This window comes from Manganibacter manganicus (assembly GCF_002075885.1).
Lineage (GTDB): Bacteria > Pseudomonadota > Alphaproteobacteria > Rhizobiales > Rhizobiaceae > Mesorhizobium > Mesorhizobium manganicum.
Genome location: NZ_MDET01000012.1, coordinates 1 through 55,669, shown reverse-complemented (window position 1 = coordinate 55,669; position 55,669 = coordinate 1). Strand labels below are relative to the sequence as shown.

The following is a 55,669-nucleotide window of genomic DNA, read 5'->3' as shown; positions in this document are numbered from 1 at the left end:
ATGATAAGCTTGCCATTTCTCTCCTACAGACATCATGTTCTCCCTTTGTTTTATGCATTCCCGAGTCATCGCGATCTCATGATCACGATATTGAGACACACTAACACATTGAGTGATTGAAGATACCCCGACCAGGCATTCATTTCAGCCGCCGACCGCACCAAAACAGTCGGGCCACACCTTGCGATGCGGCCCCCTCCTTCCCCTTCCACCAGGAAAATCATCCAGATCTGGCGCACACGGGGCTGTGCAAATGCTCGGATTTAAATCGATATGCGCCGGATCAAAGCTGATTTCGTGGTCCGCCTCTACTTGCTCGAACGAGCCGCCTACGCCTTGTCGCGGAACCGGTTGGTGATGGGATAGCGACGATCACGGCCGAAGTTCTTTTTTGTGATCTTCACGCCGGGCGCAGCCTGCCGGCGCTTGTATTCGGCAATGTAGAGCAGATTCTCTATTCGCATCACTGTTGCGCGATCATGGCCACGCGCAACGATGTCCTCCACGCTCATCTCATTCTCAACCAGGCTTTCCAGAATATCGTCCAGTACGGGGTAAGGCGGCAATGAATCCTGATCGGTCTGGTTCTCTCGCAGTTCGGCAGACGGCGCTTTTTCGATGATGTCGTGCGGGATCACCTCACCCGAAGGCCCGAGTGCGCCTGGCGGCACATGATCGTTGCGCCAGCGCGACAACGCATAGACCTGCATTTTGTAGAGGTCCTTGATCGGATTGAAGCCGCCGTTCATGTCGCCATAGAGCGTGGCATAGCCGACAGACATTTCAGATTTGTTGCCGGTGGTGACGACCATCGAACCAAACTTGTTGGAAATAGCCATGAGGATTGTGCCGCGGGCACGGCTCTGCAAATTCTCTTCGGTGACGCCCTCTTGCGTGCCCTCGAAAAGCTGCGTCAACGCATGCGAGAACCCTTCGACCGGCTCGTGAATCGGCATTATGTCGTAGCGGCAGCCGAGCGCGCGGGCGCAGTCCTCGGCGTCCTTCAGCGATCTCTTCGATGTGTACCGATACGGCAACATCACGCAGCGTACGCGCTCCTCTCCCAGAGCATCAACGGCAAGTGCCGCGCAGATCGCGGAATCGATGCCGCCGGAAAGGCCGAGCACAATATTCTCGAATCCGTTCTTGTTGACGTAGTCGCGCAGGCCGAGCATGCAGGCGCGGTAATCAGCTTCGCTGTTCTCCGGCAGCCGCGACATCGGCCCTTCGACGCAGTGCCAACCCTCCGGACCTCGCTTCCAGGTGGTCACCGCCAACGCTTCTTCAAACTGGCTCATCTGGAAGGCCAGCCCCTTGTCGGCACCAATCGCGAAGGATGCACCGTCGAAGACGAGTTCGTCCTGCCCACCGAGTTGATTGGCGTAGATGAGGGGCAGCCCGGTTTCGATCACCTGTCTTATAACGACCTGCTGGCGTGGGTCGATCTTGCCCCGGTAATAGGGTGAGCCATTTGGAACCAGCAGGATTTCGGCGCCGCTCTCTGCTAACGTCTCGGCGACACCGAGATCGCCCCATATATCCTCGCAAATCGGAATGCCCAGCCGCACGCCGCGAAAATTGACCGGCCCAGGCATGTCCGGCCCGGCTTGGAACACGCGCTTCTCGTCGAATTCGCCATAGTTCGGCAGATCGAGTTTGAAGCGCTCGGCAATTATCTTGCCGCCATCGGCGACAATGATCGAATTGTGTGTCCCGCTCTTACACTTGAGTGGCGTGCCGATGATGACACCCGGACCGCCATCGGCAGTATCTTTGGCAAACTCCTCCACTGCACGTTCGCAGGCTTTGAGAAAAGCCGGCTTGAGAACAAGGTCCTCCGGCGGATAGCCGGCGATGAAAAGTTCCGTGTAGAGCACGATGTCCGCGCCTTGCCGGGCAGCGTCCGCTCTCGCCTGCCTAGCCATGTCGAGATTGCCAGCAACATCGCCAACCGTCGGATTGAGTTGGGCGACCGCGATGCGCAACGTATCGGATCTAGCTTTTGTGCTCATACCTGCCGTTTAGCCTGAGGCGGCGATACCGGCAATGGCGTTGGCTTGTGCCACCATTCGTTCCTCGTCGATTGGCTGCAATGTAACACTTCCGGTCTCCTGCGGCTGGCTCTACATTCGGCGGAGGTTGTCAAATGGAGTCGACCATGAACAAGACCGTCGAGGACATGGCACGGCGCTGGTTGAAGCGCACGCCGGCAGCGCTAAGCGCGCTTGAGCATCGTGTGCTGCAAAGTACGCTCGAACACAAGATCGTCGCCAAGAACACAAACAAGACCTACGAGACCCAGCAAACCTTCGGCGATCGGACAGCTGACGGCATCGCCCGCTTTGGTGGCTCGTGGTCGTTCATCCTGGGCTTCCTCGGCTTTTTAGCTGTGTGGACCATCGCCAACGCCTTGTTGTTGGGGCGTGACTCTTTCGACCCGTACCCTTTCATATTTCTCAATCTTGTCCTCTCGATGCTGGCAGCTCTACAGGCTCCAATCATTATGATGTCCCAGAACCGGCAAGCCACGCACGATCGTATCGATGCGGCTCACGATTACGAGGTCAATCTGAAGGCCGAAATCGAAATTATGGCGTTGCACGACAAGCTGGACGAGTTGCGCCACAGTGAACTCATCGGGATGCGAGACGACATAGCTCGTATTGCCCAACATCTGGAAGACATTGCCAAGCGGCTACCCATACCGGAAACGAAAGCCGTTCCGTGACCGAGATCATCCATCATCTCATCGAACGATATGGACTGGTCGCGGTCTTCCTTGGTTGCCTTGCTGAAGGTGAAAGTGCCGCAATCCTCGGGGGCTTCTTCGCCCATCAGCAGGTTTTCGTTCTGTGGCAAACCTTTATCGCGGCTTTCCTTGGCGCGTTCCTGGGTGACACCGCGTTCTTTATCCTTGGCCGCAGTTTTGCCGAGCATCCGTATGTGAAACAGCTGAGCCAAAGGCCCGGCTTCAATCATGCCTATCGCTTGGTCCACGCTCATCCCAATCTGTTCGTCCTCGGCAATCGCTACCTGTACGGCATGCGTCTTGTTGGCGGCATCGCAGCAGGGCTTTCGGGCATTGCCGTACCCCGCTTCATTGCTCTCAATGCCGCCTCATCCATCGTCTGGTCAGCACTGTTCTCAAGCGTTGGCTATATTTTCGGCCTCGGCGCCGAACACATTATCGGCCGGGCTCTTGTTCATCATGAGCGACTGCTGATCGCGCTCGGTATCGGTGTTGTTGTCGTCGTCTTGGCGGCTCTCGTCGCGCACTGCATAGCAGGCCGGGAGAAAAGCAATCACTAGATCAGATCGCGCCAGCCATGCGCTCGACAAAAGCGAGAAGCCAAACACCCGCCGCCATAACGACCGCGATGAGCACCGCCAGAGAGCCACAGTCCTTTGCAAACTGGATATCGGCGCTGAACTCGCGACTGACCGCGTTACAGGCCGCTTCGATACCAGTATTCAGCACTTCCACCAATATGAGGACAAGCAGCGAGCCGAGCAGTAAGGCATAGCCCGACCAGGTGGCCGACAGCAGCCAACCAACGGGAAGAGCAATCAACAGAAGGATAAGTTCTTGCTGAAATGCCGCCTCGCTGCCGGCCAGCCTGCGAAAGGCTCGAACCGAGTTATAAAACGCGTCGATCAGCCGCTTCATCCGTTGCTCTCCACTGGAGAGAGGCGACAAAAACCACCCCCCTCGATTGTGACGCGCTTATCTCGCGTCCTTCAATCGTCCGCAACCTTGATAGACGGCGTGGAGCGTTCAAACCGGGGAAGCCGGTCCCCGATATCGTAATAATCGCCCTTGTCGGAAACAAAGATGTGGCAACCGCCTTGCAGACCGGTCGGCGTATCAAACAGGCCAGCCAGAACCGAGGTATAATCACCTTCCTGCGGCTTCCAAAACAATGCCGATCCACAGGTCTTGCAAAAGCCACGCTGTGCGAAATCCGACGATCGATACCAGGTGATGTTGTCCTCGCCTTCGACGCGCAAATCCTCGTTCGCCACATTGGTTGCTGCATAATAGTGGCCACTCTGCTTGCGGCATTGCGAACAATGACAATAGACAACATCCCGCAACCGACCGTGCGCCATGATACGCACAGAGCCACATAGGCACGAACCGGCGTGAGACGCATTCATCGTGCCGCCCCTTTGGATATGCTTGATTGGAGCATGACCGGTATCCCTTTGCGGTTGCGCGGTTATCTCCTGTCAGCCGTTCACCGCCTTTTTTTCATGCAGCGGATGATTCTTCTTCAAAAGATCCGAGACCAGGAATGCCAGTTCGATAGCCTGATCGGCATTGAGCCGCGGATCGCAATGGGTGTGGTAGCGATCGTGCAGATCCTCATCGCGAATGGCACGCGCGCCGCCGGTACATTCGGTAACGTTCTTGCCAGTCATCTCGATATGAATACCGCCCGGATGCGTGCCTTCGGCACGATGCACCTCGAAGAAAGTCTGCACTTCCTTGAGGATGCGGTCGAACGGCCGCGTCTTGTAACCGGCGGCGGTTATGGTGTTGCCATGCATCGGGTCGCAGGACCAGACCACGGAACGGCCCGCCTTTTTCACGGCGCGCGCCAGCTTTGGCAGGTGATCGCCCACCTTGTCGGCACCGAAGCGTGCGATCAGCGTCAAGCGACCCGGTTCATTTTCGGGATTGAGCAGATCGATCAACTCCAAAAGCCCGTCAGGCGTCAGCGATGGCCCGCATTTCAAGCCGAGTGGATTCTTGATGCCACGGCAATATTCCACATGCGCATGATCGGGCTGACGCGTACGGTCGCCGATCCAGATCATATGGCCGGAGGTAGCGTACCATTCACCGCTAGTTGAATCGACACGGGTCAACGCCTGCTCGTAACCGAGCAGAAGCGCCTCGTGACTGGTGTAGAAATCGGTCTCGCGCAGCGCAAAATTGCTTTCCGAGGTAATGCCGACGGCCTTCATGAAGTCCATCGTTTCGGTGATGCGCTGAGCCAGAGATTCGTATTTCTCCGCCTGTGGACTATCGGAGACGAAGCCCAGCATCCAGCTATGCACGTTTTCCAGGCTGGCATAACCGCCCTGCGCGAAGGCGCGCAGCAGATTGAGCGTCGCCGCCGACTGACGATAGGCCATAACCTGGCGCTGCGGATCGGGAACGCGTGACGCTTCGTCGAAATCGATGCCGTTGATGATATCGCCGCGATAGCTCGGCAGCGTCATATCGCCCTTAGTCTCATTGTCGGACGAGCGCGGCTTGGCGAACTGACCCGCCACGCGCCCGACCTTCACGACCGGCTGCGAACCGGCGAAGGTCAGCACCACGGACATCTGCAGGAAGACACGAAAGAAGTCGCGGATATTGTCCGCGCCATGTTCCGCGAAGCTTTCCGCGCAATCGCCACCCTGGAGAAGAAATGCGTCACCGGCAGCCACGCTTGCAAGCTGCTTTTTCAGCTTGCGTGCCTCACCTGCGAAAACCAGAGGCGGAAAGCTGGCGAGTTGTGCCTCGACATTTTCCAGAATCTGCTGGTCCGGATAAGCCGGAACCTGCATGATCGGTTTCGCTCTCCATGAGGTCGGGGACCATTTCGTCATCGTCGCACCCAATACACTTCCTGGCGAGCGCCATCGCACGCCAATTCTTTTCCGTTAGCTGAGTTTACAGCCAGTCCTCCCGATATGGGATGTGCGGCTCCATACATGAAGGCCGATTTTGAAGCCAGTCCGCAATTTGTCCGATTTGCAGTCGGCAAATCGCTACGAAGCTGCAGGCGGGCTTGAGGAACCATCTGTCGGAGGTTCGCTCTCCGGCGTCTTGGCATTTGTCTCAGCCGTTTCGCTCGCTCCCTGCTCCTGACCCCGTTTTCGCTCGATCATACGGGCCGTCCAGATCGATATCTCGTAGAGAATAATCGTCGGGAGCGCCAAGCCGATCTGACTCATCGGGTCAGGAGGCGTCAGCACCGCTGCAACGACGAAAGCAAGCACGATCGCCCATTTGCGCTTGTCAGCCAGCGCCTTGGACGACAGCAGGCCGACGCGGACCATCAGGCTCGTTACCACCGGAAGCTGGAAAACGAGGCCGAAGGAGAAGATCAGCGTCATGATGAGGCTGAGGTATTCCGAAACCTTCGGCAGCAGCGAAATCTGGACGTTTCCGTCTGCCCCGGTCTGCTGCATGGCGAGGAAAAACCACATCACCATGGGGGTGAAGAAGAAATAGACCAAGCATGCGCCCATAAGAAACAGGATTGGCGAAGCCAAAAGGAAAGGCAGGAAAGCTGCTCTTTCATTCTTGTACAGGCCCGGTGCAATGAACTTGTAGATTTGCGTGGCGATCAGCGGAAAAGCGATGACCATGCCACCGAACATGGCAAGCTTGATCTGCGTGAAGAAGAATTCCTGCGGCGCCGTATAGATCAGTTCAACTTTTTGCGGATCGAGCCCAGCCCATTGCGTAGCCCATTTGAAGGGCACGACCAGCAAATTGAACAACCGCTTGGCAAAGAAAAAGCAGACGAGAAAAGCGACGAAAAATCCACCGATTGACCAGATCAACCGGCGGCGCAGCTCGATGAGATGCTCAAGTAGCGGCGCGGACGACTTTTCGATTTCGTCCTTTTCGCTCTGGCTGACACTCACTTGGCCACCCTCGTCGCACGGGTTTTCGTGATCGGCTTCTTCTTGGGGACCGCTGCCGACCTGGTGGTTTGCGCAGTCTTGCTGGCCGGCTTCGCTGACACAGCCCTGGCTTTTGCCGACGATTTTTCCACCGGTGATTTCACTTCAGCGCGGCCCTTGGCAAGAGATTTCGGCGCTGACGTTCCGGAGGCGACCTTGGTAGTCTTGGTCTTCGCCGCTCTGGCGAGTCCCGCTCCAGTTGAGTTTGCACTTCCGGATTTGGGCGCTGCGGTGGCCTTCACCACCGGAGCCGCCGGCATGGCTTTCGGTTCGGCAACACTCGACGCGCCTGGCACTTCCGTCGCGCCATTCTTCAGCGGTTCGACCGGCTGAGGTTCCGTGGCTGGCGGGTTTGAAGGATCGGGCGCCGGCTTTGGTGCCATCGCCGTTTCGATTCCCGCGCGAACGTCCGCCGCCGCCTTTTCGAACGGATTAAGCTGCTTGCGTATCTCGGTCATAGGATTGAGGCCACGTAGCGAATCGACCGATTTCTTTACATCGTCCAACTCGGCCTCTTTGAGAGCGTCGTTGAACTGCTTCTGGAAATCACCGGCCATATTGCGCAGTTTCGCCGCCATGCGTCCCATGGTGCGCAGCATCTGCGGCAAATCCTTCGGTCCGACAACCACGATCATGACGACCGCGATCACCAGCATTTCGGTCCAGCCGACGTCAAACATGGCTCTTTAATCCAATAGGCACATCGATCCGGAAAGAGAAAACTCCTTCCGGACGATCATATGCACACCCTCACAATGTCCCACCCGCTCCGGACATCGTGGGATGCACATCACAGGACAGGCGCACTGAAAGCTCAGCCTTTACTGGCCTTTTGCTTGGGCGCGGCGACGGCTTCATCGGCGCGGTGCTCGACCGTGCGCTTGTCAACGATATCATCGTCGTCGTCGTCCGCCATACCCTTCTTGAAGCTCTTGATACCCTTGGCCATATCGCCCATCAATTCTGGAATCTTGCCGCGGCCAAAGACCAACAGAACGATTACCAGGACAATCAACCAATGCCAGATCGAAAACGAACCCATAGAACTCTCTCTCGAATGTTTTCCCTCACGCTGATCTAAGCGTTTTCGGGGTGGGATTCAAATAGAACCACTCAAGACAATGTCAGCTCTGACCATATGTCACGCCAGTGAACCGGCGGGATTGCAGGATCGCTTGAAAAAGCGATCACAGTCAGCGCAAATATCAATCGTCCGTGATGCGCGGCGTCAAGAGGCCAAGTTCCTCCAGATCGATATCTGTCAGTGGATCTTCCTCCTCGGTTAGTTCATCTGGATCCGCCGGAGGCAAAGGAACCGAGAAATTGGCAGGCATGCGCGCCGAGAGAAGCCCAGCTCCCTTCAATTCGTCCAAACCTGGAAGGTCGCGGATTTCCTCCAGCGAAAAATGGTCGAGGAAGCGACCGGTCGTGCCATAGGTTACGGGGCGTCCGGGCGTGTGTCGGCGCCCACGCATCCTGACCCACTCCGTCTCCATCAGAGTGTCGAGCGTGCCCCTGGAGGTCTCTACCCCGCGTATGTCTTCGATCTCCGCGCGTGTGACCGGTTGATGATAGGCGATGATCGCCAGTACCTCCAAAGCCGCGCGAGACAACTTCTTCTGCTGCACCGTCTCGCGGCTCATCAAGAATGCGAGATCGCCGGCTGTGCGGAACGCCCAATCGTCTCCTACCCGCACCAGGTTGACGCCACGACGTGCATAGATCTGCTGCAAATCAGCCATGGCCGCGGCGATATCGACCCCTGCCGGCAACCGGTCAGCCAATTGTTTTTCGCTGACCGGTTCGGCGCTGGCAAAGACGATGGCCTCCGCCATCCGCACGGCTTCGGCGAGATGCAGACGCTCTGCCGGATTTTGATTGAGCGCATCGGCCTCAATCGCCCTTTCGGTCCTGAATGGAATAATGGAGGCGTGGTCTTTCATTGTGCCGCCCCGACCGGCTTGTTGTCCCGTTGCCGCCCTCTGAGATAGAGCGGAGCGAAAGCCTCATGCTGGCGCATCTCAAGATACCCTTCCCGCACCATTTCCAATGTCGCGGCAAACGAACTGGCAAGGGCCGCGCGCCGTTCTTCAGGCTTGGTCAGGTATTCGATGAGAAATCGGTCCAGTTCGGTCCAGTCGTCAAGCGAACCAACCAGTCTGGTCAGAAGGTCCCGTGCCTGCTTCAGCGACCAGACATTACGTTTGGCGATCTCGACATTGGTCACGGCTTGGCGCTGGCGCTGCGACGCGTAGGCGGTCAGAAGGTCATAGAGCGTCGCCGAATATTCATTGCGCTTTTCGACGATCACCATTTCGGGCGCGCCACGCTGGAAAACGTCACGCCCCAACCGGTTGCGATTGACCAACCGCGCGGCTGCGTCGCGCATGGCCTCAAGCCGTCGCAAGCGGAATTGCAGGATGGCGGCCAGTTCCTCTCCGCTCTCGCCCTCTTCGCCGGGTTGCTTGGGGATCAGCAATTTCGACTTCAGGAACGCCAGCCATGCGGCCATCACCAGATAGTCGGCGGCCAGTTCCAGCCGCATTGCCCTCACCTGCTCGACAAAGGCGAGATATTGCTCGGCCAGCGCCTGAATGGAAATGCGCGCCAGATCGACCTTCTGATTGCGGGCCAGATGCAGCAAGAGATCGAGCGGCCCTTCGAAGCCGGCAACGTCCACCACCAATTCCAGATCGCCGGTTTGACGCATCTCGTCGCCACCAGCCCACAACCGGTCCATCGGGGTGGCCTTTTCAGCCTTGGCGTCTTCAATCTGCGCCACGATCCATCCGTTCCTCAATCATGATGCAATTGTTTAAATCGCATCGCGCTCTTATTCTTTGGTTTGAGCATGATCTTTCGGAAACCGGTGTCCATTTTCCGCATCATGCTCTAGTTCAGGAAACGGCAGCGGCCTTACTCGCGCCTATGCCACCGCTTCGAAATACGCTGCGAACTCGGTTCGCAATTCGGCCTCGTTCTTGTCGTCCGGCCCGCTGACCGCGGCAAGCGCCCGTTTCGCGCGTTGCAGGGAAGGTCCCTCCAGCGGTTTCGCTCGCGAGGCCACGCCCCTCATCTCATCCATGTCGCCGTTGCAGTGAAGAATCAAATCAACGCCGGCGGCAAGGATTGCCGCAGCTTTTGTCGGGAAATCCCCAGAAAGCGCCTTCATCGACGTGTCATCGCTGACCAACAGCCCTTCAAAGCCGATCTCGCGACGAATAACCTCCTCGACCACTTTTCCGGAGGTCGTCGCAGGATTTTCCGCATCGATAGCACTGAACACGACATGCGCCGTCATGGCAATCGGCAAGTCTTTCAGCGTCCTGAATGGCGCGAAGTCACGACGTCGCAACTCATCAAGCGGCGTCGTCACCGTCGGTAATTCCAGATGTGTGTCGAGAGTGGCACGGCCATGACCGGGAATGTGCTTCATCACCGGCAGCAAGCCGCCGGCCATCAGCCCTTCGGCCACAGCACGGCCGATAATGGCCACCGTCTCGGGGTCCTTTCCATAAGCGCGCGCGCCGATCACCTCGCTGGCGCCCTCGACGGGTACATCAAGTACGGGCAAGCAGTCTGCATTGATGCCGTAGCGCACGAGATCGAAGGCGTGCAGTCTTGCCAGCAACCAGGCGGCACGCAACCCGGCCTCGCGGTCGCTGCGATAGAGCGCGCCGATGGCCGCGCCGGCGGGGTAATTCGGCGCCAGCGGCGGCCGCAATCGCTGCACCCGACCGCCCTCCTGATCGACAAACACCGGTGCATGCCAGCCCACGCAATCGCGCATTTCCGCGACCAGATCGCGAATCTGTTCCGGCTCACCTATGTTGCGAGCAAACAGGATGAAGCCCCACGGAACCTCTCCACGATAGAAGCGCACTTCATCGCGGGTGAGAGATTTTCCGGCGCAACCGAGAATCAGAGTTTGTGATTCGCTCATGCAGGCAGTCTAGAACCTTTTTTCCAACAAGGAGAACGTAGTGCCCGCGAAAACACAAACAGCGCAGCCGAAGCCGCGCTGTAACTTTGGATCGAACTGCCGCTTCTATTTCGAAACGAAGCAGTTGCCGCCAGCGGCCTTGTAGCTAGTGCACAGATTGATCGCATCGTCGCGCGAATTCGCCGCAATACGCACGCGGTAGAACGTGCCCTTTCCGGCAATCTCTGCTTTGACGATTTTGGCGTCATGCCCGCCCAAAATGCTCTCGTAGCGGCGAGACAGGTTCTGATAGGTTTTCTGCGCACTTTCGACGCTCGGCTGCGAGGCAATCTGCATCGCCCAGCCGCCAGACGCCGTATTCTCGGGTGCGATGGAAGCCACGGTCTCCGGTTTGACCTCACCAACAATGTCAACCGGCTGATCAGCCGGGCGCTCCGGCGCGACAGGCGCGGTCTCGGGCATCTGGCTGCCTTGCGTGTCAGCCTTGGCCGTCTGCGGCACGGCACCGGTCTGGTCCTCACTGGACGCATTGACCACATGCTGAGGCGCCGGATCTGCCGGCTCTCCCGCCGCCACGCTTACGGCCGGTTCGGCTTCCTCCCGCGGCACCAATGTTCCATCCGGCTTGACGATTAGCGTCTTGACCTTGCGGGGCGCCACAGCAGCAACCGCCTTGCTTTCCGTTTCGTCCGCCACAGGCTCGCTCGGCAACAGGCGCGCTTCGGATTTCTGGCCAGCGCCCACATCTTCGGCAGCAGGCTGCTCGCTGTCGGTCAGCGGCGGTCGGGCGTTCACATCCACCGGTTCTTGCGCGTCGGCAACCAGTTTCTTCTGTTCCGGCGCTGCAGGTTTGGCGCCGTTGGCGACGACGTCGTAGACCTTGTTGTCCTGGTTCGGGATGACAGTGCCACCGGGATTTTCCGGCTTGACCTTGATTGGCTGATTATCCGCCTTGATAAGAACGGGCGCCCCCGAACCGTCGCTGCCCCCGAAGGAGAGCGCAAACGCACCCACTCCCCCGATGACGGCCACAGCACCGACAACGGCGGCAAGCATCAAACCGCGATTGCTCGGCTGACGGGTGGCGTCGGCCGTGGCTGCATCGGGAGCCGAGATCACCTCATCGAAACTGGGATCATAATCGAGATTATCCATCCCAGTGGCACCCGAACTGAAAGAAGGCTCATCTGTCGATCGAGAAGCAGCAAAACCCGCAACAGCCGACGCTCCATAGGCCGCTGTGGCCGCAGCCATCGTGCCATCGGGCAACACCGACGGACGCTGCTCACCATAGGCTGGCGCCTCGACATGATCGTGTTTGAAGCCGGCTTCGTACGCATCATCATCGTAGGATACGGCCCGAGACGTGACTGCAGTCGGCTCGGTGTCATTCATCTCGTTAAGAAGCCCGGCGAAATCGGCATCGATGTCGTCAAAGACCGGCGCCTCACCCGCTTTGTCCTCGAATGTGAAATCAGGAATGTCGAGATCGTCAGCCAACGCAATGACGCGCTCCGGCACCTCTACGGTCTCGACTTCCGGCATTTCCGACCTTGGAACTGGGCCATAAGCCGGCGCAACCTCAGGCGCAAAATGTTGCTGGCCGAGCGGCGTCTCACTACCCCAGTCCCCCGAAACCTCGAGCGGTGTCCCGCTTGACGCGGTGGCGGGTAGTGCAGCTACCGAATCGTCAACGCGCGGTTGCTTTGGGGATATATCCGAATAAGTCTCGCTTGCGGGCTCATCTTCGTTCAACGCCGCCAGGAATGCATCATCATCGAATTCGATGTCGGCTTCGCCACCAAAGTCCACATCGGATTGATGATGCTGCGGAAGCGGGGCAAGATCATGCTTCTGCTGATCGCCGATCAACCGATGGGAATCGTCGGCCTCCGTCTCTGTCGGCGGAACCTGCAAAACCTCTGCCGCCACGGGCGAAACCGCAGGTTTCGCGCTCATGCGGTTGAGCAGCGCATTCAATTCGTCCTCAAGCGTGGTGTCGTCGTGCGGCGGCTCCATTTCCACAGCCGTTGGCGATATGATAGTGTCGCCAACCCCAGGCGCCTTATGATCGTCATGATCTTCCGCCGGCCGAGTGCTGGCTTCCAGTTCGCTGTGAAGATCGAGTTCGAAATCGCCATCGAATGGATCAGGCTCGAGGGCAGGTGCATGGGAAGCATTGCTATCGATTGCCGCCTCCAAATCTGCCCATTCGGCATCGGCATTGAAATCCGGATCGCCCTCCTCAGCCGAGCGATCAAAACCGTCAAGAAAATCACCACGCGACTCATCCGCCTGTGTCAACGGCTCGGCCTGCGTCTCAATCGCAAATTCGGTTTCCGGACCGTCTTGTTCATAGGACTCACTCGCGACCGCAGGGACCGCCTCAAGAGCGTCCGAAAGGTCGTCAGCCTGCGCGGAATCCACCCCGAAGTCATCTCCGAATGAGCGGGCGACCACTTCGTCGAAATCCACATCCTCTGAGGCAACATCGGGCTCCCGCAACATAACATGGGGAACCTGCGGCTGATCGTGGCTATGAGGCTCCGTGGCCTGCTCCAGCGATGTTGCGATCTCCTCACCGAAATCGAAATCCGGAACTTCAGCCTGATGTTCTTCAGATACAGCGTGATCGATCGGCGCAACGGCATCTGCCGGCATGAAATGCGCATCCTGCATCTCATCGGCATCACCGAACTCACCCATCAGTTCCTTTTCGAGATCGATCTCGAAATCCTCGCCCGTCGCAGGCTCATTCGGCTTGAGCGATGTTTCCTGTGACTTGACCGGTTCGCGAGGATCGAAACCCATGATCCTGGTCAGTTCCGCGAACGGATCGTCGTCACCGATGTCGTTTGGCGTGGCTGCTCTCAGCGGGGTTCTATCTGCCATTGTCGTTCCCGAACTCGCACAAATCGGACGCCATTGACGTCGCGGAAGGTTGGCCCTTACCAGCGCAATGTGGGTAAAAGGTGACAGGTGTTTTAGCTGAACCTAACGCATCTCCTTGGGCGCATCAGCCCCTATCAACGTCAGACCGGACGTCAAAACATCCGAAACCGCCTGCACCAAACCCAGTCTGGCATAGGTCGATTGTCGGTCGTTAACCTTAACAAAACGTAAGTCGGGGTTTTCAGTGCCTCTGTTCCAGTGCGCGTGGAAGGTACTGGCAAGATCAAACATATAGAAGGCCAGCCTGTGCGGCTCCAGCGCAAGCGCGGCCTGTTCGATCAACCGAGGGTACTCCGCCAGCTTGCGGATCAAGGCGATCTCGCCTTCGTCGGTCAGCGACGGCAGGGCCTCTACCAAGGCCTCACGGTCGAATTTCTCCTGCGGGAATTGCTCGCTCGCCTGGCGAAACACCGAGTGGCAGCGCGCCGACGCATACTGGACATAGAACACCGGATTGTCCTTGGACTGTTCCGTAACCTTGGCGAAATCAAAATCCAGCGGCGCGTCGCTCTTGCGGTAGAGCATCATGAAGCGGATGGGATCGCGCCCAACCTCCTCCACAGCCTCGCGCAGGGTGACGAAATCGCCGGAGCGCTTCGACATGCGTACCGGCTCGCCGTCGCGGAAGAGCTTGACGAGTTGGCACAGCACCACGGTGAGTTTGACCTCGCCGCCGGCCAGCGCGCGCGCCAGAGCCTCCAGCCGCTTGACATAGCCGCCATGGTCGGCGCCCAGCACATAGATCAGGTCGACGAAGCCGCGATCGATCTTGTCCTTCATATAGGCGACATCGGCGGCGAAATAGGTGAAGGACCCATCGGACTTGACCAGCGGCCGGTCGATATCGTCACCGACCTCGGTCGAGCGGAAGAGCGTCTGTTCGCGGTCTTCCCAATCGTCCGGCTTCTCGCCCTTCGGCGGCGGCAGCGTGCCTTTGTAGATATGGCCTTTCAACGTCAGATCGTTGATGGCCGAGCGGATCGCTTTGGCGTTGTCGGCGTGCAGCGTACGCTCGGAAAAGAAGACATCATGGTGCACATTGAGCAGCGCGAGATCGTCCTTGATGATCGCCATCATGGCGTCGATGGTGCGATCCTTGACGATGGCCAGCGTCTCGCCTTCCGGCATCTGCAACAGCGAGCGGCCAAACTCCTTGGCCAGAGCCTGCCCGACAGGAACGAGATAGTCGCCGGGGTAAAGTCCGGCGGGAATTTCGCCGATGTCATCGCCCAATGCCTCGCGATAGCGCAGCAACACGGAGCGGCCGAGCACGTCGATCTGCACGCCGGCGTCGTTGATGACATATTCCTTGGTGACGCCATAACCGGCGAAGGCCATCAGGTTGGCCAATGCGTCGCCGACCACGGCACCGCGGCAATGGCCGACATGCATGGGGCCGGTGGGGTTTGCCGAGACATATTCGACATTGACCTTGGCACCCTGCCCGATGGCCGAGCGGCCATACTGCGAGCCCGCGTCGAGAATGGTCGCCAGATGCGCCTGCCAGAAACTGTCTGTCAGCCTGAGATTGACGAAACCCGGACCGGCCACTTCGGCATTCGCCACATCCTTGTCGGAATGCAGCGCCTCGGCGATTCTTTCGGCCAGGGCACGCGGGTTCTGGCCCGTGGGCTTAGCCAGAACCATCGCCGCATTGGTCGCCAGATCGCCATGGCTGGCATCGCGTGGAGGCTCGACGGCGATGCGCGAAAGATCAGGCGCTCCGCCTTCTTTATCTTTTAAATCAAGCGCTTCTACGGTCTTTATGATCCGCGCGTTGAAATCGGCGAAGATGTTCATGATGGGCTTTCGCTGAATATACCAAGAGTCGTCAATCCCGCCGTCCTGATTGAAGCTAGCTCGAAAGGCAGGGCCGGGCAGCGCTAACTCAAATCCGGTGTGCGGTCAAACAGGCGCCGGTGCTCCTTAATAGCATAAGTATCGGTCATCCCGGCCAGGAAATCGGCGACACTGCGCGCCTTGACGCGTTCTTCGGCACTCTCGAGCCCTTCCCGCCAGCCTTCGGGCATAGCGCACGGGTCGGTGTAATAGGCGTCGAACAGATCCTTGACGATCTGCTCCGCGCCTTCACGCACCCGCATGACTTCCGGGTTGCGATAGAGATGCCGATAAAGAAACGCCTTGAGTTGCTTCTCGGCGGAAGCCATCGAGCCGGAAAAGGTAACAATGGCTTCGCCTGCGGCGCGAATCTCTTCCGCACTCTGCGGCTTCCGGCGCGCCAGATTGGCCGTCGTCGCGGCGATCACGTCCTCCACCATCAGGGTGATCTGGCGTCGCATCAGTTCATGCGCGGTTCGCACGGGATCGAGTTCAGGATAATGGGCGCGCACGCCTTGCAGAATTGCGCCTGGTAACGAAACCGCTTCCAGCATCGGCAACGTCAGGAAGCCCGAGCGCAAGCCGTCGTCGATATCATGCGTATTATAGGCAATATCGTCGGCAATTGCGGCGCACTGGGCTTCAATGCCGGCAAAGCGGTCGATCTCGAGATCATGCAGGCCGCAATAATCGCGGATGGTGCGCGGGATCGGCCCCTTCAGTCCTTGCCCCTGAGAGTCCGTCAGCGGCCCATTATGCTTGACCAGACCTTCCAGCGTCTCCCATGTGAGGTTCAGCCCGTCGAATTCCGCATAGCGCCGTTCCAGACGGGTAACGATGCGCAGAGACTGCGCGTTGTGATCGAAGCCGCCCCATTCTGCTATCTTCTCGTTCAGCGCGTCCTCGCCGGTATGGCCGAATGGTGTATGGCCGAAATCATGCACCAGCGCGATCGCCTCGGCGAGGTCCTCGTCACCGCGCAAGGCGCGGGCAAGCGCGCGTGCGATCTGTGCCACCTCGATCGAATGAGTGAGTCGCGTGCGATAATGATCGCCCTCCTCGGCGATAAAAACCTGCGTCTTGTGCTTGAGGCGGCGAAAGGCAGTCGAATGGATGATGCGGTCGCGGTCGCGCTGGAAGGCGGTGCGCGTCGGGCTTTCCGCCTCCGGAAACAAGCGCCCGCGCGAGCGCGCCGGGTCGCAGGCATAGGGCGCGCGAGCGCGGTAGCCGAAGCCGATATCGCCAAGGTTCTCGCGAACTTGCCGCTCGTTCATTGCACCACCAGTTGACTTGGCTCTCGTCGCTTCATACCTATCTAGCGGAAGCAAACGCAAGGTGAACCCGATGGGCGCCGACGCCAAGACCACCATGAAAGTCGAAATAACCGATGCGGCCGCAAAGCGCATCGCAAATATCGTCGCCAACGATCCCGGCAAGACAGCGTTACGCGTTGCCGTCGAAGGTGGTGGCTGTTCGGGCTTTTCCTATACATTCGGCCTCGTCGATCACCGCAACGATGACGATGTGTCGATCGAAAAGGATGGCGCGACCGTCCTGATCGACGATCTTTCTCTGGTCTATATGGGGGGCTCCGTCATCGATTTCGTCGATGATCTGATGGGCCAATCCTTCCAGATCAAGAATCCCAATGCAGTCGCTTCCTGCGGCTGCGGAACAAGTTTCTCAGTCTGATCGAAAACCTTTCATCGCTGACGAGTGGGCTTTTTATTGCATCGCGAGTGCTTCCGCTTCCGCGCTCGTCGCCGTTTCATGCAGGTCATCCGCTCTGCCCGATGCGCATTGAACACCGGGTTTGCCGAGATTAGGAACGTGACGTCTTCGGGTACAAGTTTGAGCGCACGATCGATAATAAGCGGGACGGCGATAGCCCGGCATACATGACCAGAACATGCTGCAGCCCGAGAGTAAAAAGGCGCGGTGCCGCAAACATCTCATCGCCCGGATGCGTCGTCGATGGCATGAGTCCTCCCTTTTCTACCCCATCTCGTCGAAACGGGTTTCCTCCTTCAGAGCAATGATGCAGGATCAACGGCAGTTAGCGCCGACGCTATCAATAAAAATTTGAAGACGTGTGATTCTCATGAAGATCGTAACGTGGAACATCAATGGCGTCCGAGCCCGAATCGGCAATCTCGTCCATTGGCTGAACGAGAGCCAGCCCGACATCGTCTGCCTGCAGGAGATCAAGTCGGTGGACGAGCAATTCCCACGCGCCGAGATCGAGGCATTGGGCTACAATGTCGAAACGCACGGCCAGAAGGGCTTCAATGGCGTCGCTCTGCTCTCGAAATTGCCGTTCGACGAGGTCAATCGCAGGCTACCCGGCAATGACGAGGACGAGCAGGCGCGTTTCATCGAGGGGGTATTCTCAACCGACAAGGGTGCGCTGCGCGTCGTTTCGCTCTATCTGCCGAACGGCAATCCAATCGATGATCCGGTAAAATTTCCCTATAAGCTCGCTTGGATGGAACGTCTGGAACGCTGGGCGACCGATCGGATGGCACTTGAGGAGGCGCTGATTCTTGCCGGCGATTATAATGTCATTCCAGAACCTATGGACGCCAGGAATCCGGAAGCGTGGCTTGGCGATGCACTGTTTCAGCCGGAGACCCGGCAAGCCTTTCGACGCCTGAAGAATCTCGGCTTCACCGAGGCGGTACGTGCCGTCACCGACGCGTCCGAAACCTTCACCTTCTGGGACTATCAAGGTGGAGCCTGGCAGAAGAACAACGGCATCCGCATCGATCACCTGCTGCTATCGCCCGAAGCGGCAAACCGCTTCTCCGCGGCATCAATCGAAAAGCATGTACGAGCTTGGGAAAAACCATCCGACCATGTGCCGGTCGCGGTGGAACTGGATCTGGCCGCAACCTGATATCGAATTGGACAAAGCATCGGCCCATAGCCGGAACTACGAGCCGATGCTTCAGAACTGGAAAGTATAAGATGCCTCCAGTTCCCCCGCGCCCGACAATTCGCTGCAAAACTGCGCAGCACGCCCCTGATAGCGCCGCAACGAACCACGTATATTGCGGCAACGCAAAGATCGAGAAGATGCAATGAGAGACGCCGGATAACGGTCAGAGTAACAGGCATTCTGACGAATGCCGTTCCGAAATTCCGGTTTGATTCCGCAGCCGTATTTGTACGAAGCTGGTCGATTCCGCCTCTGCCAATGCTCTATTGAGCGGTGCCCTTGGTGAGCATGTCGTCGGCCAGTGCAATTGCGGTTCGGCGGTCAGCTTCGGGAGCCACGGCGAAGGCTTCCTCCTGCATGCTGCGTATCCAGGATTGATCTACAGGATTCGCTCGATCAAGGGCGGCTGTCATCATTGCCAGGCCGCGCACGATTTTGCCACTCTGGAAAAGCAGATTGCCAAGCGTAGCCTGCGCGCCGGTATGCCCCTTTTCGGCGGCAAGTTGCAACCACCGGGCGGCCTGTTTGATGCTGGCTTTGACCCCGCCCTCGCCTTTCAGAAACATCTTTCCCATTTCGAACTGGGCATCCGGGTTGCGGTAGGTGGCCGCGGCGCGCATGAAATACTCTTGGGCCGCAACCGGATTGGCTTTCACAGGCGTGCCAGGAATGCCCTTTTTCAAATAGTCGCCAAGAGCCACCAGCGCATCCGAGACATAGCTTTCATCAGGAGAACCCGGCTCGACATCTTGATTGACGATCTCGCTGAAGAATTTGAAGGCCTCGTAGTTGTCCTGCGTGACACCATCGCCTTCGGCATACATGCGTGCCAATTTCCAGGTGGCCCCGATCTGGCCGTTCTCGGCCGCATATTTGTAAGCCTCAACCGCCTGTTCCTTATGGCCGCTCTTGTATGCGGAATAACCAAACTGGAAAACGGCCCAGGGACTCGATTCCGGCTTTACGCCGGTCTTGTCGTCGAACACTTTGTCATCGAAGGCGGCTGCCTGACCGGCCGCGCCCAATATGGCGAGGGCCGTCAGGGCTGCCAAGGCCAACGGCCGGAAAAATGTTGAAGAAGTCGCGCCCCGCACAGGTTGAATCACTTCCCGTGCCATCATCGAACCTTCGTTCGGATAGCGTGTCGGGCTGGACAAGGGTCTCGACCTGGCTCGCATTTTCATCCCGGCTGCGAAATGCAGCATACCGGCTCCGGATCCCCCTGACCCGTTCTTGCCGGAGCCTTCGAAGTGCTCCGGGTTTATGGCGGGAAGTGGGCGAGTTCCTTGACTGGAGCCGGCTGCCCATCAGATGCACCAAAAATGTTGCCAAAACGTCACAATGGCGAAACATGGCGGGGGCAAGTCGGAAAAACGAAATACTTACCAGATATTGCTTTAATATCAGAAACTTACCACTTTATATTATACTCAATATTGATGGCCGCAGCGTAGCCGGCCTTCACCGCCTGATTGCGATCATCCCCGGTCGGCCCAAAATTTTTGGTCTCGGTGGCCGAGGTCAGATAACTTAAGCCGATGCCACCGCGCAACTCGCCGCCGAACTTGTCTTTCAACGACCCTCCGACTGCCAGCGTATAGCTGTCGCTCATCAGATCGTAGCCGGTGCTGACACCGCTGTCCCAGGTGAGGCTGACCAGCCCAGACACGCTGTCATTGAAAGCATGGCCAACACCGCCGGTAACGGTCCATCCGTCCTTCCAGTAATAGGGCGTATCGAGGATCGTGTAGCCACCCTGCACTGAGCGAACGTTGAGGCGCGTCATCACGCTCCAATCGGTCCACTTCACCCCACCGAACGCCAGCCAGCCGGGAGCGATACCCGTCTGGAATTTCAGGTCCACGCTTTGCGGAAGATGGCCGGTGCCGACAGCGGCGATAGGAACCTGTAGGTTATTAGGTATCCCGTAAAACGGATTCTGTGCATCGGACATGCCCGCACCCCGCAGCGCCCGCTCCAGAACTTCTGCAGGTGCGCTTGCCGTGCCTTCGGCACCATAATCCGTTCCCGAGCGGTACATGACCTGCGCGCGGAACGCGATCTCCGGTATTTCATAAGCCGCGCCCACGCGATAGCCGAATTTCTGGCCATCCAGATCCAGGGTGCCAGCGCCGAGACCGACACGACTGTAATCGTCCTGACGGGAATAACTTAGCTGCTCCATATAACCGCCGCCGAGTAGCCAGAACCGACCCTTGCCAACATCGAAGCCGACAGCGCAGGTCGCGGCCGATTCATAAGCGGAAAAACTCTCCTTCAGTTTCCCCGAAGCCGTCGGATGCTCATAGCTCGACGCGCCGCCGATATTCTGCACGAGCGTACCGGCACAGCGCAGATTATCGGCAAAATTGATCTTGATCGCCGCCGAGGGAACGACAAAATCGTCGGTGAAACTGGTGCCGAGAAGTTTTGGGTCGTCGTGCGTTCCGAGCTTCGTCAATTCGCGATGCGGCGCCACATAGGTCACGCCCGAGCGCATATTGAAGTTGCCTTCATCGAACAGAATGTCGGTGTCGGCACTGCCGCGCGAAAATCCGCCCGCTTGCGCCGCAGCAACAAGCGCCAGCCAGGCGCAACCCGCACCCAGCAAAAGCCGCAAACGCGAATTGCCCATGAACCCTCTCCGTGGGAATCTGCACGGATCAGCATGGGATACGCATAGTTAACGGATCGATAATTTAGCTGTTGCCAAATAGTCCAATTCGCCACGCAAAGCGTTGCAAGGACTTGCGTTGAGCGATTGCGCTATCCGACTGACAAAAGACGGGAAACGGCCATCGTTCAGGCCGCTTCCCCGAACCCGTTCGGACCGCCGCTAACCAGCCTCGCGGACACGCTTCAGCGCGGTCGAAAGACGGGCTTGCGTCTCGTCATATTCGGCAAGTTTCTCGCGCTCGGCGGCCACAATCTCATCCGGCGCGTTGGCGATGAATTTCTCATTGCCGAGTTTCTTGTGCAGGCGCGCGATTTCCTCCGTAACCTTGGCAAGTTCCTTCTGCAAACGCGCGGCCTCGGCCTTTAGGTCGATCAGCGCGCCCAAAGGCAGGCAGACGGTGGCCTCACCAAGAACCATCTGGGCCGAGCCCTTCGGTGCCGCGGTGGCAAGGGAAATGTCGCCGATACGTGCCAGGCGCTTGATCGCCGCCTCATGGCGCTCAAGACGCTGACGCGTCACGTCATTGGCGTCGATCACGACAAGCGGGGCGATCGCTGAGGGCGGCACGTTCATTTCCGAGCGCACCGAGCGGATGCCCGAAACCAGATCGATCAGCCAATTGATGTCGGCCGCAGCCTCGCCGTCCTCGAAACCGGGCACAGGCCATGTCGCATGGCAAAGTATCGAGGGCCGGCCGCCCTCGCCTGCCGTTTCGGCCCACAATTCCTCGGTCATGTACGGCATGAACGGGTGCAGCAACTTGTAGATCTCGTCCAGCACGAAGGCGATGGTAGCGCGGCTCTCGGCCTTGGCGGCCTCGTCTTCGCCCATGAAGACCGGCTTCGACAGTTCCACATACCAGTCGCAGAACTGGTTCCAGACGAAGCGATAGGCAGCACTCGCCGCATCGTTGAAGCGGTAGGAGGTGATGCCCTCGGTGACAGCGCGGGAGGCGCGCGTCAGTTCCGTCAAGATCCAACGGTTGAGCGCCAGCCTGGCATCGCCCAGCCACAGATCGTCATTGCGCACGGCACCGTTCATTTCGGCGAAGCGGGTCGCGTTCCACAGCTTGGTGCCGAAATTGCGATAGCCGGCGATGCGCGCCGGGTCGAGCTTCACGTCGCGCCCCTGGGCCGCCATGATCGCCAGGGTGAAGCGCAGGGCATCGGCGCCATATTCGTCGATCAGTTCGAGCGGATCGATGACGTTGCCCTTCGACTTCGACATCTTGGCGCCGTTCTTGTCGCGAACCAGCGCATGAACATAAACCGTATGGAACGGCTCCTCGTCCATGAAGTGCAGGCCCATCATCATCATGCGGGCAACCCAGAAGAAGATAATGTCGAAGCCCGTCACCAGAACGTCGGTCTGGTAGTATGTTTTCAGTTCCGGCGTCGCATCCGGCCAGCCGAGCGTAGAAAACGGCCAAAGGGCGGACGAGAACCAGGTATCGAGAACGTCCTCGTCGCGGGTCAGGATATCGCCCGGCTTGTAGGTTTCCAGCTTCTCCTCGACCCATGCCTTCCAGGGGCCTTCATGGGCGAGATAATGCTGGATCGCGGCCTCCAGCGCCTCCTCCTCGCTCTTTTCAACGAAGACCGTGCCGTCAGGACCGTACCATGCGGGAATCTGATGACCCCACCATAATTGACGCGAGATGCACCAGGGCTGGATGTTCTCCATCCAGTCGAAATAGGTCTTTTCCCAATTTTTGGGCACGAAATTGGTGCGGCCTTCGCGCACCGAGGCGATCGCCGGCTTCGCCATCTCGGCGGCATTGACATACCACTGGTCGGTCAGGAAAGGCTCGATCGGCACGCCGCCGCGGTCGCCATGCGGCACCATGTGACGGTGCGGTTCGATCTGCGCGAGGAAGCTGCCTGCCTCCATCAGTTCCACGATCCGCTTGCGGGCGGCAAAGCGGTCCTGTCCGTCCAACTCATCCCACACGGATTGCCGTTCGGGCGTAGCATCAAGATCGGCAAGGAACTCTTCGTTACCCTTGAGTTTTATCGCCGCTTCCGTGGTCAGGATATTGATTGCCGGCAGCTTGTGACGCCTGCCGACCTCGAAATCGTTGAAATCATGAGCCGGTGTGATCTTGACCGCGCCGGTTCCCTTCTCGGGATCGGAATACTCATCGGCGACCACCGGAATCCTGCGCCCGACCAGGGGCAGAATAACGTTCTTGCCAACCAGGGTCCGGTAGCGCTCATCGTCGGGGTGAACCGCGACGCCCGTATCGCCGAGCATGGTTTCAGGCCGCGTCGTGGCGACGGTGATAAAGGTAGCCGGATTCTCGGGGTCGAAATCCTCGCCCTCGATAGGGTAACGGAAATGCCAGAGATTGCCGTTGACCTCATGCTGCTCGACCTCGAGGTCGGAGATCGCGGTCAGCAGCTTCGGATCCCAGTTCACAAGGCGCTTGTCCTTGTAGATCAGCCCTTCCTTGAAGAGCGTGACGAAGACTTCGAGCACGGCCTTTGACAGCCCCTCGTCCATGGTGAAGCGTTCGCGGCTCCAGTCGCAGGACGCGCCGAGGCGCTTCAACTGGTTGAAGATGGTGCCGCCGGATTCGGCCTTCCATTCCCAAACCTTGTCGACAAACTCCTCGCGCGTCAGGTCGCGACGGCGAATCTGCTTTTCCATCAGCTTGCGCTCGACCACCATCTGCGTGGCGATGCCGGCATGGTCCATGCCCGGCTGCCACAGCACGTTCTTGCCACGCATGCGCTCGAAGCGCACCAGAATGTCCTGCAGCGTGTTGTTGAGCGCGTGGCCCATATGCAGCGAACCCGTGACATTGGGCGGCGGAATGACGATGGCGAAGGCTTCCGCGCCTTCCTCCGAACCGGCGCCGGCGCGGAACGCATCCGCCTCTTCCCAGAGCCTGGCGATCCTGGGTTCGACGGCCTTTGCGTCATAGGTTTTTTCAAGCATGGAAAGAGGTCCGAAATGGCGGGAATACAAGGGCCTGTGTAAATCCGAAGGGTGGGGCCGAGTCAACCTTGTGGCCGCGCCTTGGGGTGCTGCCCGCGCAGTTCGTGGAGCACGGGCACCAATGCGGCGGGCAGATCGTCGGCGATCAGGCCCGGCCTGAAGCGGCGTGCGGCCTCAGCATGCATCCACACGGCAGCACATGCCGCTTCGAACGCCGGCATGCCCTGTGCCAGCAACCCGGCGACAATACCGGCAAGCACGTCGCCGGAGCCGGCTGTCGCAAGCCATGGCACGCCGTTGGCATTGATGGCCGCACGGCCCTCTGGCGATGCAATCACCGTATCGGCGCCCTTATAGATGACGGTGCCATGCGAAAGCGATGCAGCCCGCCGCGCCTTGTCGAGCTTGGAAAGCGTTTCATCGCCAGCGATGTCAGGAAACAAGCGGCCGAACTCACCCTCATGCGGCGTCAGCACCAGCGCAGGTGCAGCCTCCAATCCGGCAGCCGCGAAGAGCGTGGACGGCTCGTCGCGGAAGGAGGTGATGCCGTCGGCATCGAGCACCAGCCCTTCGACGCCGTTCGAACGGCCGTCGCCCAAAATATCGAGAGCGAAAGCACGCGCTTTCTCACCGATACCGAAGCCCGGCCCCAACACGAACGCCGAAGGCGGGTGATTGGCCTGCACCTTCGCGAGATCGTGCGCATCCGAGACCTTGCGAAGCATGATCGAGGTGAGATGCGCGGCGTTGACCTGCATGGCATTGGCGGGCGACAGCACCGTGACTGCGCCTGCCCCGGCACGCGCTGCCGCCAGGGCCGACAACCGGGCGGCGCCGGTTGAGGACGGGCCACCCGAAAAGGCGCCGACATGGCCGCGCCGGTATTTGTGCGTGTCCACCTGGGCCACCGGCAGGGCCGTGCGCCACAAAGCCGGATCGTTTTCGAAAATTCGAATATTCATCTCGCCAATGACCGCATCGTCGATGCCGATATCGGCCAGCACCACCTCGCCGCACAGTTCGCGACCCGGCAAGAGCAAATGGCCCGGTTTCTTGCGCGCGAACGTCACGGTCACGGCGGCTCGAAAAGCGCTCCCCGACACCTGCCCGCTGTCGCCGGACACGCCGGACGGCAGATCGACCGCCACAACCGGCAAATCCAGACTTTCCACCAGTGCAATAGCGCGTGCGGCATCGCCGTCCACCGGGCGGGACAGGCCCGAGCCATAGAGCGCATCGACGACCAGTTCATCCGGCCCGGCGGTGAATTCGAGCAGGGACAGCCGCTCCAGCCGACATTGCGCCGCTGCAAGTGCCGCATCGCTGCCGGGCCGTGGCATCCCCGACGTCCATAGCGATACGGCGAAACCGCTCTCGGCAAGCAAGCCCGCGATCACATAGCCATCGCCGCCATTGTTGCCCGGCCCCGCCAGAACATGCACCTTCGCCGCACCTGGATAACGCACCAGCACCTCGGCAGCCACCAAGGTGCCGGCGCGGCGCATCAAGGCAAGGCCATCAAAAGGACCATCGGCAATCGCGCGACGATCAACCGCCGCCATTTCCATCGGCGATAGAAGTTCAAGACGCATGACAGTTTTCCGATCAGACACCGAAGATCAGCCAGTTTTTCCTGCGAGGCAATGACATATCCATGCAATCCCACAGGGCAGAAAACAGGCATGTCGCCTAATTTTTAGGCAGAGCTATACTGGATCACCGAATTCCTCGACCAGAAACAGCGTAAACAGGCCGCAATACCCCATCAAATCGACAAAAGTGCCTGCGACTCTGCGCAACGCGCAATCTGGCACGGAACATGCTTACCTATTGCGCGGGCGGGTGAAATCGCCTGCTATTGCCATTTGGAGGCGCATATTCATGAAGAAGATCGAGGCGATCATCAAACCGTTCAAGCTTGACGAGGTCAAGGAAGCGCTTCAGGAGGCCGGGCTGCAAGGCATCACCGTGACCGAAGCCAAGGGTTTCGGCCGTCAGAAGGGTCATACAGAGCTTTATCGCGGCGCCGAATATGTCGTGGACTTCCTGCCCAAGGTGAAGATCGAACTGGTGCTGGGAGACGACTCCGTCGAAATCGCCATCGAGGCGATCCGCAAGGCCGCACAGACCGGCCGTATCGGCGACGGCAAGATTTTCGTTTCGAGCATCGAGGAAGTCGTGCGCATCCGCACCGGCGAGACCGGCATGGACGCCGTCTGACCCCCACAAATTTCAAAGCCAATCGTTTCAGCGTTTATCACACAGGAAAGCACCATGACGACAGCCGCCGACATCATGAAGCAGATCAAGGACAACGATATCAAGTTTGTCGATCTGCGCTTCACCGACCCGAAGGGTAAACTCCATCATGTGACCACGGACGTGGCAGAGATCGAGGAAGACACGTTCGCCGACGGCATCATGTTCGACGGCTCCTCCATCCACGGCTGGAAGGCCATCAACGAAAGCGACATGGTGCTGATGCCGGATCCGGAATCGGCGCATATGGACCCGTTCTTCGCCCAGTCCACCATGGTCATCCTGTGCGACATCCTCGATCCGATTTCCGGCGAGGCCTACAATCGCGACCCGCGCGGCATCGCCCGGCGTGCAGAGGCCTACATGAAGGCCGAAGGCATCGGCGACACCATCTATGTCGGTCCCGAAGCCGAGTTCTTCGTCTTCGACGACGTCAAGTACAAGGCCGATCCCTATAATACCGGCTTCAAACTGGACTCGTCCGAATTGCCGTCCAATGACGACACAGACTACGAAACCGGCAATCTCGGCCACCGGCCGCGCATCAAGGGCGGCTATTTCCCCGTGCCGCCGGTTGATTCCTGTCAGGACATGCGCTCGGAAATGCTGACCGTGCTCACCGAGATGGGCGTGCGCGTCGAAAAGCACCATCATGAGGTCGCGGCCGCCCAGCACGAACTCGGCATCAAATTCGATACGCTGCTGCGCAACGCCGACAAGATGCTCATCTATAAATATGTCGTGCATCAGGTCGCCAATGCCTATGGCAAGACGGCCACATTCATGCCGAAGCCGATCTTCGGCGACAACGGCTCCGGCATGCATGTCAACATGTCGATCTGGAAGGGCGGGAAGCCGACCTTCGCCGGCAATGAATATGCCGGCCTGTCGGAAAACTGCCTGTTCTTCATCGGCGGCGTCATCAAGCATGCCAAGGCGGTCAACGCGTTCACCAACCCGCTGACCAATTCCTACAAGCGGCTGGTACCCGGCTACGAAGCGCCGGTGCTGCTGGCCTATTCGGCGCGTAACCGTTCGGCCTCCTGCCGCATCCCCTTCGGCACGTCTCCGAAAGCCAAGCGTCTTGAAGTGCGCTTTCCCGATCCTGGCGCGAATCCCTATCTCGCCTTCTCGGCGCTGTTGATGGCCGGCCTCGATGGCATCAAGAACAAGATTCATCCCGGCCAGCCGATGGACAAGGATCTTTATGACCTGCCGCCGAAGGAACTGAAAAAGATCCCGACTGTGTGCGGCAGCTTGCGTGAGGCCCTGCAAAGCCTCGACAAGGATCGCGGCTTCCTCAAGGCCGGCGGCGTGTTCGACGACGATCAGATCGACAGCTTCATCGAATTGAAAATGGCTGAGGTAATGCGTTTCGAAATGTCGCCACATCCGGTCGAATACGACATGTACTATTCGGTCTGACCGCTTTCTCTTACACGAAAAAGCCCCGGCAGCGACGCCGGGGCTTTTTCATGTGCGGAATGCAATGGCAGGCTTTAAATATCCGTCAAACACCGAGATAGCGCTGAAGAAGTTCAGGTTGAGTCTTAAGTTCGCTGGCCGTGCCTTCATGGGCGATATGGCCGTTGGCGACGATATAGAGCCGGTCGGCGAGAGCCAGCGTTGCCGCCAGATTCTGCTCGACCAGCACGATGGTCTGCCCCGCCTTCGCGAGATCCTGGCAGGCACGCATCAGGTCCTGCACGATAACTGGAGCCAATCCCTCGAAAGGTTCATCCAGCAGCACGATCTTGGGATCGCGCACCAAGGCGCGCGCAATCGCCAGCATCTGCTGTTCACCGCCTGAGAGGTCCGTACCGCGACTGGTGCGCCGTTCCTTCAGTCGCGGAAACATTTCATAGATGCGGTCCAGCGGCCATTTGTTCTCAGCCGTCAGCCCAGCAAGAACGATGTTATCTTCGACACTCAGACTGCCGAAGATGCGACGATCCTCGTGCACCAGTTGCATGCCGAGCCGAGCGATACTGTGCGCCTTCTTGCCGGCAATCTCCGTACCGTCCAATTTGACGCTTCCGGCTTTTGGCTTCACCACGCCCATCAGACTCTTCAATGTCGTCGATTTGCCGGCGCCATTACGGCCTAGCAGCGCGACAACCTCGTGTTTTTCAACACGCATGGAGACATCGAACAGAATATGGCTATCACCATAATAACTGTTCAGACCATCGACCTCGAGCAGGCTCATGCCACCTCTCCATGAACGCCGCCGAGATAGGCTTCCTGCACCTTCGCATTGTTCTTGATCTGGTCGGGCGTGCCTTCGACCAACACACGGCCCTCTTGCAGAACGGTGACTTTCTCTGCCAGTTCGAACAGGGCATCCATGTCGTGATCGATGATGATCATCGTACGTCCCTGAGCGATGGATTTCAAAAGCGCCACGGTTTCAACGCGCTCCTGGGGGCTCATGCCGGCCAAAGGCTCGTCGAGCAGCAGGAGACTTGGAGACGTCGCAAGCGCTAAGCCGATTTCCAACCTTCTCTTTTCGCCGTAGGCGAGTTCCGACACCGACGTATCCGTTCGATGTGTCAGATTAACTAGCGCCAGCGTGTGAGAAACCTGTTCGTCCAAGCCCGGAACACGAGCAAGGCTGCGAAACAGATCGAGCCGGAACTTACCTCGAACCTTGCCGAGTGCAGCAATTTCCAGATTCTGCCGGACGGTCAACCGTTCAAAGAGCTGATTGATCTGGTAGCTCTTAGTGAGGCCAAGCTGACAAACGTCAATGACATTCATGCCGGTGATGTCTCGCCCCTCGAACGCGATCTTACCCGAACTTGGCGGCACTTCGCAGGTCAGCATCTTGAAAAAAGTGCTCTTGCCCGCACCGTTCGGCCCGATGATGCCGCGCATCTCGCCATAATCAACTGTGAAGTCGATATCGCTGTTGGCGATCACGCCGCCATAGCGTCTTGTGAGGCCCCTCGCCTGCAGGATCGGTCCCCCGCCAGCGGGCTGGTGACGCACATGAACTGTCCCGGTTGCGGGCTTCGGCGTCGGCAGCTTGACCACGACAGACGATTGCGGTGCAGTTGCCGGCCCCTCTTCGCTCTGCTTCTTTTTCGTCACAAGGCGGTAGAGATCGATAATGGCACCCGCCAGACCACGCCGCAGGAAGCAGATCAGCAATACGAAGACGATACCGAGGATCAATTTCCAGGTAGCACCCAGATGCAGTGTCGTCTGGAAGAAATCGCTCAGATAAAGCCAGGTGGCAGCACCTAGCAGCGGACCAAACAGCGTGCCTGCGCCGCCGATCGCGGTCTGCATGACGATCTCGCCCGATGTCGCGAACATGAATGCATCAGGCGGCATGAAGCCTTGCATCATGCCGAGTAAACCGCCGGCAAAACCGGCATAAACCGCAGCAATGACAAAGGCTGTCAGCTTATAGCTGTGAATATTGTGGCCAAGCGCCTGCGCGCGCAGAGGATTGTCCCTGATCGCACGCAGCAACAAGCCCACCGGCGAGCGCACGATACGTAGCGCGGCCACAAGGCCAACGAAGTACCAGAAAGCAATGAACGCATACATGGACAAATTGGTATCGAACTCGAGGGTCGTGAAGCCGAGATGCAGGTTCGGCGTCGGGACGCCCGGCAGGCCATTTTCGCCGCCGGTGAAGGCCGACAGTGGATTGAACTCGACGAAGAAGAACACTTCGGCAATCGCCACCGTGATCATGGCGAAGTAGATGCCGGTACGTCGAAGTGCAATGAGACCAACCAGATAGCCGATCACCCCCGAAACGATCGCCCCCAAGAACAGCGCGGCCACCGTATTGGTGAATCCGGTCTGCGTCAGCAGATAGGCCGCGAACATGCCGCCGGTACCAAAGAAGGCCGACTGACCGAACGAAAGCAACCCAGTATAGCCGAACAATATATCGAAGCCGATCCCCACAAGAGCCCAGATGAGGATACGGTTGATCGTCGTCGGACTAAAGCCGAGATAAGGAAGCACGAAAGGCGCTGCGATCAGCCCCAGTGCCGTCAGGGTTTCAATGAGGAAAGGACGTTGCTTGAGCATGAATGGCCCGCTTTTACTCGCGACCCGCCGAGCCGAGCAGTCCGTATGGACGAAGCACCAGCACGAGCGTCATCGCCACGAACAGCATGACATAGGAATAACCGGGATTGAACATCGAGGTGATGCTGATGATCTCGCCGGCGATGAGACCTCCAAGGATGGCGCCGGGAAACGAACCGACGCCACCGATGACGACCACCACGAACGTTTGCACCAGGATCGCTTCACCCATATCCGGCGCTATCGAGACGACCGGCGCATTGACGATACCGGCAAAACCTGCCGCCATCGCACCGATGCCGAACACCAGCATAAATATCTTATAGACGTCGATCCCGAGCGAATCGACCATCACCGCGTCCTCGATGCCGGCGCGCACAATCATACCGATGCGGGTACGATAAAGAACGATGTAGAGGGCTAGCAGCGCAATTGCGACAATACCAAGCGCTGCAAGCCGATAGGTCGGGTAGAACATAAAGCCGAGATTGGTGATGCCCTGGAACATCGCGGGCGGCGGCGTCATTTTCGACAGGCTGCCGAAAAAGAAACGCACGCCTTCGACGAAGACGATGCCCAGCCCGAATGTGACCAGAAGTTGATCCTCATGCGGGCGGGAATAGAAGTGGCGGATGATAAGCCGCTCCATCACCACGCCCACCAGCATGACGAATACCGATCCGACAATCACCGCGATGATGAAAGAGTCTGAATAGGTATAAGCCAGCCAACCGGCATAGCCACCCAACATGAACATGGCGCCATGCGCCAGATTGAGCACGCCGAGAGTGCCATAGATGATCGTCAGTCCGGAGGAAATCAGCGCCAGAAGCGCGCCGAGCACCAGGCCGTTGAAACATTGCGATATGAAATTCGCCCAGTTGACCAATTTGTCCCACCTCGATTGTGGATCGGAATTCGCGCCGGCCTCAAAATAACACAGGCTTCCCGTTGCGCCCTGGGCGCCAGAAAGTTGCGTCAGCCAGCCGATATGGCAGTGAAAGCCCCTCCGACCGCCACGCTCGGAGGGGGTAAGAGACTCAGGTATAGTCGCCGAGTTTGCAGCCGAAGGCATCCGGCGCTTGCATCAGCCCTTCGCCTGGCACGACCTCGAGAACCTCCCAGAAATCCTCATCGTTCTTCATGTCCTTCTGGGCCTTGCCGCGGACAATGACGACAGGACGTACGCACTGATGGTCTTCCGGCCGGTAGTGAACGTCGCCAATTAGAGACGGGATGGTCTCGCCTTTCTCGAACTGCTTGATGACATCAGGCGGATAGAAACTGCCCGCTTCCGACACCATGCGCGCCCAATGGGCAAAGCTGACATAGCTGTTTTCCGCGCCCCATTCAGGCCGATAGCCGTACTTCTCCTGGAATGCCTCCACGAACATCTTGGAGAGAGGATATTTATCCTCGAGCGTCCACCAGAAATCGGTCGCCGCGAACACCCCCTCAGTGATGTCGGCCCCCACTTCTTTGGCAAGGAACGGGATCTGATAAGGGATGACCAGTTTCATCTGCGGCAGCAGGCCAAATTGTTTAGCCTGCTGGGTCGAAAGCACCGCATCACGCCCCCAATTGACGTTGACGATGAATTCGGCGCCCGAATTGGCAATGTTGGTGAGATACTGGCTGAAATCCTGCGTTCCGAGCGGCGACACCTGATTTGTCACCATCTCCCATCCGGCATGCTCCTTCAGGTAATCGTTCACCGACTTGGTGACCGTATGGCCATAAGTATAGTCCGGCGTCATGAATGCCGCCTTCCTGTTCTTGCCGAAATTCTTCACCAGAACCGGGCCAATCGCGGCAGCGGCGGTCTGGCCGAAGAAATTCTGACGGAAGCCGTAGCGCACGCAATCCTTGCCGGTGGTGTCGTTCGAACCGGAGATACCTGCGAGATAAAGTATCTTTTCGCGTTCGGCGAACTTGTTCATCGCGACCGCCACCGCGGACGAGGTCGAACCCGTCATCATGATGATCTTGTTGTCATTGATGAATGTCTGCGCGACCCGCAATGCGGTGTTTGGTTTGGCAGCCGAGTCAGCAGAAAGCAGCTTGACCTTCTTGCCAAGCAGACCCTTGTCGATTTTGGGCGCGAACTTCTTCATCAGTTCGTGGCCCTCGTTGATATGGTCGACGGCGAGTTCCCATCCCTTGAGTTCGTCCGCGCCCTGCGCCGCATAGGTGCCCGTCAGAGGCACAGCCGCGCCGAGATAAACCGTATCGCCTTCCGAACCGGCTGGCCAGGTGCCGATCGGCGGCTTGTCGTCGGCATAAGCCCACCCGATCGTACCGAGGCCGGGAATAAACGCCGCCGAAGCGACACCCGCGCCGAGTTGCAACACATGCCGGCGCGAAAGGCCGCTTTTATTGCCTGATTTGAATTTCGCCATGTATTCCTCCCATGCGTTTGCAATTTTCGGCCGCTCCCTCGACTGCGACCGTGTGCCCGCCACCTCACCACACTGACCAAGCACGCGCGCCGGACGCTGCCGGGCGCGCCAAGTCATCGCGGCGGATAATGGGCAGCATAGTGCGGAGGCGTCAATGCAACTTTGGTTGCTAAGAGGCCGGAAATCCGACCGAAAAAACCCTTAAATGAGCGCATGGACTGCTAAGCGGCCTGCGTCCGGCCTATAGTCAGGCGTCCAGCATTCCCAGCAGGGCGACCGCCGCCAGGAAATCGCGCTTGCGTTGCGCGCGGCGGGCAAACGCTTCGGCGTCCTGCCCCCAATGCTCGATCTGCCAGTCTTCATCGACATGGGCAGCCATCCACGCAGCCTCGCCATCAAGAGCGCCTGCCTCGACAGCCAGCGCCAGCAGGGCCGATCCGGTTAATGTCGTCATGACGTGCAGAGCGGCCATGCGCATCGGTTCGACGCGGCGTGCCAGATGCGCGCCCAACATTGCCAGCGACTCTCGCGGCTGCGGCACATGAACAACACCTTCGGCCAGATTAAAGCGAGCGCTCAATTCGGACTGGGCCCAGTCGATCACCGGATCCCAATGGGCATTCTGGCGTTCCACCAGTCCTTCGGGTGCTTCGGCGCGATAACATAAAAGATCGGAGGACGCGAAGCGCAGCACATCCTCCAGAACCGCCTGCGGATCGGTGGCCACGCCATCGATCGCCGTGTTGACCAGCCGCAGCACCGGCATAGTCATTGGGTCGATGACTTTCTCCTGCGCATCGAACTCACCAACAACCAGTAGCGCTGCCTGCTCCGAAGGCAGAGAGAGAAGTGCCCGGCCCGGCGTACGCACTGGCTTTCCGTCGAGTTGGACGGCATAGCGGCCATCGACTGGTGCCACTGAGGCCACCTTGTAGAAACGCTTCGGCAGCGGCGTTTTCATCTGGATCTGGGCGCGGCGCACCGGGTCTGGATCGGAAAGATGCGGACTGGCCTCAAGATCGCTGAGAATATCACGCATGACCGTCTCCTATACGGGAATCTGCCGGCGCGGCGACCGGTTGACGACGACAAGCCCGACGGCGATCAGGGCAAGCGCCAGGAAAACGCGCAGGGACAACGGCTCATGCAGGAACAGCGCTCCGCAAAGAACGCCGAAAACCGGGCTCAAGAAGGCAAAGCTCGCCAAGCCGGATGCAGGATAACGTCTCAATAGCCAAAACCACAGCACGTAGGTGAAGGCTACGATATAGATAGACTGGAAACCCAATGCAAAGAGCGTCAGCGACGTCACCTCGCGTATGGCGGGACCGGAAAACGGCATTACGATGAAGCCAACAACGGCAGCGCCGGCCAGTTGATAAAGCAGTACTTTCTCGGCACTGATTGTATTCAATCGTGAGCGCTTGATGACGATATTGGTTGCCGCCCACAATATGCCGGCACTGACGGCAAGCGCATCTCCGAGCCACTCCACCTGTCCATCCGCACCAAGCTTGTCGGAGAAGACCGCGAGGAGACCGCCAAAGGCAAGGATAAGGCCGATCAGTTTGCGTGGCGTGAAGTGCTCACCGAGTAGAAAATGCCCGCCGATCAGCATCCAGAACGGCATGGCATTGACCAGCAATGTACTGCGCGCCACGCTGGTGAGTTCAAGCCCGATATAAAGGCAAAGGAATTCCAAGCCGAACAGAACGCCTACGGCTGCTCCCGCGATCAAAGTTCCATCGCGCTTGAACAGAGCGATACCGCGCCAGCGGCACCACAAGAACACCAGCGCCCCGCCAATCACCGATCGCGCGATCGACAGGAAAACCGGATCGAATCCCGAATAGGAAAGCTTCGCTGCGACATAATTGAGCCCCCACGAGAATGTCAGGCCCACCATGAGGCCAGCCGCCGCGACATCGACCTGGTCGCGCCGCTCGAAAGCCGCGGTGCCGCTCATGCGTCGTTCTCGTCGAATCCGATAAGATTCCAACTTTGACGCATATGCGGCGGCATCGGCGCCGTCACGTCGATGGTGCCGCTGTCGGGATGCGGAATGACGATGCGCCGGGCGAGCAAATGCAGCCGGTTCTGCACACCGCCGGGAAACTCCCAATTGGTGTCGGCCTCGAAATATTTAGGATCACCGATGATAGGGCAGCCAATGTGCGCGGCATGGACGCGCAATTGATGGGTGCGCCCCGTATAAGGCTCCATTTCCAGCCAGCAGAGCGTCTGTGCCGCCTGCTCGATCACGCGATAGTATGACACCGCATGGTCGGCGCCCTTCTCGCCATGGCGGGCGACCCGCATACGATCGCCGTCGGGCGTCTGGTCCTTGATCAGCCAGGTCGAGATCTTGTCCTCTCGCTTGGGCGGAACGCCCTTCACCAGCGCCCAATAGGTTTTCTTCGTCGCGCGTGCGCGGAAGGATTCCGATAGTTTCATAGCAGCAAGGCGAGTGCGTGCCACCACAAGCACGCCCGACGTGTCGCGATCCAGCCGATGCACCAGCCGCGGCTTCTCGCCCTTCTTGCTGCGCCAGGCTTCGAGCATGTCATCGACATTGCGCGTAACCCCCGAGCCACCCTGCACCGCCAATCCGGCCGGCTTGTTGAAGACGAAAACCTTTGCATCTTCATGCAGCAGCATCTTGGAAAGGACATCCGCATCGCCCTGGTTGCGAATGGAATGGCCGGTCAGATTCCCTTCGCCCTTGCGGTCGATCTCTAGCGGCGGAATGCGCACCGTCTGCCCCGGCTCCAGGCGCGTATCCGCCTTGGCGCGGCCGCCATCGATACGAATCTGCCCGGAGCGCAGCAATTTCTGCAAATGGCCGAAGCCAAGGCCCGGATAATGCGCCTTGAACCAACGGTCGAGCCGCATGCCCGCCTCGCCCGTCTCCACCGTGATCAGTTCAACGCCTGCCATTCTCGCACTCGCTCGGTTCGAAGCGCGGCAATAGCACCAAGCAGAGGGCGTTGCGAGCCAAAGTCCAGCGGTGAAGGAAATTAACGCGCCGCCGGCCGAAAAGGCGAGCTTCAAATCGTCTCGGGCTTTTTGGCCTTGTTCTGGCCAATCATCTTCCAGTTCTTGTAGAAGACGGAGTTGATGCGCTCGACGCTGACCGACACGACCGAAAGCATGGCGGCAATCAGGCGCGGCATCGGCGATGGGCGGATAATGTCCATGAAGACGCAATAGCGGCGCCCGTCATATTCGTTGACCGAGCGATGCAGCAGCGTGTCGTCGAAGATGAACATCGGGTTCTTGTGCCAATAGTTCTTGGCATTGCCGCACTCGACGAAAATCTCGGCATCGACGGGGATCAGATTATAAAGAATGCGAAGGCTGAGCCTCAGCGGCCCGAAATGCCAGGACGTCGATTCGCGCTTGCTGAACACCGAGACGGCAATGGTCTTGATGTATTTGAAATCCTTGTTGAACTCCTGCACATTGTCGATCTTGTGCTTGCCATACCATTGATAGACATACATGCCGCGTCGGCCTGCGCCGAAAGAGGCGTCTATATCAGCAATGATCTCGCTCTTGCGCGCTTTGAAAACATCAAGAACCTCATTGACCTCTCGCTGGTAGTCTGGCGGGAACTGTTCCAGCTTCCATACACCACGGTTGCGGTAACTCAGCAGATCGACAAGCAGGTTGAAGGGCGCCAGCAGCCATGTGAAAATACCATTGCCGGTAAAATACAAACTGAACAGGCGCGCATCCTTCTTGTCGTTGCGCATCACGTCGATGAAGCCGCAAACTAACCAGATGATAGTGATTATAGGAATAAAGTAGAATGCAATCGCCAGGATCGGGATTGCGATGACAAGTTTGCGAAAGTTTTTGCGTTGAGTCTTGGTCATTTTACCATGGCGCTCAGCACCACCCCATTCCATGGACCGAAGCTACCGGCGGGTATCCGGCCATTGCGCCTTGATAAGCCCATTTCGCCCCACGCACAACGGCGGGTACCTCTCCGCGCATCGGCCAAACTTTATAGGGGCTTTCAACTCGGGCGCTCTTTCCTCAGCTTCGCCCAGTAATCGAGCCGCTTCCTGATTTCACGCTCGAAACCACGTTCCGGCGGATCATAAAATGTCTGTCGACCCATCGCCTCGGGGAAGTAATCCTGCCCCGAAAAGGCATCCGGTTCGTCATGGTCGTAACGGTAGCCGGTGCCGTAGCTTTCCTGCTTCATCAGTTTGGTCGGCGCATTGAGAATATGCTTTGGCGGCAGCAATGAGCCATTTTCCTTAGCCGCGCGCATCGCCGCCTTGAAGGCCGTATAGACCCCATTCGATTTGGGCGCGGTGGCGAGATAGACACAAGCCTGTGCGAAGGCCAGTTCGCCTTCGGGCGAGCCGAGATAATCATAAGCATCCTTGGCGGCATTGGCGACCACCAGCGCCTGCGGATCGGCAAGGCCGATATCCTCCACCGCCATGCGCACCAGGCGGCGTCCGAGATAAAGCGGGTCTTCGCCAGCGTCGAACATGCGGGCAAGATAATAAAGGGCCGCGTTCGGATCCGAGCCGCGCACGGATTTGTGCAACGCCGAGATCAGATTGTAATGGCCGTCCTGGCCCTTGTCGTAGATTGGCGCACGGCGCTGCACGACCGTCTGCAAACCGTCCACGTCGAATGTCTCGCCAGATTTGGCCGCGCGCCACACCTCCTCGGCGAGCGTAAGCGCGGCCCGTCCGTCACCGTCGCTCATGCGGATCAGCGAGGCTCTTGCGTCGGCATCGAGCGGCAGCGCCCTGCCCTCCGCCTCTTCAGCCCGCGTCAATAATCTGGCGATGCTTTCCGGTTCGAGCGAATGGAACACCAGAACACGCGCGCGCGACAACACGGCGGCATTCAGTTCAAAGGATGGGTTTTCCGTCGTCGCCCCGACCAGAACGACAGTGCCATCCTCCATAACAGGGAGAAAACTGTCCTGCTGTGCGCGGTTGAAGCGATGGATCTCATCGACGAACAATAATGTCTGGCGGCCGGTGGAGCGACGCAAGCGCGCGGCCTCGAACACCTTTTTCAGATCGGCGACGCCGGAAAAGATCGCTGATATCTGCTCGAAAGCAAGGCTGGTCTCGCCGGCAAGCAGCCGCGCGACCGTGGTCTTTCCTGTACCCGGCGGACCCCAGAAGATCATAGAGCCGAGCGAACCGGAAGCGATCATGCGCGTCAACGCCCCGTCAGGCCCGGTCAGATGCTCCTGCCCGACCACCTCGCCGAGATTGCGTGGACGCAGGCGATCCGCCAGCGGTCGCCCCAATGCCGCCACTCCGGTATTCTGTTGCTCGTCGCTTTTGAACAAATCGGCCATGATAATGGCGTCCCTCCTTTTTGGAGGTCGCTCTTAATAGCGCAAAACCTGGCGCAACGTCTGCCCGCCGCGATCCACGGTAAAGCGCCACCAGCGCGTGTTCTGCTGGGAAGCCTGCGCCAGTTTGGTCGTGTCGTCGATGGTCAATCCGTTCACCTCGCGAATAATATCGCCGGGCTGAAAGCCGAAATCGCCAGCAGGCGAACCCCGATCCACGGCAACGACAACGACACCCTTCGTATCCATAGGCATGTTGAGCCGTTGAGCTAGCCGGGGCGACAATTCCGCAACCTTGGCACCGGCAAAGGGGCTGCGGCCACGCAGCACAATCTCGGTAGGCTTGGAGCCTGCCGGAGCGCGGTCGAGCGTCACCTCTACCTTGGCCTGCTTGCCTTTGCTCAAAATGCCCAGCGTGACCTTGCTGCCGATAGCCAGAGTGGCCATTCGATAGTCCAGCGCCTCCATGTTTTCCACCGTCGTGCCATTGAGCGAAAGCACCACGTCTCCTGGCTTCAGGCCCACCTTGGCCGCCGGGCTGTTCCCGGCAACCGACGAGATCAGCGCGCCGGTCGGCGCTTCCATACCGAGCGATTCGGCAATTTGCGGTGTGATCGCTGCAAATTCCGCGCCGATATAAGGGCGCTCGAAGAAATCGCGGCCGGCTTTCGCAGCCTCGACAAAGGCTCGCACCATATTGGATGGAATAGCGAAACCGATGCCGATGGAGCCGCCGCTGCGGCTGAAGATAGCGGTGTTGATGCCGACCAGTTGGCCGGCCATATTGATGAGCGCGCCGCCGGAATTGCCCGGATTGATCGCCGCGTCGGTCTGGATGAAAAAGCCGGAATCCGAGACACCGATATGGGTGCGCGCGAGCGCCGAGACGATGCCGCTGGTGGTGGTCTGGCCGACACCGAACGGGTTGCCGATGGCAAGGACCAGATCGCCCACTTCAAGCGCATCCGAATCGCCAATGGGCAGCACGGGGAACGGCTTGTCGGCGGAAATCTTCAAAACGGCAAGATCGAGCGACTCATCCTTGAGCAGGATCTTGCTAGTGAACTCGCGACCATCGGAGGTTGCGACCTTCACCTCATCGGCATCCTTGATGACATGGTAATTGGTAATGATGATGCCGCTCGGATCGACCAAAACACCGGAGCCGAGCGACGTTCGCGCGTGTGGGACCGAGCGGCCGAAGAACTGCTCGAAAAACGGATCGCCCTCGAATGGCGAGCGTACCTTGGCCGTCTGTGAGGCATAAACATTGACCACTGCCGGCGCCGTTTGCTTGACTAGAGGAGCAAAGGACAATTGCATTTCCTGACGGCCGAATGGCACCCGACGGTCCGGCCCGGAGGTGGCATTCTTGCCCTCGACACCATGCAGCAGATCCGTCAGAACATCGGAGAGGCCAGGCTCGTTGCTCTTCTCCTGCGCGCTGGCGGTCGAGATCGGCGGCGCGAACGCAAAAACAGTCAGCATGAAGGTCAGGACAAGTGACAGCGGGCTAACACGCATGCGCGAATCCTCCAAAGCGAAATCGGCGCCATTGTCACAACGATTGTGCAAAATGAAAGGCCGATGCGTGATTTAGCGCGTTTACCCATATTCGCAAGAAATGCCTCAACCGCGCGACCGGGGTATTCGATTTTTGAATAATGCCTATAGTCTCAATCTGCGGAAGCGCGCTGACTATCGCCGAGTTTTAACGCATCGCGGAACCGCACATGACGGAGCCGTTATAGATCCGTGACAATTCACGGTCCCATTCCGTGAAGACATCGGCTCCGCCAAAGAAAAAGGGGCCACGAAGGCCCCTTCCAAAAATCGATGAACCGATAGGTACTGCTTATGCCGCCTCGGCCTCGGCATTGCCTTCGGCCTCGATGCGGGCACGATCGCCCGCGCCCTTTGCGGAGGTGTCGCGATCGACGAACTCGATCACCGCCAGCGGGGCATTGTCACCCTTGCGGAACCCCGCCTTCATGATGCGCAGATAGCCGCCGTTGCGAGAGGCATAGCGCGGAGCAATAGTCTCGAATAGACGCTTCACGACGCTTTCATTGCCGATCTGGGCAATCACCTGGCGACGCGCATGCAGGTCCCCGCGCTTGCCGAGCGTAACCAGCTTTTCAACGATCGGACGCAAATCCTTCGCCTTGGGCAGTGTGGTGACGATCTGCTCATGCTCGATGAGCGAGACGGCGAGATTGGCGAACATCGCCTTGCGGTGGCTTACACTGCGGGCGAAGCGGCGGCCTTTGAAACCGTGGCGCATGGCTCTTTTCCTTCTTCAGTTATTCAAGAGGCCACGGCCTCTGATGGTTTTCCGCATGACCGTCGGGCCGAACGGCTTGCGCCGCCCGCCCTCGGAATTCATGCTCAATACTGGTCTTCGTAACGCTTGGCGAGATCTTCGATGTTCTCCGGCGGCCAGTCCTGCACTTCCATACCGAGGTGCAGGCCCATTGCGGCCAGAACTTCCTTGATCTCGTTCAGCGATTTGCGGCCGAAGTTCGGGGTGCGCAGCATCTCGGCTTCGGTTTTCTGGATCAGATCGCCGATATAGACGATGTTGTCATTCTTGAGGCAGTTGGCCGAACGCACTGAAAGCTCCAGTTCGTCCACCTTCTTGAGCAGCGCCGGGTTGAAGGCAAGCTCCGTAACCTGCTCTTCCGGCTGCGCCTTCTGCGGCTCTTCGAAGTTGACGAAGAGTGCGAGTTGATCCTGCAGGATGCGAGCGGCGAAAGCCACCGCGTCCTCGCCGGTCACCGACCCGTCGGTCTCGAGGGTCATCGACAGCTTGTCATAGTCGAGAACCTGGCCCTCGCGGGTGTTCTCTACCTTGTAGGAGACCTTCTTGACCGGCGAATAGAGCGAATCGACGGGGATCAGGCCGATCGGCGCGTCCTCGGCACGGTTGCGGTCGGCGGGAACGTAGCCCTTGCCGGTATCGACCGTGAACTCCATGCGGATCTCCGCACCCTCGTCCAGCGTGCAGATGACATGGTCGGGATTAAGGATCTCGACATCGCCGACGGTCTGGATGTCGCCAGCCAGAACCGCGCCCGGACCCTGCTTGCGCACGACCATGCGCTTGGGGCCATCGCCTTCCATCTTGATGGCGATTTCCTTGATGTTGAGGACGATGTCGGTCACGTCCTCGCGCACACCGGCAATCGAGGAGAATTCATGCAGAACACCGTCGATCTGCACCGCCGTCACGGCAGCACCGCGCAGCGACGACAGGAGCACGCGCCGCAGCGCATTGCCCAGCGTCAGGCCGAAGCCACGCTCAAGCGGCTCGGCGACCAGCGTGGTCAGCGTCTTGCCCTTCGACGAGAACTCGATCTTGTTCGGCTTGATGAGTTCCTGCCAGTTTTTCTGGATCATTTTGTCTTCCTTCCGTTGCCCCGCCACCATCCAATCGTGGCGGGCGACATGGAAAATTATCGGGAGCGCCTTCCGGCACTCCCGATAGTGGTTCGCTACGTGTTAGACGCGACGCTTCTTGCGCGGGCGGCAGCCATTGTGCGGGATCGGCGTGACATCACGGATCGAGGTGATGGTGAAGCCGGCAGCCTGCAACGCGCGCAACGCCGACTCTCGGCCGGAACCGGGACCGCAAACCTCAACTTCGAGCGTGCGCATACCATGTTCCTGCGCCTTCTTGGCGACATCTTCAGCCGCCATCTGCGCGGCGAATGGAGTGGACTTGCGCGAGCCCTTGAAACCCTGGGCACCAGCCGACGACCAGGCAATCGCATTGCCCTGTGCATCGGAAATGGTGATCATCGTGTTGTTGAAGGACGAATTGACGTGGGCAACGCCCGACGAGATGTTCTTGCGTTCGCGACGGCGGACGCGGGTGGCTTCCTTGGCCATGGTCTTCCTTTCAGTCGATCTCTACGCCGCCGTAATGCCAGCGGCTACACCTTCGGGAGGCAGTCAGGATTCGGCAATAGGCAATCGATTGGCCCGACTGCCTATTGCAGACTGCCGCCAATTACTTCTTCTTGCCCTGAATCGCCTTAGCCGGGCCCTTGCGGGTACGCGCATTGGTATGCGTGCGCTGGCCGCGAACCGGCAGGCTGCGGCGATGACGCAGGCCGCGGTAGCAACCAAGGTCCATCAGCCGCTTGATGTTCATTGAAACCTCGCGACGCAGGTCGCCTTCGACCTGATAGTCGCGGTCAATGGTTTCGCGGATCGCCAGCACCTCGGCGTCGGTCAACTGATTGACGCGGCGCTCGGCAGGAATGCCGACCTTGGTGACGATTTCCTGGGCGAACTTCGATCCGATGCCGTGAATATACTGAAGCGCAATGACCACGCGCTTGTTGGTCGGAATGTTTACACCGGCTATACGAGCCATCTTCTCTTCTCCATCTGGGCCGGTGAGCGTAAGCTCTTACGGCGCTTTACGTTGCCCGCGTCCGGTGGAGGCCGGCCCTTGCGGGAATTCCTTGCTGCAAGCGATCACCCCACCCCTGTCGGGCGGGCAGGTGATACATCTGTCAGGAAGACGGGCCGCCTTACTCCGGAAGTACGGCCGTGTCAATATATAACGCAGAAAGAGCCGACGCCGTTCAGGCGCTGACCGCTTCCGCAACGAGTTTTTCGATCTCGCCCGTAACCGAATCCATATCGGCCATGCCGTCCACGGTGCGCAACTCGCCAGTCCCGGCATAGTAGCGGGAAAGCGGTGCAGTCTTCTCGCGATATTCAGCGAGCCGTTTCTTGAAGGATTCAGGATTATCGTCCGCCCTCACCTGCCCGCCAGCTGCGAGTGTATCGGCGACACGCTTTTCCATGCGCTTGACCAGCGCCGATTCATCGACCTTCAATTCGATCACGGCATCGAGTTCGAGGCCCTTGCTTGCGAGAATGTTGGTCAGCGCCTCAGCCTGCGGCACGGTACGAGGAAAGCCATCGAGAATAAAGCCCTTCGCCGCGTCAGGTTCGACGATACGATCGGAAACGATCTGGTTGACGATCTCGTCCGAAACCAGTCCGCCCGCGTCCATGATCGCCTTGGCCTGCTTGCCGACATTGGTGCCAGCCTTGACCGCCGCACGCAGCATATCACCGGTTGAAAGCTGCGGAATGCCGTGGCGCTCAACCAGGCGCTGCGCCTGCGTCCCTTTGCCCGCGCCGGGCGGTCCAAGCAATATCAGCCTCATCTGCTTCTTTTACCTCCGCGCAACTTCGACTTCTTGATCAGACCCTCATACTGGTGCGCGATCAGATGCCCCTGAATCTGCGCCACCGTATCAAGCGTAACACTGACAACAATCAGAAGCGAAGTACCACCAAGGTAGAAAGGCACGCCGGTAGCCGTAATCAGAAACTCGGGCAGCAGACAGACCGCAACTAGGTAGACGGCACCGACGACGGTGATGCGCGTCAACACATAATCAATATAGTCCGCCGTCCGCTCACCCGGACGGTAGCCCGGAATGAAGCCGGAATGCTTCTTGAGTTGGTCGGCCGTCTCCTTCGGGTTAAAGACAATCGCCGTGTAGAAGAAGGTGAAGAAGGCGATCATCGCTCCGTAGAAAATCAGATAGAGCGGCTGGCCGTGCCCAAGCGAAGCCAGCACCGAACTCATCCAACCCGGCAGGTTCGTGGTGTTGGAGAATCCCGCAATGGTTGCCGGCAAAAGCAGCAGCGACGATGCGAAAATTGGAGGAATGACGCCCGACGTGTTGAGCTTCAGCGGCAGGTGCGATGTGTCGCCCTGGAACATCCGATTGCCTACCTGACGTTTCGGATACTGGATCAGAAGCCTGCGCTGCGCGCGCTCAAAGAACACAATCAGCGCAATCACAACAATTGCCAGAACCATGATGCCCAAGATTACGCCCGTCGAGAGCGCACCGGTGCGACCAAGTTCCAGAGTGCCTGAAATTGCGCGCGGCATACCGGCGACAATACCCGCCATGATAATCAGCGAAATGCCATTGCCGATACCACGAGCCGTTATCTGCTCACCCAACCACATAAGGAACATCGTGCCGCCAACCAGGGTGATGACAGTCGACACCTGGAAGAAAATGCCCGGATTGTTGACGATGCCGTTGCCACTCTCAAGTCCGATAGAGATCCCGTAAGCCTGAACCAGCGCCAAAAGCACCGTACCGTAGCGCGTGTACTGATTGATGATCTTGCGGCCCTGCTCACCTTCCTTCTTCAACGCTTCCAGCGAAGGGACAACCGAAGTCATCAACTGCATGATGATGGAGGCGGAAATGTAAGGCATAATGCCCAGCGCAAAGATCGCCATACGCTCGACCGCGCCGCCGGCGAACACGTTGAACATGCCCAGGACGCCGCCGCTCTGCGACTTGAAAGCCTGCGCAAAGGCATCGGGATTCAAACCGGGGATCGGGATATAGGTGCCAAGGCGATAGACAAGGAGAGCGCCGAGAGTGAACCAGATACGCTTCTTGAGATCCGTGGCCTTGGCGAAGGTCGCGAAATTGAGATTGGATGCAAGTTGTTCTGCAGCCGAAGCCATACACTATCTCCGCAAGAGCGAGATGACGCGGGAGGCCCGCTTCGGGCAGCGCGATTCACCGAAGCCCGAAATAGGCTCGGAGCGCCCAAGATGCAAGCGGCCGCGTCGCCGCGGCCACTTCAATACCAGCCTTATTCGGCGGTTTCTTTCTGCGGCAACTTCACCGAGCCGCCGGCTTTCTCGATCTTCTCAAGGGCAGCCTTAGAGGCGCCCGCCACGTCGAAGGAAAGCTTTGCCTTGAGATCACCATCGGAAAGAATGCGCACACCGTCCTTGGCGCGCCGCACGACACCGGCCTTGACCAATGCCTCAACCGTCACGGTTTCCTTGGCATCGAGCTTGCCGGCATCAATCGCAACCTGGATGCGAGCGAGCGAAACGGCGTTGAAGCTCTTGGCAAAGATGTTTTTGAAGCCGCGCTTCGGCAGGCGACGATAGAGCGGCATCTGGCCACCCTCGAAGCCATTGATCGCCACGCCGGAACGCGACGACTGGCCCTTGACACCACGACCGCCGGTCTTGCCGGAGCCTGAGCCGATGCCACGGCCGACGCGCTTGCGCGTGTGCGTCGCACCGTCAATGTCACGCAGATCGTTGAGTTTCATCGTAATTCTCCTCAGCGCCGGCTCAACCCTCGTCCACGACGCGGACGAGATGGGAAACCGTGGCGATCATGCCTCGCACGGAAGGCGTATCCTCAAGCGTGCGCTGCTTGTGCATCTTGTTGAGGCCGAGACCGACCAGCGTCGCGCGCTGCTCCTTCGGCCGGCGGATCGGCGAACCGATCTGCTCAACGGTGATGGTCTTTGTTGCTTTGTTGGCCATGGTCGAAATCCCTGGACAGACCGACTATTCTTCGGACGCTGCGGCGGTGCCGCGGCGAGCCTGAAGCGTCGAATACTTGATGCCGCGGGCAGCAGCCACATCCTTGGGATGCATCTGATGCTTCAGCGCGTCGAAGGTGGCGCGAACCATGTTGTAGGGGTTGGAAGACCCCATCGACTTGGCGACCACGTCATGCATGCCGAGCGTCTCGAAGACGGCGCGCATCGGGCCACCCGCGATGATACCGGTACCAACCTTGGCGGAACGCAGAAGAACGCGACCAGCACCCCAGCGGCCTTCGACGTCGTGGTGCAGAGTCCGGCCGGAACGCAGCGGCACGAAGATCATGTCACGCTTGGCGGATTCGGTTGCCTTGCGGATCGCCTCCGGCACTTCGCGTGCCTTGCCGTGACCGAAGCCGACGCGGCCCTTCTGGTCGCCGACGACGACGAGTGCTGCAAAACCAAAGCGACGGCCACCCTTGACTACCTTGGCGACACGATTGATGTGAACGAGCTTGTCGACAATGCCGTCATCGCGCTCTTCGCGATCGCGGCCACGACCGCCATCCCTACGTTCCTGTGCCATATCCTGTTCCTTATTCTTTTCCGGAAGCACGGTTACTAAAATACCGCGTCCCCAAAGGGAGGCGGCGACGAAATCAGAAGTTCAGGCCACCCTCGCGGGCAGCTTCGGCCAGGGCCTTGACCCGCCCGTGATAGATGTAGGCACCACGATCGAAAACCACGTCCTTGATGCCGGCCTTGGTTGCCCGTTCCGCAACCAGCTTACCGACGGCGGCGGCGGCGGCTGAGTCCGCGCCAGTCTTCTTGCCAGCCTTGAAATCCTTCTCGAGCGTCGAAGCGGCGGCGAGCGTACGGCCGTTTGTGTCGTCGATCACCTGAACATAAATGTTCTTCGACGTGCGGTGCACCGACAGACGTGGGCGACCGTTCGCCACTGCCTTGATCTGGCGGCGGATGCGCTGAGCGCGGCGTTGCGTGGATTCCTTGGAAGCCATTTTGTCAATTCCCTGCCTTGTAAAACGGGGGTTGTCCTATGCGGTAGGTTAAAATGCCTCCCGCGACCGCACCCCGTGGCGTTTAGTTTCGAGGCCGCCCCTACTCCGGGGTCGCCGTCGTACTTACTTCTTCTTGCCTTCCTTGCGCACGATGCGCTCGCCGGCATAGCGCACGCCCTTGCCTTTGTAGGGCTCCGGCGGGCGGTATTCACGGATCTCGGCGGCAACCTGACCGACCTGCTGTTTGTCCAGCCCGGCAACCGTGATTTCGGTTGGCTTGCCAACGCTAATCGTGATTCCTTCGGGTGCCTGATAGACGACATCGTGACTGAAGCCTAGTGCAAGCTGCAAATTCTTGCCCTGCATGGCGGCGCGATAGCCAACGCCGGTGATTTCAAGCTTCTTTTCAAAGCCTTCCTTGACACCGGTCAAGATGTTGACGACCTGCGTACGCGACATACCCCATTTCGAGCGGGCGTCCTTCGACTGGTCGCGCGGCGTGACAGAAATCTCGCCATTCTCCATCCTGACCAGCACCTCGTCGTTGACGACGAATTTCAGCTCGCCCTTAGGTCCCTTGGCCGTCACGGTCTGGCCATCGACTGTCGCAGTTACGCCCTGCGGAACCGCGACGGGCTTCTTTCCAATACGAGACATGTCGTTGTCCTCGTTCCTGTTCCTGTATTGCGCTTACCCGATCAGAAAACCTGGCAGAGCACTTCTCCGCCAACGTTCTGTTCGCGGGCTTCATGGTCGGCCATCACGCCCTTCGGCGTCGAGATGATGGCAATGCCGAGACCGTTGGCAACTTGCGGAATCGACTTCGCCGACACATAGACGCGGCGGCCCGGCTTGGAAACGCGGGCAATCTCGCGCACCACCGGGGTGCCATCGAAGTACTTCAACTCGATCTCGATTTCAGACTTGCCGTTGTCGAAGTCGGTCTGGCTGTAGTCGCGGATATAGCCTTCCGACTTCAAGACGTCGAGAACGCGAGCGCGCAGACGCGAGGCCGGCGTGGAGACCGAGGTCTTCTTCCGGCCATAGGCGTTGCGGATGCGGGTCAGCATATCGCCGAGAGGATCACTCAATGACATGTTCGTGTCTCCTTACCAGCTCGACTTGACCAGACCGGGGATCTGGCCGTTGTTGCCGAGATCACGCAGCGCGATACGCGAGAGCTTGAGCTTGCGATAGAAGGCGCGCGGACGGCCGGTAACTTCGCAGCGGTTGCGGATGCGGCTCTTGGCCGAATTGCGCGGCAATGCAGAAAGCTTCAACTGCGCGCGAAAACGCTCATCCATCGGCTTGGACTGGTCCATGACGATGTCCTTCAGAGCCTTGCGCTTCGCAGCAAACTGATCGACGAGCTTACGGCGCCGGTTATTCTTCTCAACTGAGCTGGTCTTTGCCATTTCAGATTTTCCTTTTCTCGCTGCCGTTACTGGCGGAAGGGGAAGTTGAAGGCCTTGAGCAGCGCTCGCGCCTCGTCGTCCGTCTTCGCAGTCGTACAAACGATGATGTCCATGCCCCACATCTGATCAACCTTGTCGTAGTTGATCTCGGGGAACACGATGTGCTCCTTCAGGCCCATGGCGTAATTGCCACGGCCATCGAAGCTCTTCGGATTGAGGCCGCGGAAGTCGCGGACGCGCGGCAGAGCAATGTTCACGAGACGATCGAGGAACTCATACATGCGCTCCTGGCGCAGCGTGACCTTGGTGCCGATCGGCATATCTTCACGCACCTTGAAGCCGGCGATCGACTTGCGGGCACGGGTGATGACCGCCTTCTGTCCGGCGATGAGCGCGAGGTCCTCGGCGGCAACAGACGGCTTCTTCGAATCCGCCGTCGCTTCGCCAACACCCATGTTCAGCACAATCTTGTCGAGACGCGGAATCTGCATCACGTTTTCGTACTTGAACTGCTCCTGCAGCGCCTGCCGGATGGTCTCGTTATAGACCTTCTTCAGGCGCGGCGTGTTCTTGGCTTCCGCCTGTGCTGCCTTAGCCATTGATCGTATCTCCCGAGCGCTTGGCGAAGCGCACCTTTTTGCCGTCCTTCTCGAATTTGAAACCGACGCGGGTCGGCTTGCCATCCTTGGGGTCGGCAATCGCAATGTTCGACAGGTGGATCGGCGCTTCCTTGGTGATGATGCCGCCTTCCTGGGCCTGCGACTGTTTCTGGTGGCGGCGGATAAGGTTTACGCCACGGACCAGCGCGGTGTCTTCCTTCGGTTGCACCGAAAGCACTTCACCGGTGCGGCCCTTGTCCTTGCCGGCCAGGACGACAACCTTGTCGCCTTTACGGATCTTTTGCATTGTTCCGGCTCCTTACAGCACTTCGGGCGCAAGCGAGATGATCTTCATATGGTTCTTGGCGCGAAGCTCGCGCGGAACCGGCCCGAAGATACGTGTGCCCACCGGCTCTTTCTTGTTATCGACGAGAACGGCTGCGTTCTTGTCGAAACGGATCACGCTGCCGTCGGGGCGGCGGATGTCCTTGGCGGTACGCACCACCACGGCCTTCATCACGTCACCCTTCTTCACGCGGCCGCGCGGAATAGCTTCCTTGATCGACACCACGATGATGTCACCAACGGAAGCGTATTTCCGCTTCGAGCCGCCCAGCACCTTGATGCACATGACACGACGGGCGCCGGAATTATCCGCGACGTCGAGGTTTGTTTGCATCTGAATCATGACTGGCCGCCTTCTTCTTTTCTAACGGGATGGGCAAATGCCCGCCCCCGGTCTGTCCAAAATTCGCTCGTTACGCCTGGCCGGAGGAGACAACGACCCAGCGCTTATCCTTGGAAATCGGAGCCGATTCCTGAATAGACACCTGATCACCGACCTTATGGGTGTTGTTCTCGTCGTGCGCCTTGTACTTCTTCGACATACGCACGACCTTCTTCATCATCGGATGCGTGAAGCGGCGCTCGACTTTGACGACAACAGTCTTGTCGTTCTTGTCGCTGACGACGGTACCCTGCAGAATACGTTTTGGCATGGTTCTCGTCCTTATGCCTTCTTGGCCGCTTTTTCAGCGGCTATGGTCTTGATGCGCGCCACGTCCCTGCGGACCTGCTTGACGCGCGCCGTCTTCTCAAGCTGACCGGTGGCCTTCTGGAAGCGCAGGTTGAACTGCTCCTTCTTCAAGGCCGCCAAATCGTCGGCGAGCTGATCCTGCGTCTTGGTGCGGATGTCTTCGGCTTTCATCTTCGGCGTCCTTATTCAGCGATGCGCTGCACGAAACGTGTGCGCACCGACAGCTTTGCAGCGCCGAGACGCAGCGCTTCACGCGCGATCTCCTCGGAGACGCCATCGATCTCAAACATCACGCGGCCCGGCTTGACGCGCGCGGCCCAGTAATCGATCGCGCCCTTACCCTTGCCCATGCGGACTTCGGTCGGCTTCGATGTCACCGGAAGATCCGGGAAAATACGGATCCACACGCGGCCCTGACGTTTCATCTCACGCGTAATCGCGCGGCGCGCCGCTTCGATTTCACGCGCGGTGACACGGTTCGGCTCCAGCGCCTTCAGCCCGAAGCCGCCGAAATCCAGGTTGGTACCGCCTTTGGCAGCGCCATGGATACGGCCCTTGAACTGCTTGCGGAACTTTGTGCGCTTTGGCTGCAGCATCTTACTTGCTCCAAATTCTCATTTTCTCAGCGTGATCTTGTCCGAAAACCGGTATCCACTTTTCGGGATCGCGCATATTGCTCAGGCGTTTTCGCGACGGCGGCTGCCACTGCGTTCACCCGAATGATCGCCCTCGGTCGCACGGCGCTCGGAAGCCATGGGGTCATGCTCAAGAATTTCACCCTTGAACACCCAGACCTTGACGCCGCAAATACCATAGGCGGTGTGCGCTTCAGCAGTACCGTAATCCACGTCGGCACGCAGCGTATGCAGCGGCACGCGACCTTCACGATACCATTCCATACGCGCAATTTCGGCACCGCCGAGACGGCCGCCGCAGTTGATGCGGATACCTTCCGCACCCAGGCGCATGGCCGACTGCACGGCACGCTTCATGGCGCGGCGGAAAGCGATGCGGCGCTCTAGCTGCTGGGCAATCGACTGAGCGACCAGCGTGGCGTCGATCTCCGGCTTGCGAACCTCGACGATATTGAGGTGCGTTTCCGACTTGGTCATCTCGGTCAGCTTCTTGCGAAGCTTCTCGATGTCGGCGCCCTTCTTGCCGATAATCAGGCCGGGACGCGCGGCATGGATGGTGACGCGGCACTTCTTGTGCGGGCGCTCGATGACGATTTTCGAAATCGCCGCCTGCTTGAGTTCCTTTTCAAGATACTCACGGATCTTCAGGTCTTCGTGCAGCAGCTTGCCATACTCGCCGGTATTCGCGAACCAGCGCGAATCCCAAGTGCGGTTGATGCCGAGGCGCAGACCGATCGGATTGATTTTCTGGCCCATCAGGCGGCCTCCACTTTCTCTTCGACTTCCCGCACCACGATGGTCAGATGCGAAAACGGCTTCTCGATGCGGCTCGCGCGGCCACGGCCACGAGCATGGAAGCGCTTCATGACGATCGACTTGCCGACATAGGCTTCAGCGACAACCAAGGCATCGACATCGAGGTCGTGATTGTTTTCAGCGTTGGCAATCGCCGACTCCAACGTCTTCTTGACGGTGTCGGAAATGCGCTTGCGCGAAAATTCAAGATCGTTCAGCGCTGCCGCGACCTTCTTGCCGCGGATCAACGCAGCAACGAGATTAAGCTTCTGAGGGCTGACACGAATGGTGCGCAACACGGCACGCGCCTCGTTGTCAGCAAGCCTGCGCGGAGCTTTGGCCTTGCCCATGATTATTTCCTCTTCGCCTTCTTATCCGCACCATGGCCATAATAGGTCCGGGTCGGAGCGAACTCACCGAACTTGTGACCGACCATGTCCTCATTCACCGAAACGGGAACGTGCTTCTGGCCGTTATAGACGCCGAAGGTGAGGCCGACGAACTGCGGCAGGATGGTGGAGCGGCGGCTCCACATCTTGATCACCTCATTACGACCGCCTTCACGAACCTTGTCCACCTTCTTCAGAAGGTAGCCGTCAATGAAGGGGCCTTTCCAAACCGAACGAGTCACTTGGCCTTACCTCTTCTTAGCTCTTGCGCTGATGACGCGAGCGCAGGATAAATTTGTCGGTCGCCTTGTTGGACCGCGTCTTCTTGCCCTTGGTCGGCTTGCCCCACGGCGTCACAGGATGACGACCGCCCGAGGTACGGCCCTCGCCACCGCCATGCGGGTGATCGACCGGGTTCATGACCACACCCCGATTGTGCGGACGCTTGCCACGCCAGCGGGTCCGGCCGGCCTTGCCATCATTGATGTTGCCGTGATCGGGATTCGATACGGCGCCGACCGTGGCAAAGCAAGAACCATGCACGACGCGCTGCTCGCCGGAATTCAACCGCAGGATCGCCATGCCCTGATCGCGACCGACGAGCTGGGCATAAGCCCCGGCAGACCTGGCAACCTGACCGCCCTTACCGGGCTTCAATTCGATATTATGAACGATGGTGCCGACCGGCATGGCCGACAGCGGCATCGCATTGCCCGGTTTCACGTCCGCGGTTTCACCGGCGATGACCCTGTCGCCAGCGGCGAGACGCTGCGGCGCCAGGATATAATTCAGTTCGCCGTCCTCATACTTCACCAGCGCGATGAAGGCGGTGCGATTCGGATCGTACTCCAGCCGTTCAACGGTACCGACGACATCCAGCTTACGACGCTTGAAATCGATGATACGATAGGTTCGCTTGTGGCCGCCGCCGATAAAACGAGCCGTGATGCGGCCGTAATTGTTGCGGCCGCCCGATTTGGTCAGACCTTCGGTCAACCCCTTGACGGGCTTGCCCTTGTAGAGCGCTGAACGCTCGACGACGACCAGCTGCCTGGTGCCCGGCGTGATCGGATTATAGTGTTTAAGAGCCATTTTCCTGTCCTCGCCGCCTTGTTACAGGCCCGTCGCGACGTCGATAGACTGGCCGTCGACCAGCGTCACGATCGCCTTCTTGACATTGCCCTGGCGCCCAATGGTGCCGCGGAACCGCTTCACCTTGCCCTTGCGGACCAAGGTATTGACCGCGGTTACCTTGACACTGAACAGCGCTTCCACCGCAGCCTTGATCTCCGGCTTCGTCGCCGTCTTGGCAACGTTGAAGACCACTTGGTTCTGCTCCGACGCCATGGTCGATTTTTCAGTGATCGCCGGCGAGACGATCACATCGTAATGACGCAGGTCTGTCATTTGAAGCGCTCCTCGAGAGCCTCGACGGCGGCCTTTGAAAGGACCAGCGTGCCGCGGCGCAAAATGTCGTAGACGTTGATACCCTGAATGGGCAGCACGTCGATGTTCGGGATGTTCGTGGCCGCTCGCTTGAAGTTCACATCGAGCTCAGAGCCGCCGATCACCAAAGCGTTCGACAAGCCAAGTGCGGTGAAATTCGCAATCAGAGCCTTGGTCTTGGCATCGGCCAGTTTCAGATCGTCGACAACGATCAGATTTTCAGTCTTGGCCTTCGCGGACAAAGCCAGCTTCAGGCCAAGCGCCCGGACCTTCTTCGGAAGATCATGCTCATGCGAGCGAGCGACCGGGCCATGAGCCTTGCCACCGCCACGAAACTGAGGAGCGCGGGCCGAGTGATGGCGAGCGCGACCGGTGCCCTTCTGCTTGTACATCTTGGCGCCGGTGCGAGCGATGTCAGCGCGCCCCTTCGCCTGATGCGTGCCCTGCTGCTTCTTGGCAAGCTGCCAGCGCACGACGCGCTGCAGGATGTCTTCGCGCGGATCAAGGCCGAAAATCTCCTCGGAGAGTTTCACCTTGCCGGCATCAGCGCCCGCGAGGGTGGTGATCTTGAGATCCATTATTCTGCTCCCTCGTTGGCCGAGGCCTCATTCTTCACGCCATCGCCAGCCTTGCGGATCGCCGCCGGCTTGGGTGCGTTTTCCGGCAAGGCGACCTTGGCGGCGTCGCGCACCAGGATCCAGGCGCCCTTTGAGCCGGGGACGGCGCCACGGATCAGGATCAAGCCGCGATCGGCATCCGTCGAAACCACTTCGACGTTCTGCGTGGTCACGCGGGTAGAGCCCATATGACCGGCCATCTTCTTTCCCTTGAACACTTTACCAGGATCCTGGCGCTGACCAGTCGAGCCATGCGAACGGTGCGACACCGAGTTGCCGTGGCTGGCACGACCGCCACCCATGTTGTGGCGCTTCATAACGCCCTGGAAGCCTTTGCCTGACGACGTGCCGGTAACATCGACCTTCTGGCCAATGACAAAATGCTCCGCCGTAATCTCGGCACCGACATCAATCATGTTGTCCACGGAGACCCGGAACTCGGCGATCTTCGTCTTCGGCTCAACGGAAGCGGTGGCGAAATGTCCGCGCATGGCCTTGGACGTGTTCTTCACCTTGGCGAGACCGACGCCGAGTTGAACAGCGGTGTAGCCGTTCTTCTCCTGCGTACGCTGCGCCACGACCTGGCAGCTCTCCATCTGGAGGACCGTGACGGGAACATGCTCGCCTGCATCGTTATAGATGCGGGTCATCCCCACCTTCTTTGCAATCACACCTGAACGCATCGGTTCAATTCCCTTAGAGTTCCTGTCGGGGCTCTCGCCCCTCCACGCCTCTGTTTCAGAGGAGCCTTTGGACCATTGTCCGCTGGCTCATGGCTCAGCTCCTAGAGCTTGATCTCAACGTCGACGCCAGCGGCCAGATCGAGCTTCATCAGCGCATCAACCGTCTGCGGAGTCGGATCGACAATGTCGAGAAGGCGCTTGTGAGTGCGCATCTCGAACTGCTCGCGACTCTTCTTGTCAACGTGAGGCGAGCGGTTGACCGTGAACTTTTCGATCCGCGTCGGCAGTGGGATCGGGCCACGGACGTTGGCACCCGTGCGCTTGGCCGTCGACACGATCTCGCGCGTCGAAGCGTCGAGCACACGATGATCGAACGCTTTCAAGCGGATGCGGATATTCTGACCGTTCATCTCGTCATTCCTTGTTCTGGCGCGGCGCGGGCGTTACCCCGCCCGCGACAGATCTCGTGTTCTTATTCTTACTCAACGATTGCGGCGACGATGCCGGCGCCGACGGTGCGGCCGCCTTCGCGGATGGCGAAGCGCAGGCGCTCCTCCATGGCGATCGGCACGATCAGTTCGACGTCAACCGTGATGTTGTCGCCCGGCATCACCATCTCCGTGCCCGCAGGAAGCGTGACGATGCCCGTCACATCCGTCGTGCGGAAGTAGAACTGCGGACGATAATTGGTGAAGAACGGTGTGTGACGGCCACCCTCCTCCTTCGTCAGAATGTACGCCTCGGCCTTGAACTTCTTGTGCGGCTTGACCGAGCCCGGCTTGGCCAATACCTGGCCGCGCTCCACGCCCTCACGATCGACACCGCGCAACAGCGCGCCGATATTGTCGCCAGCCTGACCCTGGTCAAGCAGCTTGCGGAACATCTCAACGCCCGTGCAGGTCGTCTTCGACGTCGGACGGATGCCGACGATCTCAAGCTCTTCGCCAACCTTGACCACGCCGCGCTCAACGCGACCCGTCACAACCGTGCCGCGGCCCGAAATCGAGAACACATCCTCGATCGGCATCAAAAACGGCTTGTCGATCGGACGCTCCGGCGTCGGAATGTACTCATCCACAGCCGCCATCAGTTCGCGAACCGCATCCTCGCCAAGCTTCTTGTCCGAATCCTCCAGCGCCGCAAGCGCCGAACCCTTGATGATCGGCGTGTCGTCACCCGGAAACTCGTACTTCGACAGAAGTTCGCGAACTTCCAGTTCCACCAGTTCCAGAAGCTCAGGGTCGTCAACCTGATCGCACTTGTTCAAAAACACCACAATCGCCGGAACGCCAACCTGACGGGCAAGCAGAATGTGCTCGCGCGTCTGCGGCATCGGACCGTCAGCCGCAGAAACAACCAGGATCGCGCCGTCCATCTGCGCCGCACCCGTGATCATGTTCTTCACATAGTCGGCATGGCCAGGGCAATCGACATGCGCATAGTGACGGTTCGGCGTCTCATACTCCACATGCGATGTCGAAATCGTGATGCCACGCGCCTTCTCTTCAGGCGCCGCGTCAATCTGGTCATACGCCTTGAAGTCACCAAAATACTTCGTAATCGCCGCCGTCAATGACGTCTTGCCATGGTCAACGTGACCAATCGTGCCAATGTTCACATGAGGCTTATTGCGCTCGAATTTACCTTTTGCCAT

62 protein-coding genes and 1 pseudogene (1 of these 63 cut by a window edge) are annotated in these 55,669 nt (G+C 58.9%); 6 read left to right on the top strand and 57 right to left on the bottom strand.

Going from position 1 to position 55,669, the window contains the following annotated elements; all coding sequences use genetic code 11:
* Together BFN67_RS09185 and BFN67_RS09180 are read right to left on the bottom strand one after the other, a co-directional pair.
* A protein-coding gene (locus tag BFN67_RS09185) for a hypothetical protein (protein WP_080919506.1) crosses the window boundary here: on the bottom strand, positions 1–36 show its 5' portion. Its footprint begins 387 nt before the window's first position; 36 of the gene's 423 nt are visible here — the first part of the coding sequence; it begins with the start codon at positions 34–36; its stop codon lies off the left edge, out of view.
* Positions 37–329: 293 nt separating this feature from the next.
* Positions 330–2,012, bottom strand: coding sequence for an NAD+ synthase (locus BFN67_RS09180; RefSeq protein WP_080919328.1), 1,683 nt, complete (start codon positions 2,010–2,012; stop codon positions 330–332).
* Between the two features lie 146 nt (positions 2,013–2,158).
* Here BFN67_RS09180 and BFN67_RS09175 point away from each other — a divergent pair, with 146 nt between their 5' ends.
* Together BFN67_RS09175 and BFN67_RS09170 are read left to right on the top strand one after the other, a co-directional pair.
* Positions 2,159–2,728 carry a DUF1003 domain-containing protein gene (locus BFN67_RS09175; protein WP_080919505.1) on the top strand — a complete coding sequence of 190 codons (570 nt, stop codon included), beginning with the start codon at positions 2,159–2,161 and terminating at the stop codon, positions 2,726–2,728.
* Positions 2,725–3,309, top strand: a complete 585-nt coding sequence (locus BFN67_RS09170) for a DedA family protein (protein WP_080919327.1) — start codon at positions 2,725–2,727, stop codon at positions 3,307–3,309. The genes BFN67_RS09175 and BFN67_RS09170 overlap by 4 nt, the downstream gene beginning before the upstream one ends.
* 1 nt (position 3,310) lies before the next feature.
* Here the strand turns inward: BFN67_RS09170 and BFN67_RS09165 are convergent, their stop codons facing one another.
* The 12 genes from BFN67_RS09165 to BFN67_RS09110 form a co-directional block, all read right to left on the bottom strand.
* The gene (locus BFN67_RS09165) at positions 3,311–3,667 is read right to left on the bottom strand and encodes a diacylglycerol kinase (RefSeq protein ID WP_080919326.1); all 357 of its coding nucleotides are present in this window, start codon (positions 3,665–3,667) and stop codon (positions 3,311–3,313) included.
* 71 nt (positions 3,668–3,738) lie between these two features.
* Positions 3,739–4,158 (bottom strand): GFA family protein, encoded by a 420-nt coding sequence (locus BFN67_RS09160; protein ID WP_080919325.1) that lies wholly within the window; start codon positions 4,156–4,158, stop codon positions 3,739–3,741.
* Between the two features lie 72 nt (positions 4,159–4,230).
* Positions 4,231–5,604: a class II 3-deoxy-7-phosphoheptulonate synthase gene (locus BFN67_RS09155; protein ID WP_080919504.1), complete on the bottom strand. Its 1,374-nt coding sequence runs from the start codon at positions 5,602–5,604 to the stop codon at positions 4,231–4,233.
* Positions 5,605–5,766: 162 nt separating this feature from the next.
* Complete coding sequence (tatC, locus tag BFN67_RS09150) at positions 5,767–6,651, bottom strand: twin-arginine translocase subunit TatC (protein WP_080919324.1); 885 nt, start codon at positions 6,649–6,651, stop codon at positions 5,767–5,769.
* On the bottom strand, positions 6,648–7,370 hold the full coding sequence (tatB, locus tag BFN67_RS09145) for a Sec-independent protein translocase protein TatB (RefSeq protein ID WP_080919323.1): 723 nt from the start codon (positions 7,368–7,370) through the stop codon (positions 6,648–6,650). The genes tatC and tatB overlap by 4 nt, the downstream gene beginning before the upstream one ends.
* 134 nt (positions 7,371–7,504) lie before the next feature.
* A complete protein-coding gene (locus BFN67_RS09140) occupies positions 7,505–7,732 on the bottom strand; it encodes a twin-arginine translocase TatA/TatE family subunit (RefSeq protein ID WP_080919322.1) in 228 nt (75 codons plus the stop codon).
* A gap of 163 nt (positions 7,733–7,895) precedes the next feature.
* Positions 7,896–8,633: an SMC-Scp complex subunit ScpB gene (scpB, locus tag BFN67_RS09135; RefSeq protein WP_080919321.1), complete on the bottom strand. Its 738-nt coding sequence runs from the start codon at positions 8,631–8,633 to the stop codon at positions 7,896–7,898.
* On the bottom strand, positions 8,630–9,430 hold the full coding sequence (locus BFN67_RS09130; protein WP_080919503.1) for a segregation and condensation protein A: 801 nt from the start codon (positions 9,428–9,430) through the stop codon (positions 8,630–8,632). Before BFN67_RS09130 ends, scpB begins: the two co-directional genes overlap by 4 nt.
* A gap of 186 nt (positions 9,431–9,616) precedes the next feature.
* Positions 9,617–10,633 carry a beta-N-acetylhexosaminidase gene (gene nagZ / locus BFN67_RS09125; RefSeq protein ID WP_080919320.1) on the bottom strand — a complete coding sequence of 339 codons (1,017 nt, stop codon included), beginning with the start codon at positions 10,631–10,633 and terminating at the stop codon, positions 9,617–9,619.
* 105 nt (positions 10,634–10,738) lie between these two features.
* A complete protein-coding gene (locus BFN67_RS09120) occupies positions 10,739–13,525 on the bottom strand; it encodes an SPOR domain-containing protein (protein ID WP_080919319.1) in 2,787 nt (928 codons plus the stop codon).
* Between the two features lie 102 nt (positions 13,526–13,627).
* A complete protein-coding gene (argS, locus tag BFN67_RS09115) occupies positions 13,628–15,385 on the bottom strand; it encodes an arginine--tRNA ligase (protein ID WP_080919318.1) in 1,758 nt (585 codons plus the stop codon).
* An 83-nt stretch (positions 15,386–15,468) separates the two neighbouring features.
* Positions 15,469–16,698, bottom strand: coding sequence for a deoxyguanosinetriphosphate triphosphohydrolase (locus tag BFN67_RS09110; RefSeq protein WP_080919317.1), 1,230 nt, complete (start codon positions 16,696–16,698; stop codon positions 15,469–15,471).
* Positions 16,699–16,768: 70 nt separating this feature from the next.
* On the opposite strand from BFN67_RS09110, the gene erpA reads away from it, so the two are divergent.
* Complete coding sequence (gene erpA / locus BFN67_RS09105; protein WP_080919316.1) at positions 16,769–17,116, top strand: iron-sulfur cluster insertion protein ErpA; 348 nt, start codon at positions 16,769–16,771, stop codon at positions 17,114–17,116.
* Between the two features lie 119 nt (positions 17,117–17,235).
* Here the strand turns inward: erpA and BFN67_RS24800 are convergent.
* Positions 17,236–17,405 (bottom strand): annotated as a pseudogene (locus BFN67_RS24800) (purine permease); the annotation flags it as partial.
* Between the two features lie 120 nt (positions 17,406–17,525).
* Between BFN67_RS24800 and xth the strand changes: the two are divergent.
* Complete coding sequence (xth, locus tag BFN67_RS09100) at positions 17,526–18,320, top strand: exodeoxyribonuclease III (RefSeq protein ID WP_080919315.1); 795 nt, start codon at positions 17,526–17,528, stop codon at positions 18,318–18,320.
* 305 nt (positions 18,321–18,625) lie between these two features.
* On the opposite strand, the gene BFN67_RS09095 is transcribed toward xth, so the two are convergent.
* From BFN67_RS09095 to BFN67_RS09080, 4 genes are all read right to left on the bottom strand, one after another.
* Positions 18,626–19,480 carry a tetratricopeptide repeat protein gene (locus BFN67_RS09095; protein WP_139789112.1) on the bottom strand — a complete coding sequence of 285 codons (855 nt, stop codon included), beginning with the start codon at positions 19,478–19,480 and terminating at the stop codon, positions 18,626–18,628.
* 293 nt (positions 19,481–19,773) lie between these two features.
* Positions 19,774–20,997 carry an outer membrane protein transport protein gene (locus BFN67_RS09090; protein WP_080919314.1) on the bottom strand — a complete coding sequence of 408 codons (1,224 nt, stop codon included), beginning with the start codon at positions 20,995–20,997 and terminating at the stop codon, positions 19,774–19,776.
* Between the two features lie 201 nt (positions 20,998–21,198).
* Positions 21,199–23,979, bottom strand: a complete 2,781-nt coding sequence (locus BFN67_RS09085) for a valine--tRNA ligase (RefSeq protein ID WP_080919313.1) — start codon at positions 23,977–23,979, stop codon at positions 21,199–21,201.
* Positions 23,980–24,041: 62 nt separating this feature from the next.
* Positions 24,042–25,571, bottom strand: a complete 1,530-nt coding sequence (locus BFN67_RS09080; RefSeq protein WP_080919312.1) for an NAD(P)H-hydrate dehydratase — start codon at positions 25,569–25,571, stop codon at positions 24,042–24,044.
* Between the two features lie 289 nt (positions 25,572–25,860).
* Between BFN67_RS09080 and BFN67_RS09075 the strand changes: the two genes are divergently transcribed.
* Together BFN67_RS09075 and glnA are read left to right on the top strand one after the other, a co-directional pair.
* A complete protein-coding gene (locus tag BFN67_RS09075; protein WP_080919311.1) occupies positions 25,861–26,199 on the top strand; it encodes a P-II family nitrogen regulator in 339 nt (112 codons plus the stop codon).
* 54 nt (positions 26,200–26,253) lie between these two features.
* Complete coding sequence (glnA, locus tag BFN67_RS09070; protein WP_080919310.1) at positions 26,254–27,663, top strand: type I glutamate--ammonia ligase; 1,410 nt, start codon at positions 26,254–26,256, stop codon at positions 27,661–27,663.
* Between the two features lie 85 nt (positions 27,664–27,748).
* Here the strand turns inward: glnA and BFN67_RS09065 are convergent, their stop codons facing one another.
* The 38 genes from BFN67_RS09065 to tuf all read right to left on the bottom strand — a co-directional run bounded on the left by BFN67_RS09065 (position 27,749) and on the right by tuf (position 55,669).
* Complete coding sequence (locus BFN67_RS09065) at positions 27,749–28,447, bottom strand: ABC transporter ATP-binding protein (protein WP_080919309.1); 699 nt, start codon at positions 28,445–28,447, stop codon at positions 27,749–27,751.
* Complete coding sequence (locus tag BFN67_RS09060; RefSeq protein ID WP_080919308.1) at positions 28,444–30,291, bottom strand: branched-chain amino acid ABC transporter ATP-binding protein/permease; 1,848 nt, start codon at positions 30,289–30,291, stop codon at positions 28,444–28,446. The genes BFN67_RS09065 and BFN67_RS09060 overlap by 4 nt, the downstream gene beginning before the upstream one ends.
* 13 nt (positions 30,292–30,304) lie before the next feature.
* Positions 30,305–31,180: a branched-chain amino acid ABC transporter permease gene (locus tag BFN67_RS09055; protein ID WP_080919307.1), complete on the bottom strand. Its 876-nt coding sequence runs from the start codon at positions 31,178–31,180 to the stop codon at positions 30,305–30,307.
* A 151-nt stretch (positions 31,181–31,331) separates the two neighbouring features.
* Positions 31,332–32,690 carry a substrate-binding protein gene (locus tag BFN67_RS09050; protein WP_080919306.1) on the bottom strand — a complete coding sequence of 453 codons (1,359 nt, stop codon included), beginning with the start codon at positions 32,688–32,690 and terminating at the stop codon, positions 31,332–31,334.
* A 247-nt stretch (positions 32,691–32,937) separates the two neighbouring features.
* Positions 32,938–33,729, bottom strand: a complete 792-nt coding sequence (locus BFN67_RS09045) for an ATP12 family chaperone protein (protein WP_080919305.1) — start codon at positions 33,727–33,729, stop codon at positions 32,938–32,940.
* Positions 33,730–33,738: 9 nt separating this feature from the next.
* On the bottom strand, positions 33,739–34,656 hold the full coding sequence (locus BFN67_RS09040; protein ID WP_080919304.1) for a DMT family transporter: 918 nt from the start codon (positions 34,654–34,656) through the stop codon (positions 33,739–33,741).
* A complete protein-coding gene (locus BFN67_RS09035) occupies positions 34,653–35,627 on the bottom strand; it encodes an RluA family pseudouridine synthase (RefSeq protein WP_080919303.1) in 975 nt (324 codons plus the stop codon). Before BFN67_RS09035 ends, BFN67_RS09040 begins: the two co-directional genes overlap by 4 nt.
* 110 nt (positions 35,628–35,737) lie before the next feature.
* A complete protein-coding gene (locus BFN67_RS09030) occupies positions 35,738–36,568 on the bottom strand; it encodes an aspartyl/asparaginyl beta-hydroxylase domain-containing protein (RefSeq protein ID WP_080919302.1) in 831 nt (276 codons plus the stop codon).
* Positions 36,569–36,711: 143 nt separating this feature from the next.
* Entirely contained in the window at positions 36,712–38,031 is a 1,320-nt protein-coding gene (locus BFN67_RS09025) for a replication-associated recombination protein A (RefSeq protein ID WP_080919301.1), read from the bottom strand.
* Positions 38,032–38,064: 33 nt separating this feature from the next.
* Positions 38,065–39,552, bottom strand: a complete 1,488-nt coding sequence (locus BFN67_RS09020) for a DegQ family serine endoprotease (RefSeq protein WP_080919501.1) — start codon at positions 39,550–39,552, stop codon at positions 38,065–38,067.
* A 331-nt stretch (positions 39,553–39,883) separates the two neighbouring features.
* A complete protein-coding gene (gene rplQ, locus BFN67_RS09015; RefSeq protein ID WP_080919300.1) occupies positions 39,884–40,312 on the bottom strand; it encodes a 50S ribosomal protein L17 in 429 nt (142 codons plus the stop codon).
* A gap of 104 nt (positions 40,313–40,416) precedes the next feature.
* Positions 40,417–41,427, bottom strand: coding sequence for a DNA-directed RNA polymerase subunit alpha (locus BFN67_RS09010; protein WP_080919500.1), 1,011 nt, complete (start codon positions 41,425–41,427; stop codon positions 40,417–40,419).
* A gap of 102 nt (positions 41,428–41,529) precedes the next feature.
* Positions 41,530–41,919 carry a 30S ribosomal protein S11 gene (gene rpsK / locus BFN67_RS09005; RefSeq protein ID WP_080919299.1) on the bottom strand — a complete coding sequence of 130 codons (390 nt, stop codon included), beginning with the start codon at positions 41,917–41,919 and terminating at the stop codon, positions 41,530–41,532.
* Positions 41,920–42,040: 121 nt separating this feature from the next.
* Positions 42,041–42,409, bottom strand: coding sequence for a 30S ribosomal protein S13 (rpsM, locus tag BFN67_RS09000; protein WP_080919298.1), 369 nt, complete (start codon positions 42,407–42,409; stop codon positions 42,041–42,043).
* A gap of 214 nt (positions 42,410–42,623) precedes the next feature.
* Positions 42,624–43,217, bottom strand: coding sequence for an adenylate kinase (locus BFN67_RS08995; RefSeq protein WP_080919297.1), 594 nt, complete (start codon positions 43,215–43,217; stop codon positions 42,624–42,626).
* On the bottom strand, positions 43,214–44,554 hold the full coding sequence (gene secY, locus BFN67_RS08990; protein WP_080919296.1) for a preprotein translocase subunit SecY: 1,341 nt from the start codon (positions 44,552–44,554) through the stop codon (positions 43,214–43,216). Before secY ends, BFN67_RS08995 begins: the two co-directional genes overlap by 4 nt.
* 131 nt (positions 44,555–44,685) lie before the next feature.
* The gene (rplO, locus tag BFN67_RS08985) at positions 44,686–45,159 is read right to left on the bottom strand and encodes a 50S ribosomal protein L15 (protein ID WP_080919295.1); all 474 of its coding nucleotides are present in this window, start codon (positions 45,157–45,159) and stop codon (positions 44,686–44,688) included.
* A gap of 22 nt (positions 45,160–45,181) precedes the next feature.
* Entirely contained in the window at positions 45,182–45,379 is a 198-nt protein-coding gene (gene rpmD, locus BFN67_RS08980; RefSeq protein ID WP_080919294.1) for a 50S ribosomal protein L30, read from the bottom strand.
* A 24-nt stretch (positions 45,380–45,403) separates the two neighbouring features.
* Positions 45,404–45,967 carry a 30S ribosomal protein S5 gene (rpsE, locus tag BFN67_RS08975; protein ID WP_080919499.1) on the bottom strand — a complete coding sequence of 188 codons (564 nt, stop codon included), beginning with the start codon at positions 45,965–45,967 and terminating at the stop codon, positions 45,404–45,406.
* A 73-nt stretch (positions 45,968–46,040) separates the two neighbouring features.
* Positions 46,041–46,400 carry a 50S ribosomal protein L18 gene (rplR, locus tag BFN67_RS08970; protein WP_080919293.1) on the bottom strand — a complete coding sequence of 120 codons (360 nt, stop codon included), beginning with the start codon at positions 46,398–46,400 and terminating at the stop codon, positions 46,041–46,043.
* A gap of 123 nt (positions 46,401–46,523) precedes the next feature.
* Positions 46,524–47,057: a 50S ribosomal protein L6 gene (rplF, locus tag BFN67_RS08965; protein ID WP_080919292.1), complete on the bottom strand. Its 534-nt coding sequence runs from the start codon at positions 47,055–47,057 to the stop codon at positions 46,524–46,526.
* A 41-nt stretch (positions 47,058–47,098) separates the two neighbouring features.
* Positions 47,099–47,497 carry a 30S ribosomal protein S8 gene (gene rpsH, locus BFN67_RS08960; RefSeq protein WP_080919291.1) on the bottom strand — a complete coding sequence of 133 codons (399 nt, stop codon included), beginning with the start codon at positions 47,495–47,497 and terminating at the stop codon, positions 47,099–47,101.
* Between the two features lie 12 nt (positions 47,498–47,509).
* A complete protein-coding gene (rpsN, locus tag BFN67_RS08955) occupies positions 47,510–47,815 on the bottom strand; it encodes a 30S ribosomal protein S14 (RefSeq protein WP_080919290.1) in 306 nt (101 codons plus the stop codon).
* A gap of 26 nt (positions 47,816–47,841) precedes the next feature.
* Positions 47,842–48,414 carry a 50S ribosomal protein L5 gene (rplE, locus tag BFN67_RS08950; protein WP_080919289.1) on the bottom strand — a complete coding sequence of 191 codons (573 nt, stop codon included), beginning with the start codon at positions 48,412–48,414 and terminating at the stop codon, positions 47,842–47,844.
* Complete coding sequence (rplX, locus tag BFN67_RS08945; RefSeq protein WP_080919288.1) at positions 48,407–48,721, bottom strand: 50S ribosomal protein L24; 315 nt, start codon at positions 48,719–48,721, stop codon at positions 48,407–48,409. The genes rplE and rplX overlap by 8 nt, the downstream gene beginning before the upstream one ends.
* 12 nt (positions 48,722–48,733) lie before the next feature.
* Complete coding sequence (gene rplN, locus BFN67_RS08940; RefSeq protein WP_024924768.1) at positions 48,734–49,102, bottom strand: 50S ribosomal protein L14; 369 nt, start codon at positions 49,100–49,102, stop codon at positions 48,734–48,736.
* A 70-nt stretch (positions 49,103–49,172) separates the two neighbouring features.
* On the bottom strand, positions 49,173–49,412 hold the full coding sequence (rpsQ, locus tag BFN67_RS08935; protein WP_080919287.1) for a 30S ribosomal protein S17: 240 nt from the start codon (positions 49,410–49,412) through the stop codon (positions 49,173–49,175).
* Between the two features lie 11 nt (positions 49,413–49,423).
* Entirely contained in the window at positions 49,424–49,621 is a 198-nt protein-coding gene (gene rpmC, locus BFN67_RS08930; protein WP_080919286.1) for a 50S ribosomal protein L29, read from the bottom strand.
* An 11-nt stretch (positions 49,622–49,632) separates the two neighbouring features.
* The gene (gene rplP / locus BFN67_RS08925; protein ID WP_080919285.1) at positions 49,633–50,046 is read right to left on the bottom strand and encodes a 50S ribosomal protein L16; all 414 of its coding nucleotides are present in this window, start codon (positions 50,044–50,046) and stop codon (positions 49,633–49,635) included.
* Positions 50,047–50,127: 81 nt separating this feature from the next.
* Positions 50,128–50,841 (bottom strand): 30S ribosomal protein S3, encoded by a 714-nt coding sequence (gene rpsC / locus BFN67_RS08920; protein ID WP_080919284.1) that lies wholly within the window; start codon positions 50,839–50,841, stop codon positions 50,128–50,130.
* The gene (gene rplV / locus BFN67_RS08915) at positions 50,841–51,230 is read right to left on the bottom strand and encodes a 50S ribosomal protein L22 (protein ID WP_080919283.1); all 390 of its coding nucleotides are present in this window, start codon (positions 51,228–51,230) and stop codon (positions 50,841–50,843) included. Before rplV ends, rpsC begins: the two co-directional genes overlap by 1 nt.
* A 2-nt stretch (positions 51,231–51,232) precedes the next feature.
* On the bottom strand, positions 51,233–51,511 hold the full coding sequence (rpsS, locus tag BFN67_RS08910) for a 30S ribosomal protein S19 (protein WP_080919282.1): 279 nt from the start codon (positions 51,509–51,511) through the stop codon (positions 51,233–51,235).
* A 16-nt stretch (positions 51,512–51,527) separates the two neighbouring features.
* Positions 51,528–52,361, bottom strand: a complete 834-nt coding sequence (gene rplB, locus BFN67_RS08905) for a 50S ribosomal protein L2 (protein WP_080919281.1) — start codon at positions 52,359–52,361, stop codon at positions 51,528–51,530.
* 21 nt (positions 52,362–52,382) lie between these two features.
* The gene (locus BFN67_RS08900; RefSeq protein ID WP_080919280.1) at positions 52,383–52,676 is read right to left on the bottom strand and encodes a 50S ribosomal protein L23; all 294 of its coding nucleotides are present in this window, start codon (positions 52,674–52,676) and stop codon (positions 52,383–52,385) included.
* Positions 52,673–53,293: a 50S ribosomal protein L4 gene (gene rplD / locus BFN67_RS08895; protein WP_080919279.1), complete on the bottom strand. Its 621-nt coding sequence runs from the start codon at positions 53,291–53,293 to the stop codon at positions 52,673–52,675. Before rplD ends, BFN67_RS08900 begins: the two co-directional genes overlap by 4 nt.
* Positions 53,293–54,015, bottom strand: coding sequence for a 50S ribosomal protein L3 (gene rplC, locus BFN67_RS08890; RefSeq protein WP_080919278.1), 723 nt, complete (start codon positions 54,013–54,015; stop codon positions 53,293–53,295). Before rplC ends, rplD begins: the two co-directional genes overlap by 1 nt.
* A gap of 101 nt (positions 54,016–54,116) precedes the next feature.
* The gene (gene rpsJ, locus BFN67_RS08885; RefSeq protein ID WP_006205468.1) at positions 54,117–54,425 is read right to left on the bottom strand and encodes a 30S ribosomal protein S10; all 309 of its coding nucleotides are present in this window, start codon (positions 54,423–54,425) and stop codon (positions 54,117–54,119) included.
* Between the two features lie 68 nt (positions 54,426–54,493).
* Positions 54,494–55,669, bottom strand: a complete 1,176-nt coding sequence (gene tuf, locus BFN67_RS08880; protein ID WP_080918571.1) for an elongation factor Tu — start codon at positions 55,667–55,669, stop codon at positions 54,494–54,496.

Bases quoted from the DNA above. Each gene is read 5' to 3' on its own strand.
- BFN67_RS09180 (WP_080919328.1), bottom strand. From the start codon at position 2,012: ATGAGCACAAAAGCTAGATCCGATACGTTGCGCATCGCGGTCGCCCAA.
- BFN67_RS09175 (WP_080919505.1), top strand. From the start codon at position 2,159: ATGAACAAGACCGTCGAGGACATGGCACGGCGCTGGTTGAAGCGCACG.
- BFN67_RS09165 (WP_080919326.1), bottom strand. From the start codon at position 3,667: ATGAAGCGGCTGATCGACGCGTTTTATAACTCGGTTCGAGCCTTTCGC.
- BFN67_RS09160 (WP_080919325.1), bottom strand. From the start codon at position 4,158: ATGAATGCGTCTCACGCCGGTTCGTGCCTATGTGGCTCTGTGCGTATC.
- BFN67_RS09155 (WP_080919504.1), bottom strand. From the start codon at position 5,604: ATGACGAAATGGTCCCCGACCTCATGGAGAGCGAAACCGATCATGCAG.
- tatB (WP_080919323.1), bottom strand. From the start codon at position 7,370: ATGTTTGACGTCGGCTGGACCGAAATGCTGGTGATCGCGGTCGTCATG.
- BFN67_RS09140 (WP_080919322.1), bottom strand. From the start codon at position 7,732: ATGGGTTCGTTTTCGATCTGGCATTGGTTGATTGTCCTGGTAATCGTT.
- scpB (WP_080919321.1), bottom strand. From the start codon at position 8,633: ATGAAAGACCACGCCTCCATTATTCCATTCAGGACCGAAAGGGCGATT.
- BFN67_RS09130 (WP_080919503.1), bottom strand. From the start codon at position 9,430: ATGGACCGGTTGTGGGCTGGTGGCGACGAGATGCGTCAAACCGGCGAT.
- nagZ (WP_080919320.1), bottom strand. From the start codon at position 10,633: ATGAGCGAATCACAAACTCTGATTCTCGGTTGCGCCGGAAAATCTCTC.
- BFN67_RS09120 (WP_080919319.1), bottom strand. From the start codon at position 13,525: ATGGCAGATAGAACCCCGCTGAGAGCAGCCACGCCAAACGACATCGGT.
- argS (WP_080919318.1), bottom strand. From the start codon at position 15,385: ATGAACATCTTCGCCGATTTCAACGCGCGGATCATAAAGACCGTAGAA.
- BFN67_RS09110 (WP_080919317.1), bottom strand. From the start codon at position 16,698: ATGAACGAGCGGCAAGTTCGCGAGAACCTTGGCGATATCGGCTTCGGC.
- erpA (WP_080919316.1), top strand. From the start codon at position 16,769: ATGGGCGCCGACGCCAAGACCACCATGAAAGTCGAAATAACCGATGCG.
- xth (WP_080919315.1), top strand. From the start codon at position 17,526: ATGAAGATCGTAACGTGGAACATCAATGGCGTCCGAGCCCGAATCGGC.
- BFN67_RS09095 (WP_139789112.1), bottom strand. From the start codon at position 19,480: ATGGCACGGGAAGTGATTCAACCTGTGCGGGGCGCGACTTCTTCAACA.
- BFN67_RS09090 (WP_080919314.1), bottom strand. From the start codon at position 20,997: ATGGGCAATTCGCGTTTGCGGCTTTTGCTGGGTGCGGGTTGCGCCTGG.
- BFN67_RS09085 (WP_080919313.1), bottom strand. From the start codon at position 23,979: ATGCTTGAAAAAACCTATGACGCAAAGGCCGTCGAACCCAGGATCGCC.
- BFN67_RS09080 (WP_080919312.1), bottom strand. From the start codon at position 25,571: ATGCGTCTTGAACTTCTATCGCCGATGGAAATGGCGGCGGTTGATCGT.
- BFN67_RS09075 (WP_080919311.1), top strand. From the start codon at position 25,861: ATGAAGAAGATCGAGGCGATCATCAAACCGTTCAAGCTTGACGAGGTC.
- glnA (WP_080919310.1), top strand. From the start codon at position 26,254: ATGACGACAGCCGCCGACATCATGAAGCAGATCAAGGACAACGATATC.
- BFN67_RS09065 (WP_080919309.1), bottom strand. From the start codon at position 28,447: ATGAGCCTGCTCGAGGTCGATGGTCTGAACAGTTATTATGGTGATAGC.
- BFN67_RS09060 (WP_080919308.1), bottom strand. From the start codon at position 30,291: ATGCTCAAGCAACGTCCTTTCCTCATTGAAACCCTGACGGCACTGGGG.
- BFN67_RS09050 (WP_080919306.1), bottom strand. From the start codon at position 32,690: ATGGCGAAATTCAAATCAGGCAATAAAAGCGGCCTTTCGCGCCGGCAT.
- BFN67_RS09045 (WP_080919305.1), bottom strand. From the start codon at position 33,729: ATGCGTGATATTCTCAGCGATCTTGAGGCCAGTCCGCATCTTTCCGAT.
- BFN67_RS09040 (WP_080919304.1), bottom strand. From the start codon at position 34,656: ATGAGCGGCACCGCGGCTTTCGAGCGGCGCGACCAGGTCGATGTCGCG.
- BFN67_RS09035 (WP_080919303.1), bottom strand. From the start codon at position 35,627: ATGGCAGGCGTTGAACTGATCACGGTGGAGACGGGCGAGGCGGGCATG.
- BFN67_RS09030 (WP_080919302.1), bottom strand. From the start codon at position 36,568: ATGACCAAGACTCAACGCAAAAACTTTCGCAAACTTGTCATCGCAATC.
- BFN67_RS09025 (WP_080919301.1), bottom strand. From the start codon at position 38,031: ATGGCCGATTTGTTCAAAAGCGACGAGCAACAGAATACCGGAGTGGCG.
- BFN67_RS09020 (WP_080919501.1), bottom strand. From the start codon at position 39,552: ATGCGTGTTAGCCCGCTGTCACTTGTCCTGACCTTCATGCTGACTGTT.
- rplQ (WP_080919300.1), bottom strand. From the start codon at position 40,312: ATGCGCCACGGTTTCAAAGGCCGCCGCTTCGCCCGCAGTGTAAGCCAC.
- BFN67_RS09010 (WP_080919500.1), bottom strand. From the start codon at position 41,427: ATGATCCAGAAAAACTGGCAGGAACTCATCAAGCCGAACAAGATCGAG.
- rpsK (WP_080919299.1), bottom strand. From the start codon at position 41,919: ATGGCCAAGGAAGCCACCCGCGTCCGCCGTCGCGAACGCAAGAACATC.
- rpsM (WP_080919298.1), bottom strand. From the start codon at position 42,409: ATGGCTCGTATAGCCGGTGTAAACATTCCGACCAACAAGCGCGTGGTC.
- BFN67_RS08995 (WP_080919297.1), bottom strand. From the start codon at position 43,217: ATGAGGCTGATATTGCTTGGACCGCCCGGCGCGGGCAAAGGGACGCAG.
- secY (WP_080919296.1), bottom strand. From the start codon at position 44,554: ATGGCTTCGGCTGCAGAACAACTTGCATCCAATCTCAATTTCGCGACC.
- rplO (WP_080919295.1), bottom strand. From the start codon at position 45,159: ATGAAACTCAACGATCTGCGTGACATTGACGGTGCGACGCACACGCGC.
- rpmD (WP_080919294.1), bottom strand. From the start codon at position 45,379: ATGGCCAACAAAGCAACAAAGACCATCACCGTTGAGCAGATCGGTTCG.
- rpsE (WP_080919499.1), bottom strand. From the start codon at position 45,967: ATGGCACAGGAACGTAGGGATGGCGGTCGTGGCCGCGATCGCGAAGAG.
- rplR (WP_080919293.1), bottom strand. From the start codon at position 46,400: ATGGCTTCCAAGGAATCCACGCAACGCCGCGCTCAGCGCATCCGCCGC.
- rplF (WP_080919292.1), bottom strand. From the start codon at position 47,057: ATGTCTCGTATTGGAAAGAAGCCCGTCGCGGTTCCGCAGGGCGTAACT.
- rpsH (WP_080919291.1), bottom strand. From the start codon at position 47,497: ATGTCATTGAGTGATCCTCTCGGCGATATGCTGACCCGCATCCGCAAC.
- rpsN (WP_080919290.1), bottom strand. From the start codon at position 47,815: ATGGCAAAGACCAGCTCAGTTGAGAAGAATAACCGGCGCCGTAAGCTC.
- rplE (WP_080919289.1), bottom strand. From the start codon at position 48,414: ATGGCTAAGGCAGCACAGGCGGAAGCCAAGAACACGCCGCGCCTGAAG.
- rplX (WP_080919288.1), bottom strand. From the start codon at position 48,721: ATGCAAAAGATCCGTAAAGGCGACAAGGTTGTCGTCCTGGCCGGCAAG.
- rplN (WP_024924768.1), bottom strand. From the start codon at position 49,102: ATGATTCAGATGCAAACAAACCTCGACGTCGCGGATAATTCCGGCGCC.
- rpsQ (WP_080919287.1), bottom strand. From the start codon at position 49,412: ATGCCAAAACGTATTCTGCAGGGTACCGTCGTCAGCGACAAGAACGAC.
- rpmC (WP_080919286.1), bottom strand. From the start codon at position 49,621: ATGAAAGCCGAAGACATCCGCACCAAGACGCAGGATCAGCTCGCCGAC.
- rplP (WP_080919285.1), bottom strand. From the start codon at position 50,046: ATGCTGCAGCCAAAGCGCACAAAGTTCCGCAAGCAGTTCAAGGGCCGT.
- rpsC (WP_080919284.1), bottom strand. From the start codon at position 50,841: ATGGGCCAGAAAATCAATCCGATCGGTCTGCGCCTCGGCATCAACCGC.
- rplV (WP_080919283.1), bottom strand. From the start codon at position 51,230: ATGGGCAAGGCCAAAGCTCCGCGCAGGCTTGCTGACAACGAGGCGCGT.
- rplB (WP_080919281.1), bottom strand. From the start codon at position 52,361: ATGGCTCTTAAACACTATAATCCGATCACGCCGGGCACCAGGCAGCTG.
- BFN67_RS08900 (WP_080919280.1), bottom strand. From the start codon at position 52,676: ATGACAGACCTGCGTCATTACGATGTGATCGTCTCGCCGGCGATCACT.
- rplD (WP_080919279.1), bottom strand. From the start codon at position 53,293: ATGGATCTCAAGATCACCACCCTCGCGGGCGCTGATGCCGGCAAGGTG.
- rplC (WP_080919278.1), bottom strand. From the start codon at position 54,015: ATGCGTTCAGGTGTGATTGCAAAGAAGGTGGGGATGACCCGCATCTAT.
- rpsJ (WP_006205468.1), bottom strand. From the start codon at position 54,425: ATGAACGGTCAGAATATCCGCATCCGCTTGAAAGCGTTCGATCATCGT.
- tuf (WP_080918571.1), bottom strand. From the start codon at position 55,669: ATGGCAAAAGGTAAATTCGAGCGCAATAAGCCTCATGTGAACATTGGC.